Source organism: Marinilabilia rubra (assembly GCF_003121985.1).
Classification (GTDB): Bacteria; Bacteroidota; Bacteroidia; order Bacteroidales; family Marinilabiliaceae; genus Marinilabilia; species Marinilabilia rubra.
Map to the genome: position 1 here is coordinate 230,685 of NZ_QEWP01000006.1, position 53,635 is coordinate 284,319.

General features: G+C 37.6%; 46 protein-coding genes (1 of these 46 running past the window's edge). 13 read left to right on the plus strand and 33 right to left on the minus strand.

Features of this window, described 5'->3' with window-relative positions:
* Positions 1–67, minus strand: the beginning of a protein-coding gene (locus DDZ16_RS09675; RefSeq protein WP_109264246.1) for an acylphosphatase. Its footprint begins 215 nt before the window's first position; 67 of the gene's 282 nt are visible here — the first part of the coding sequence; it begins with the start codon at positions 65–67; its stop codon lies beyond the left edge, outside the window.
* 98 nt (positions 68–165) lie between these two features.
* Between DDZ16_RS09675 and DDZ16_RS09680 the strand changes: the two genes are divergently transcribed.
* The gene (locus DDZ16_RS09680; RefSeq protein WP_109264247.1) at positions 166–1,278 is read left to right on the plus strand and encodes a glycosyltransferase; all 1,113 of its coding nucleotides are present in this window, start codon (positions 166–168) and stop codon (positions 1,276–1,278) included.
* 14 nt (positions 1,279–1,292) lie between these two features.
* Here the strand turns inward: DDZ16_RS09680 and DDZ16_RS09685 are convergent, their stop codons facing one another.
* From DDZ16_RS09685 to DDZ16_RS09725, 9 genes are all read right to left on the minus strand, one after another.
* Positions 1,293–1,997, minus strand: coding sequence for a phosphoadenylyl-sulfate reductase (locus DDZ16_RS09685; protein ID WP_109264248.1), 705 nt, complete (start codon positions 1,995–1,997; stop codon positions 1,293–1,295).
* A 356-nt stretch (positions 1,998–2,353) separates the two neighbouring features.
* A complete protein-coding gene (locus tag DDZ16_RS09690) occupies positions 2,354–3,385 on the minus strand; it encodes an ATP-dependent 6-phosphofructokinase (protein WP_109264249.1) in 1,032 nt (343 codons plus the stop codon).
* 114 nt (positions 3,386–3,499) lie between these two features.
* Complete coding sequence (locus DDZ16_RS09695; protein WP_109264250.1) at positions 3,500–4,360, minus strand: universal stress protein; 861 nt, start codon at positions 4,358–4,360, stop codon at positions 3,500–3,502.
* Positions 4,361–4,476: 116 nt separating this feature from the next.
* Positions 4,477–5,526: a tRNA preQ1(34) S-adenosylmethionine ribosyltransferase-isomerase QueA gene (gene queA, locus DDZ16_RS09700; RefSeq protein ID WP_109264251.1), complete on the minus strand. Its 1,050-nt coding sequence runs from the start codon at positions 5,524–5,526 to the stop codon at positions 4,477–4,479.
* A gap of 156 nt (positions 5,527–5,682) precedes the next feature.
* Complete coding sequence (gene truB / locus DDZ16_RS09705) at positions 5,683–6,477, minus strand: tRNA pseudouridine(55) synthase TruB (protein WP_109264252.1); 795 nt, start codon at positions 6,475–6,477, stop codon at positions 5,683–5,685.
* A 78-nt stretch (positions 6,478–6,555) separates the two neighbouring features.
* Positions 6,556–7,359, minus strand: coding sequence for an undecaprenyl-diphosphate phosphatase (locus tag DDZ16_RS09710; protein WP_109264253.1), 804 nt, complete (start codon positions 7,357–7,359; stop codon positions 6,556–6,558).
* Positions 7,360–7,468: 109 nt separating this feature from the next.
* The gene (locus DDZ16_RS09715; RefSeq protein WP_109264305.1) at positions 7,469–7,738 is read right to left on the minus strand and encodes a DUF3098 domain-containing protein; all 270 of its coding nucleotides are present in this window, start codon (positions 7,736–7,738) and stop codon (positions 7,469–7,471) included.
* Positions 7,739–7,870: 132 nt separating this feature from the next.
* Positions 7,871–8,740: a cell division protein FtsX gene (locus tag DDZ16_RS09720; RefSeq protein ID WP_109264254.1), complete on the minus strand. Its 870-nt coding sequence runs from the start codon at positions 8,738–8,740 to the stop codon at positions 7,871–7,873.
* A 347-nt stretch (positions 8,741–9,087) separates the two neighbouring features.
* On the minus strand, positions 9,088–11,400 hold the full coding sequence (locus tag DDZ16_RS09725) for a glycoside hydrolase family 3 N-terminal domain-containing protein (RefSeq protein ID WP_109264255.1): 2,313 nt from the start codon (positions 11,398–11,400) through the stop codon (positions 9,088–9,090).
* A gap of 464 nt (positions 11,401–11,864) precedes the next feature.
* Between DDZ16_RS09725 and DDZ16_RS09730 the strand changes: the two genes are divergently transcribed.
* On the plus strand, positions 11,865–12,797 hold the full coding sequence (locus tag DDZ16_RS09730) for a radical SAM protein (protein ID WP_109264256.1): 933 nt from the start codon (positions 11,865–11,867) through the stop codon (positions 12,795–12,797).
* A gap of 88 nt (positions 12,798–12,885) precedes the next feature.
* Here DDZ16_RS09730 and DDZ16_RS09735 read toward each other — a convergent pair whose 3' ends face one another.
* The 5 genes from DDZ16_RS09735 to DDZ16_RS09755 form a co-directional block, all read right to left on the minus strand.
* Complete coding sequence (locus tag DDZ16_RS09735) at positions 12,886–13,923, minus strand: hypothetical protein (protein WP_109264257.1); 1,038 nt, start codon at positions 13,921–13,923, stop codon at positions 12,886–12,888.
* Positions 13,923–14,408: an RNA polymerase sigma factor gene (locus DDZ16_RS09740; protein ID WP_109264258.1), complete on the minus strand. Its 486-nt coding sequence runs from the start codon at positions 14,406–14,408 to the stop codon at positions 13,923–13,925. Before DDZ16_RS09740 ends, DDZ16_RS09735 begins: the two co-directional genes overlap by 1 nt.
* 738 nt (positions 14,409–15,146) lie before the next feature.
* Positions 15,147–17,918 (minus strand): DNA polymerase I, encoded by a 2,772-nt coding sequence (gene polA, locus DDZ16_RS09745; protein ID WP_109264259.1) that lies wholly within the window; start codon positions 17,916–17,918, stop codon positions 15,147–15,149.
* A 44-nt stretch (positions 17,919–17,962) separates the two neighbouring features.
* Positions 17,963–18,412 (minus strand): 6-pyruvoyl trahydropterin synthase family protein, encoded by a 450-nt coding sequence (locus DDZ16_RS09750; RefSeq protein ID WP_109264260.1) that lies wholly within the window; start codon positions 18,410–18,412, stop codon positions 17,963–17,965.
* A 243-nt stretch (positions 18,413–18,655) separates the two neighbouring features.
* Positions 18,656–18,970, minus strand: a complete 315-nt coding sequence (locus tag DDZ16_RS09755) for an ArsR/SmtB family transcription factor (RefSeq protein WP_109264261.1) — start codon at positions 18,968–18,970, stop codon at positions 18,656–18,658.
* A gap of 289 nt (positions 18,971–19,259) precedes the next feature.
* Here DDZ16_RS09755 and DDZ16_RS09760 point away from each other — a divergent pair, with 289 nt between their 5' ends.
* On the plus strand, positions 19,260–20,234 hold the full coding sequence (locus DDZ16_RS09760; RefSeq protein WP_109264262.1) for a polyprenyl synthetase family protein: 975 nt from the start codon (positions 19,260–19,262) through the stop codon (positions 20,232–20,234).
* Here the strand turns inward: DDZ16_RS09760 and deoC are convergent.
* Genes deoC through dtd form a run of 3 tightly spaced genes read right to left on the minus strand, consistent with a single transcriptional unit; the run spans position 20,231 to position 21,893 of the window.
* A complete protein-coding gene (gene deoC / locus DDZ16_RS09765) occupies positions 20,231–21,109 on the minus strand; it encodes a deoxyribose-phosphate aldolase (protein WP_109264263.1) in 879 nt (292 codons plus the stop codon). The two genes, DDZ16_RS09760 and deoC, sit on opposite strands and share 4 nt — an antisense overlap.
* Before the next feature lies 1 nt (position 21,110).
* Positions 21,111–21,434 (minus strand): nucleotide pyrophosphohydrolase, encoded by a 324-nt coding sequence (locus tag DDZ16_RS09770; protein WP_109264264.1) that lies wholly within the window; start codon positions 21,432–21,434, stop codon positions 21,111–21,113.
* A 6-nt stretch (positions 21,435–21,440) separates the two neighbouring features.
* Positions 21,441–21,893, minus strand: a complete 453-nt coding sequence (dtd, locus tag DDZ16_RS09775; RefSeq protein WP_109264265.1) for a D-aminoacyl-tRNA deacylase — start codon at positions 21,891–21,893, stop codon at positions 21,441–21,443.
* Between the two features lie 242 nt (positions 21,894–22,135).
* On the opposite strand from dtd, the gene DDZ16_RS09780 reads away from it, so the two are divergent.
* The gene (locus DDZ16_RS09780) at positions 22,136–23,107 is read left to right on the plus strand and encodes a lipoate--protein ligase family protein (protein ID WP_109264266.1); all 972 of its coding nucleotides are present in this window, start codon (positions 22,136–22,138) and stop codon (positions 23,105–23,107) included.
* A gap of 305 nt (positions 23,108–23,412) precedes the next feature.
* Here the strand turns inward: DDZ16_RS09780 and uvrC are convergent, their stop codons facing one another.
* The 13 genes from uvrC to nadA form a co-directional block, all read right to left on the minus strand.
* Entirely contained in the window at positions 23,413–25,224 is a 1,812-nt protein-coding gene (gene uvrC, locus DDZ16_RS09785) for an excinuclease ABC subunit UvrC (RefSeq protein ID WP_109264267.1), read from the minus strand.
* Positions 25,225–25,229: 5 nt separating this feature from the next.
* A complete protein-coding gene (ade, locus tag DDZ16_RS09790) occupies positions 25,230–26,861 on the minus strand; it encodes an adenine deaminase (protein ID WP_109264268.1) in 1,632 nt (543 codons plus the stop codon).
* Positions 26,862–27,210: 349 nt separating this feature from the next.
* On the minus strand, positions 27,211–29,088 hold the full coding sequence (gene mnmG / locus DDZ16_RS09795) for a tRNA uridine-5-carboxymethylaminomethyl(34) synthesis enzyme MnmG (protein ID WP_109264269.1): 1,878 nt from the start codon (positions 29,086–29,088) through the stop codon (positions 27,211–27,213).
* 42 nt (positions 29,089–29,130) lie between these two features.
* On the minus strand, positions 29,131–29,556 hold the full coding sequence (ybeY, locus tag DDZ16_RS09800) for an rRNA maturation RNase YbeY (protein ID WP_109264270.1): 426 nt from the start codon (positions 29,554–29,556) through the stop codon (positions 29,131–29,133).
* Between the two features lie 5 nt (positions 29,557–29,561).
* Entirely contained in the window at positions 29,562–29,948 is a 387-nt protein-coding gene (locus DDZ16_RS09805; protein ID WP_109264271.1) for an ATP-binding protein, read from the minus strand.
* A 118-nt stretch (positions 29,949–30,066) separates the two neighbouring features.
* Positions 30,067–31,230 carry a murein hydrolase activator EnvC family protein gene (locus tag DDZ16_RS09810; protein ID WP_109264272.1) on the minus strand — a complete coding sequence of 388 codons (1,164 nt, stop codon included), beginning with the start codon at positions 31,228–31,230 and terminating at the stop codon, positions 30,067–30,069.
* Entirely contained in the window at positions 31,211–31,867 is a 657-nt protein-coding gene (locus DDZ16_RS09815; protein ID WP_158275643.1) for a DUF4292 domain-containing protein, read from the minus strand. The genes DDZ16_RS09810 and DDZ16_RS09815 overlap by 20 nt, the downstream gene beginning before the upstream one ends.
* 166 nt (positions 31,868–32,033) lie before the next feature.
* Positions 32,034–33,797, minus strand: a complete 1,764-nt coding sequence (locus tag DDZ16_RS09820) for a tetratricopeptide repeat protein (protein ID WP_109264274.1) — start codon at positions 33,795–33,797, stop codon at positions 32,034–32,036.
* 35 nt (positions 33,798–33,832) lie between these two features.
* Positions 33,833–34,267, minus strand: coding sequence for a dUTP diphosphatase (dut, locus tag DDZ16_RS09825; protein WP_109264275.1), 435 nt, complete (start codon positions 34,265–34,267; stop codon positions 33,833–33,835).
* The gene (locus DDZ16_RS09830; RefSeq protein WP_109264276.1) at positions 34,236–35,705 is read right to left on the minus strand and encodes a lipopolysaccharide biosynthesis protein; all 1,470 of its coding nucleotides are present in this window, start codon (positions 35,703–35,705) and stop codon (positions 34,236–34,238) included. The genes dut and DDZ16_RS09830 overlap by 32 nt, the downstream gene beginning before the upstream one ends.
* 21 nt (positions 35,706–35,726) lie before the next feature.
* Complete coding sequence (ruvB, locus tag DDZ16_RS09835) at positions 35,727–36,746, minus strand: Holliday junction branch migration DNA helicase RuvB (protein WP_109264277.1); 1,020 nt, start codon at positions 36,744–36,746, stop codon at positions 35,727–35,729.
* Positions 36,747–36,755: 9 nt separating this feature from the next.
* A complete protein-coding gene (locus tag DDZ16_RS09840; protein ID WP_109264278.1) occupies positions 36,756–37,145 on the minus strand; it encodes a response regulator in 390 nt (129 codons plus the stop codon).
* A gap of 240 nt (positions 37,146–37,385) precedes the next feature.
* A complete protein-coding gene (gene nadA / locus DDZ16_RS09845; protein WP_109264279.1) occupies positions 37,386–38,384 on the minus strand; it encodes a quinolinate synthase NadA in 999 nt (332 codons plus the stop codon).
* A 429-nt stretch (positions 38,385–38,813) separates the two neighbouring features.
* Here nadA and rpiB point away from each other — a divergent pair, with 429 nt between their 5' ends.
* From rpiB to DDZ16_RS09860, 3 genes are all read left to right on the plus strand, one after another.
* Positions 38,814–39,254, plus strand: a complete 441-nt coding sequence (gene rpiB, locus DDZ16_RS09850) for a ribose 5-phosphate isomerase B (RefSeq protein WP_109264280.1) — start codon at positions 38,814–38,816, stop codon at positions 39,252–39,254.
* Positions 39,255–39,331: 77 nt separating this feature from the next.
* The gene (locus tag DDZ16_RS09855) at positions 39,332–40,720 is read left to right on the plus strand and encodes a lactate utilization protein B (RefSeq protein ID WP_109264281.1); all 1,389 of its coding nucleotides are present in this window, start codon (positions 39,332–39,334) and stop codon (positions 40,718–40,720) included.
* A gap of 5 nt (positions 40,721–40,725) precedes the next feature.
* Complete coding sequence (locus DDZ16_RS09860) at positions 40,726–41,172, plus strand: RrF2 family transcriptional regulator (RefSeq protein WP_109264282.1); 447 nt, start codon at positions 40,726–40,728, stop codon at positions 41,170–41,172.
* Here the strand turns inward: DDZ16_RS09860 and DDZ16_RS09865 are convergent.
* The gene (locus DDZ16_RS09865) at positions 41,142–41,555 is read right to left on the minus strand and encodes a VanZ family protein (RefSeq protein WP_109264283.1); all 414 of its coding nucleotides are present in this window, start codon (positions 41,553–41,555) and stop codon (positions 41,142–41,144) included. The genes DDZ16_RS09860 and DDZ16_RS09865 overlap by 31 nt on opposite strands.
* Before the next feature lie 172 nt (positions 41,556–41,727).
* Between DDZ16_RS09865 and hemW the strand changes: the two genes are divergently transcribed.
* The 3 genes from hemW (at position 41,728) to DDZ16_RS09880 (ending at position 44,243) form a co-directional block, all read left to right on the plus strand.
* Positions 41,728–42,852 (plus strand): radical SAM family heme chaperone HemW, encoded by a 1,125-nt coding sequence (gene hemW, locus DDZ16_RS09870; protein ID WP_109264306.1) that lies wholly within the window; start codon positions 41,728–41,730, stop codon positions 42,850–42,852.
* A 3-nt stretch (positions 42,853–42,855) separates the two neighbouring features.
* Positions 42,856–43,248 carry a rhodanese-like domain-containing protein gene (locus DDZ16_RS09875; RefSeq protein WP_109264284.1) on the plus strand — a complete coding sequence of 131 codons (393 nt, stop codon included), beginning with the start codon at positions 42,856–42,858 and terminating at the stop codon, positions 43,246–43,248.
* A 101-nt stretch (positions 43,249–43,349) separates the two neighbouring features.
* Positions 43,350–44,243 (plus strand): cation diffusion facilitator family transporter, encoded by an 894-nt coding sequence (locus DDZ16_RS09880; protein WP_109264285.1) that lies wholly within the window; start codon positions 43,350–43,352, stop codon positions 44,241–44,243.
* Positions 44,244–44,422: 179 nt separating this feature from the next.
* Here DDZ16_RS09880 and DDZ16_RS09885 read toward each other — a convergent pair whose 3' ends face one another.
* Complete coding sequence (locus DDZ16_RS09885) at positions 44,423–45,646, minus strand: glycoside hydrolase family protein (protein ID WP_109264286.1); 1,224 nt, start codon at positions 45,644–45,646, stop codon at positions 44,423–44,425.
* Between the two features lie 736 nt (positions 45,647–46,382).
* On the opposite strand from DDZ16_RS09885, the gene DDZ16_RS09890 reads away from it, so the two are divergent.
* The 3 genes from DDZ16_RS09890 to DDZ16_RS09900 all read left to right on the plus strand — a co-directional run bounded on the left by DDZ16_RS09890 (position 46,383) and on the right by DDZ16_RS09900 (position 53,127).
* Entirely contained in the window at positions 46,383–52,139 is a 5,757-nt protein-coding gene (locus tag DDZ16_RS09890; RefSeq protein WP_109264287.1) for a carboxypeptidase-like regulatory domain-containing protein, read from the plus strand.
* A 524-nt stretch (positions 52,140–52,663) separates the two neighbouring features.
* Positions 52,664–52,867 (plus strand): transglycosylase, encoded by a 204-nt coding sequence (locus tag DDZ16_RS09895; protein ID WP_109264288.1) that lies wholly within the window; start codon positions 52,664–52,666, stop codon positions 52,865–52,867.
* A 74-nt stretch (positions 52,868–52,941) separates the two neighbouring features.
* Positions 52,942–53,127 (plus strand): CsbD family protein, encoded by a 186-nt coding sequence (locus tag DDZ16_RS09900; protein WP_109264289.1) that lies wholly within the window; start codon positions 52,942–52,944, stop codon positions 53,125–53,127.
* Positions 53,128–53,635 lie beyond the last annotated feature (508 nt).

Sequence of the window (53,635 nt, forward strand, 5' to 3'; positions counted from 1 at the left end):
CCTGAACAAAATAACGAAATCCAACTCCCTGAACCCTGCCTCCTATGATTACTCTGACACGTTTCATAACCAAAATAATTCAAAAAATACAGACAATTAAAAAATGACAAATACGTTTACAAAATACTATTTTAGCAAAGACAAATTAGGGAAGATTCAAGATTTATGCAAAACAAAACCCTGCACATTGTTAGCCTGACAATCCCATATCCGGCAAATTACGGAGGTGTTATTGATATCTGGCATAAATTGAAAGCCCTGCACAACCAGGGCATTAATATTATTCTTCACTGTTTTGTCTATAATCGTGAACCCGATAATGAATTAGAGCGATTTTGTTCCAAAGTTTTTTATTACCCCAGAAAAAGGGCCATTTCCGATCTGTTTTCAACCACCCCTTTCATAATAAAATCAAGAGAAAATAAGGCGTTAGTCAGAAACCTGCAAGCGGACAATTATCCTATACTGCTGGAAGGCGTTCATTGCATGGGAGTTTTAAAAAACACGGAAATTCGTAAACGCGAGGTATGGCTGAGGACCCACAATGTTGAAACGCATTATTATTCAGCACTCCACCAAACAGAAAAAAACTTTTTAAAAAAGCAATATTTCAGACTTGAGGCCATCAAATCCAAAAGATATGAATCCGGAAAATTGCCGGTAAAAGGCATCTTTTCAATTTCTGAAAAAGATCGTGATTTTTTCAAAAGCTTTAATCCCAACACATTGCTTATTACCCCTTTTCATGGTCATGAAAAAGTTTCCGGCATTTCTGAAAAGGGGAATTTCCTGCTTTACCACGCCGATCTTTCGGTTAGTGAAAACCATCAGAATGCTACTTTTCTGGCCGGTATCAGTAACGCATTTCCACTGCCTCTTGTTATTGCAGGCAGAAATCCCTCCCCTGCACTTATTTCTCTTATTGACCAAAACAAAAATGTCTCATTACGAAAAAACGTTGCAGGAGAAAAAATGCGGTCTTTAATTGCCGGGGCAGCCATAATACTATTGCCGGCAAAACAGACCACGGGATTTCGTCTTAAATTACTGGATTCTTTGTTTTTGGGACGACATATTATTGCATCTCCCCAGATGGTGGAAGGAACAGGTCTGAAAAAGGCCTGCCATATTGCAACCACGCAGGAAGAATGGCTGACATTGATCAAGAAGCTCAGCCATACTGACTACTCCGCTGAAGAGCAAGAAAAAAGGATGCAGTATCTACATCCTTTCTCTGACAACATAAATGCCCAAAAAATAATTTCGGAAATATTTTAGAATAAGTGTCTGGCTCAACGTTTATGCAAGCCACATTCTTTACTTTCGGGATTTTCCCACCACCATCGTCCGGCTCTTACATCTTCCCATGATTGGATGGCCCGGGTACATGGCAGGCAACCTATACTTGGAAATCCCTTGTCATGTAATGGATTGTAGGGAACCTTGTGTTCTTTGATATAGTCCCATACATCACTTTCCGACCATTTAGCCAGCGGATTAACTTTAACAAGTCCGTTATTTTCATCCCATTCAACCACCTGAATGCTTTGGCGGGTAATGGACTGCCCGGACCTCAATCCGCAAATCCATGCATCAAGGGTTTTAAACACTCTCTTTAAAGGCTCAATTTTGCGAATTCCACAGCAAAGCTTACGGTTTTCAACACTGTCGTAAAAGAGATTAATTCCTTTGCTATTCACCATTTCCTCCACCTGGTTGTGATCCGGAAACTGAACTTCAATTTTGGTGTTGTATTTTTTGTTGGTACGATCAATCAGATCATAAGTCTCAGGAAACAATCGCCCGGTATCAAGGGTAAAAATACGTGCATCGGGCTTAATCTTCAGCACCATATCAGTAAGCACCTGATCTTCGGCTCCCATACTGGATGAAAGAGCAACCTTATCACCATATTCATTCAAAAACCAGGTTAAAACCTCAGTAGGATCTTTGTCCGGAAATTTCTTATTTAATTCGTCTATCTGAACTTGATTCATCAGTCAAGAATTTAATATTTAAGGCCGAATGCCTGCCAGCAAACAGGGAACATTTGATAATTTAAAACATCTGCTTTAGACAATACTCCTTTAAACTTTTACAATAGATTCGTAATCAATTGATTACAAGATACCTCTTTTGCATTAATGTGCAGGTTTTCAGAATCATACGAATTATCTTACATCTAACGATCTATTGTTAAAGGCAGGTGAAATAAATAAAAGTTCCATGCCCGTTTCAATGAAAACAAACTTTTGTGCAAATGTAATGAATCTCTCAATATTTCAGAGCAAATCATTTCATTTTCGAGCGAGCGAAACCGCCCATTGGCTGAATAAAAACAAAATAAGACAAACTATTTACCTCCCAGACAAACGCCCATTCGAAGAGCTTTGTTAACCAGTCCGCTGGTAGGTTCAACCAGCCGCAACTTTCCTGCAACCTCCTCCAGCGGAACACTTCCGATCTTGTTGCCGTTAATAGCCACCATAACGCCATAAACGTCCTGATGAATCATTTGAGCGGCATAGGATCCGTAACGTGTAGCCAAAATCCGGTCGCCAGGAGTGGGACTACCTCCCCTCTGAATGTAACCCAGTACCGTTTCACGAGTTTCGAGACCGGTCATTTTACGTATCTTTTTGGCAATATAAGCCCCTGCATTCTTCTTTTTGCCGGTTTTAATCCCTTCGGCCACCACTACAATGGAGTAGGGCTTTTTCTTGCGGCTACGCTCCAAAAGGCAATTGGCAACCGCGTCCAAATCATAGTCCAGCTCAGGAATCAAAATAACATCCCCTCCTGCTGCAATTCCTGAGTAAAGGGCAAGCCATCCGGCATTGTGCCCCATCACTTCAATGACCATCACCCGCTTGTGCGAATTGGCGGTGGTATGCAAACGGTCGATGGCTTCAGTGGCGATATTAAGGGCCGTGTCAAATCCGAAAGTAACATCGGTGCCCCACACATCATTGTCAATGGTTTTAGGAATACCCACAATATTAAGCCCTTCACGATGAAGCAGGTTTGCTGTTTTCTGGGTACCGTTTCCCCCAATACAAACGAGGGCATCTAGCCCAAGCTCTTTATAGTTTTGCTTTATTAACTGGGGTTTATCTGATACAATGTCACCTTCCTGTTGTTTGAAAGGTTTCATCCGGGAAGTTCCTAATATTGTTCCTCCCAGCGTCAGTATCCCTGACAGAAGACTTTCGTTGAGTGGGATAACATCTTTTTCCAGAAGTCCGGTAAAGCCGTTTGCAATACCAACCACTTCCATACCATATTCAACAATAGCTGTTTTGCCAATTCCCCGAATGGTAGCATTGATACCGGGGCAATCGCCTCCGGCAGATAAAATTCCTATTTTCTTTTTCTTTTCTCCCATGATACTTGTTTTTTCTTTTCCATTTAAAGAAATAATTCACTCTGGAAAAACATCTCCGGGTCCGGGGTTATGTAGTGTTTCTCAAATGAAACATGTATTGATCGCCAATCCGTCTTAAGGATGAAATACCAACAAAGGAACATCTGTATGAAACAGTATTCTCCTGGTGATTTCCGGGCTGAAAAGCTGGGCAATCATGTTCCGCTTTCGTCGGGTCATGGCTAAAAGATCAATTTTATTTTCATTTACATAGTTTTCGAGAGAAGGAATAAGTTGCTCACTTTGTTCATAAGTGTACTTAAGCTGATGATTCCGATAGGTGGCATCACAATAATCCCTGAATTTTTCCATTTTTCGCTGTTCGTTCTGGTCAGGCTTATGCGAAATGAACCGAACGGCATGAATCTCGGTCTGAAACGGGGTTATCAAACGAATTAACTTATGAATAGAAATGTAATCATTATCTCCAAAATCAGTAATGAATAACACTTTGCTCAAAGCTTCCAGATCAACGGAAGAATCGGCAGGCACAGCAAGAACAGGAACATCGGCCCGCTTCATTACATCGCTGGTAATGCTGCCCAGCAATTCTTTAATGGTCTCTCCTTTGCTTTTGGTACCCATTATGATGACATCGGGATCTACGTCCTTGCTAACCTCTGCAATCACATCCTCGGGATAACCAAACTCGAAACGATTCTCCAATTCGATATTTTTGTCCTGCAGAGAAGTCATTTTGTTGATGGTTTTCTGGCAAAGATCGGCTAACCGGTCTCTGGCATCCTGTTCACGCTTGCGAACATTCTCTTCACTATTGGGCATATCCGGCGGAGATCCTTCTTCAATATCCTCATAATCAGAAAAGGAATGCAAAAGCGTAACCGTGGAAGGAAATTTACCTGCCAATGTAAGCGCATAGGTCAGGGCATTGACCGAATAATCGGTAAAGGTCACTGGAACAAGGATTTTGATCATAGCAAAACGGTTATAGCAACAGCTGGTTTAGGATCAAAAGTTACGAAAAAATATAAAAAAACCCGCATTCCTTTTTTTGAACGCGGGCCATATATTCTATAGTGGTTTCATTCCGTTTAGATGATCAGCATTGCATCTCCGTAAGTTCCAAAACGATACTTTTCCTTTACAGCCGTTTTGTAGGCCTTCATAATCAAATCATAACCCCCAAACGCAGCCACCATCATCAGCAAAGTACTGTAGGGTAAATGAAAGTTGGAAACCATAGAGTCGGCCACACTAAATTCATAAGGCGGGAAAATAAATTTATTGGTCCAGCCTTCGAACGGGTTTACATGGCCATTGGTTGAAACAGAACTTTCAATGGTACGCATTACTGTAGTTCCTACAGCGCAAACACGTTTGCGTTCATCTTTGGCATGATTAATTACCTTTGAAGAATCCTCGGGGATAATAATCTGCTCCGAATCCATCTTATGCTTGGTGAGGTCTTCCACATCTACAGATCGAAAACTTCCCAATCCAACATGCAACGTGACGTATGAAAAATCGACACCCTTGATTTCGAAACGTTTGAGCAATTCACGACTGAAGTGCATTCCTGCAGTAGGTGCTGCAACGGCTCCCTCGTGCTTGGCAAAGATGGTCTGATAACGTTCCCGGTCTTCGGGCTCAACTTTACGGTTGATAAACTTGGGAAGCGGGGTTTCACCAAGACTGTAAAGTGTTTCTTTAAACTCTTCATGAGAACCGTCGAAAAGGAAACGAAGCGTACGTCCGCGTGAAGTAGTGTTATCAATCACCTCTGCAACGAGAGAATCATTTTCTCCGAAATAAAGCTTGTTTCCGATACGGATTTTCCGTGCAGGATCAACCAGCACATCCCATAATCTCTGTTCTTTATTTAATTCACGAAGCAGAAAAACTTCAATTTCAGCTCCTGTTTTTTCTTTATTACCATACAGGCGTGCCGGAAAAACTTTGGTATTATTGAACACCATGACGTCTTTTTCATCGAAATAATCGATAATGTCTTTAAAAACTTTGTGTTCAATTTTACCTGTTTCCTTGTGCACTACCATTAATCGCGACTCATCACGGTTTTGGGAAGGATGCAAGGCAATCAACTCCTCTGGTAATTTGTATTTAAACTTTGACAACTTCATAATGTCGCTTTGTGATTTTGTATGGTTAATTAATCTGTTTTTTCAACACAAAAATAAGCGTAACTTATACGCACAAAATAGCTGTTTGTTTCATTGGAATTAAAATTAATTTTATAGCTCTGTTGTAACCTGGCTTACAGCCATTTTTTATTTTGATCAGTGCTTTTGATTTTGGGCCTGACTATACTCTTCTATCAATCCTTCATTCCACCATTTTTCCTGAAGATGGTCAAACTGTTCATCGAAAGCCGAAATCCCCATGGCATCATTGGCGTCAATACTACCAATCCCGGTTCTTTTTAAACCGGTAAGATGGGCCCCTGAATTCAGAGCAACTCCCAAATCGCGAGCGAATGACCTGATATAGGTTCCTTTGCTGCATTTCACATGAATGGTGGCTTCCCTTTCTTCAAAACTTAACACTTTTAGCTCATGAAAAACCACTTTTCTTGATTTTACTTCAAACTCCTCTCCCCTCCGGGCCATGCTGTAAGCCCGTTTACCATTAATCTTCACCGCTGAAAACTGCGGGGGAATTTGATCCTGCTCGCCCAGAAAACAGGTGAGCGCGGATTTAATTTTAGAAGCCGTAATATGATCTGCAGGATATTCCTGGTCAATGGGTTTCTCCAAATCAAAGGATGCCGTGGTTGCCCCAAATTTGACTCTTGCTTCATAGCTTTTTTCATGCCCCATCAACTCGTCAATCTTCTTCGTGGCTTTTCCGGTACACACCATCACCAATCCTGTTGCAAGAGGGTCCAATGTTCCGGCATGGCCAACTTTCATCTTTTTTATCTTCAACCCATGTTGCAATCGCGACCTGATTTTCTTCACCACATCAAAGGAAGTCCATTCCAGCGGTTTATCAATCAACAACATTAAGCCCTCTGAAAATTGTTTTGGATGATCCAGGGTGCTTAAATCGGTACAAAAATCCTGTAACTGCATCTTTACTCAAATAAAGGAAACAAATGAAAAGCGTCCTATCTCGTTTGCTTTATTGAAACTCTTTACACCTGCTCCAATTTACCACATATAACCGCCGACGGCAAGTGCACCCACCAATGCACAATAAAGTGCAAAATAGATGAGCTTACCTCGTTTCACAATTTCTATCATCCACTTGCAAGCAAGCAATCCGCTAATGAATGCCGCAAGAAAACCAGCAAAGAGAGCAAGAGCTCCGATTCCTCCTTCTGCAGATACCCGTGAAAAATCCTCTTTCAACAAACTCAATATGTTCTCACCCATGATGGGCACCAGAACCATGAGAAAAGAAAACCGGGCCACTTCGGTACGTTTATTTCCGATAATCAATCCGGTAGCAATGGTTGCCCCGGAGCGGGACACCCCCGGTAACACGGCAAAAGTTTGGGCAATTCCAATAATCAAAGCATCTTTAAATGTGATGTCGCGGTCGCCCGATTTTTTAAAATAGGAAAAGGCCAGCAGTGAAGCCGTAACAAACAGCATCAAACCCACTAAAAGAAGCATACTTTGGGTACTAAATATATCTTCCACATAATCTTTAAAAAAAACACCAACAATGCCGATTGGAATCATTGAAAAGGCGATTTTAGCCACGTACCTGGTTTCTTCATTCCAGCGAAACTTAGATAACCCCAATATTAAGTCAATAATATCTTTGCGAAAAACCACCATGGTACTTAATACAGTGGCTCCGTGAACCACAACCGTAAACCGCAAACTGTCGGGTGTATCAATTCCCAGAAGGTGCTTCCCAATCTCGAGGTGCCCACTGCTGCTTACCGGAAGAAATTCAGTAAGGCCCTGCACCAAACCTAAAATAAGTGCTTCAATCCAATCCATCTATAATGCTGTAAAATAGTTTTATATGAGTCATTACACCAAAAATGTCCGCTGGTCAATCAGCAGACATTCGAAGGGAATTTTTTTTTCGTAATTCTTTCCGGAAAGTTTACTTTTCGTTTTCCTCTTTTTGGGCTGCAGTGGGCTTTTTCATGATGGCATATATGCCAAACAAAAAGCCAAACAACACCACAATGGGGGCCAATGTAATGCGTCGAAAACTGTATACTTCCTCGTTAAAAACTTCAGGGTTGTCACTTGCTCCGCCCATCATCAGCAAAAACCCTGTTACTACAATAACAAATGCAATGGCCAGCAAACGGTAATTCTGCCTTTCAAGGGCCATTTCAAACTTCTTTTCTGTCTCTTTCTTTGACATAAAAATTGTGTTTTTTTCTACAAACCAGGCTTCCATAACCTTCATTCTTTTTTGAGGTAACGCAAGTCTGAGGTCTTATCATGAAACAGTTACAAATTCAACAATTCAGATATATTTTCCGGTTCAAAGGGGTTAATAATACAAATCATCAGCTTTAAGACGAAGGTATTTATTAACAGCAAAGAACGTCGAAATCAATGTAATCAATATTCCAAGGACAATAACAATCGCAAACAGAATACCCACCAAAACAATATTTCCAAATCCTATCATGCCTTGTAATTCGTTGCTCAGGCCATAAATTAGCAGTGAAAGCAAGATGATGGCTATAGTGGCTCCTGCCAGTCCGTTAAGAATGCCTGTAATCAGAAAGGGTTTTCGAATAAAGCCCCGGGCTGCACCCACCAATTGCATAGTTTTTATTAAAAACCTTCTGGAATAAACCGACAATCGAATGGTATTATTGATAAGAGCAATGGCTATAACCATCAGTAAAATGGTAAATCCGCCGAGCACAAGACTAATTTTTTCGATATTGTCATTAACCGCATGCAGCAGGTTCTTTTGATAATAAACTTCCTTAACCTGAGGGAAATTTAAAACCTGATTCTCGATTACAGCCATACTGTCGGGATTGGCATATTCGGCAAAAACCTTAACCTCTATGCTTGAGAGAAGCGGATTATAACCCAAAAAATCAACAAAGTCCTCTCCCAACTCTTCCTGCATGATTTCTGCGGCCTCGTCCTGACTGACATAGTTGGCTTCACGCACAAAATCTGAAGCATTAAGAATTTTCTGAAGACGCTGTACCTCAGCTTCACGACTGTTATCATTTACCAAAATGGTAAAGCCAAGATTCTCCTTCACATAGGTAGACAGACGATGAGCATTGAGGAATAACAATCCAATGATTCCAAGCAAAAATAACACCAGTGAGATGCTGATCACTGTTGTAACATAGGAACTTCTTAGTTTTCGTTTTGCAGCTGTGTTACTCATTGGCTATACACAATTTTCCTAACAAACTGCAAATATAACAGAATTTAATCCCAACGCACTAAATTAGAGGGTAGTTTTTAATTAAGTGAGAGGAGAAACAGGCAGAAGGCAGAAGGGATAGCGAGTTGGCGGTTTGTTATAGTCAATAGTAAATCAGACATATTAGTTTGGCAGGCAGATAAGAAAAAAGAGGGTGTCTCAAAAGTATAGAACCACAAAATAAGGTCATGTTGAGCGTTATCGAAACATCTGTTTATCAAACAACCAGACTCTTCGACAAGCTCAGAATGACATCTAATTTGGACCTTTGAGACACCCTCTATGAAAACTTATTATTATTTCCCGGTTTACCTGGTATATGTAAATTTAGCTTTAAGATCGGCAATGCTTACTTCAAACTCGCCAGGTTCGGTAACGCGATTCAATTCAGCATTTACAAATTCCACATCTTCAGCGGTCAATATAAATGTCATTGTCTTACTTTCTCCGGGCTCCAGTTCAATTTTCTCGAAACGACGCAAACGCTTCACATCAGGAGTGATGGATGCATACAGATCGGAAGTAAAGAGTTGAATCACTTCTTTTCCGGTACGATCTCCGGTGTTGGTTACCGTTACGCTAATGGTCAGCTCATCATCTCCGGAAATGCTTTCACTGTTTAGAGAAAGGTCGCTGTATTCGAAACTGGTATAACTCAACCCAAAACCAAACGGAAACTGAATGGCAAAATCAGATTCATAGTCATACATCCCCGCCATTTTGGCCTGATTCTCGGAGGGTTTATGATCGTATGTCACCAAAGTATTAACATACATGGGATAGGTATATGGCAGTTTTCCACTTGGGTTAACATCTCCGAAAAGAATGTCGGCAACGGCCACACCACCAAAATTACCGGGAATATAAGCATGAAGAATACCTTCCATCTCAGGAACAATTTCACGGATAATCCGCGGTCTTCCTTCATTCAGAACGGCAATAACAGGCTTACCGGACTCAATAGCTGTTTGTGCAAGGGCCATTTGGTTGTCCGAAAGCGAAAGGTCATGCAGATCACCGGGTTTCTCGGTGTATGAGTTTTCTCCGATGGCCAAAATAATATAATCTACATCTTTGGCAGCCACGGCAACAGCATCCAGGTCACCTGGAATTTCTTCCCAGTATTTACCTTCCATATTATATTCCACTCCAGGAACAAAAGTCACGTTTTCTTCGCCAATCTTATTCTGAATGGCTTCCAGGATGGTTGAATATTTTCCGGCAAACTCATCTACCAGGTTCCCCTGCCATGAGTAACTCCATCCTCCATTCAACGGACGCATGGTGTTGGCATTTGGACCGGTAACCAAAACCCTGGCATCCTTACTTAAAGGAAGAATGTTATCTGCATTTTTCAACAGAGTTACTGATTCCGCTGCAGTTTGGTAAGCAGCATCTTCAAATTCTTTACTTCCAAATTTGGGATAATCTTCGTAATGAGTCACCGGAGTCTCAAACAATCCCAGTTTGTGCTTCATATTCAAAATACGACGAACAGCGTCATCGATACGAGACATGGCAACTTCCTCCTCATTCACCAATTCTACCAGATAATCGCAGAAATCAAAATTGTATGGAATCATAGACATATCAACACCGGCATTGATGGCCATCTTAACAGCTTCTTTCTGTGTTTTTGCCACGCGATCGCGATCGTGAAGATTTTCAATGTCTTTCCAGTCAGTTACAACCAATCCCTGGAAACCAAGTTCCTCTTTTAGAATCTCAGTAAGCATTTTGTAACTCGCATGAACAGGAACTCCGTTTATCAGACCTGAATTGACCATCACAGAATGAGCGCCGGCCTCAACAGCAGCACGGAATGGAGGCAGGTGACGCTCTCTCAGTTCAATATCCGGAATCAAAGCCGGAGTACGGTCTTTACCTGAAACAGGTGTTCCATAGCCCAGATAGTGCTTCAGACAAGAGGCCACATTTACAGGTTCTCCCACTTCATTTTCAGCACCTTCATATCCTTTTACCAATTCTATTCCCATTTGAGAATTCAGGTAAACATCCTCCCCAAATGTTTCCCAAATACGTGGCCATCGTGGATCGCGGCCCATATCCAATACAGGCGAGAATGTCCATGGAATTGAAGATGCTCTGGTTTCGTAAGCAGTTATTTCTCCACCCTTGCGCACAAGGTCACGGTTCCAGGTGGCTGCCATTCCAATTTGCTGCGGAAAAAAGGTGGCATCAGCAGTATAAGTAGTTCCATGTATGGCATCTACTCCATAGAGAACCGGGATTCCAAGGCGTGTTTCTTCCTGTGCCATTTTTTGGATGGTACTGACAATATTATGCCACTTCTCACGGGTTCTTGCTCTGTTGTTGGCAGTATTTAAAACCGACCCGATTTTGTAATCAACAATTCCTTTGCGGAGAGTTTCTTCATCTAATCTGAGAGGCTCAGATGTATCAAAAGGAGTATCGCCTATTGTGAGCACATCAATGGTTACCTGAGCCATTTGTCCCACCTTTTCTTCCAAAGTCATTTTCTTCAGAAGCTTTTCCACTTCCGGAATTTTCTCTACTTCTGCGTTGGACTGACCATTTACCAAATTCCCGGTTAAAAATAAACCGGCCATCAGTCCTGCTAACATCAATCTTTTTTTCATTTTCAATTGTTTTTACTAGTTATTGTGTTTCTATAGTTGTGTGTTCTGAAAAAATCATATTGATACTTAAACCTGACAAAACAGAATAAAAAAACCCTTACTCAACGTGCATTTTTTAGTGTCCATTAAACACAAACTGTGCTGAGCAAAAATAATCTTTTTTGAGGATATTCAAATTCTCATTTCCTATTCCCGAAAATTTATGTCTGCAGGCTTATCGATACAGAGAATCACAAAACCCCGTATCCCTTATTTTAAAAAGACCGTCAAATCACTGCCTGTTTATTAACAAAAAAAGTCCCCCAAAATCCGGGAGACTTTTTAACAACAAAAAATAAGCACTTCTATCTATTCGAGAACAAATGTCACAATTTTTGAAAAAAGCATGCTAAAAACAGGCTAATACCAAAATTTCAAAAGACATTTTAATCATTATGCCTTAACTTTGGAGAAAAGATTATAACATGTCGCATTGTATTTTTGGTCCTGTACCCAGCCGTCGTCTTGGTATGTCTCTAGGTGTTGACCTGGTGCCAAGAAAAGTTTGTTCGTTGGATTGTGTTTACTGTGAAGTAGGAATTACCACCAAGCTCACAACCGAACGAATGGAGTATGTCCCTTACGAAAAGGTCATCAATGAATTATCAGACTATCTGGAGAGCAATCCTGTCCCGGATTATGTAACGCTTTCGGGTTATGGAGAACCGATGCTGAATTCGCGTGCGGGCGATGTCATCAACTTCATCAAGCAACATTACCCCGGGTTGAAAGTGGCTGTGCTTACCAATGGTACCCTGCTTAAGGATAAAAAGGTGCGAGACGAACTAATGAATGCCGATTTGGTATTGCCTTCAATGGATGCAGCTACCGATAAAGCTTTTAAGAAATTAAACCGTCCTGAAAAGCACCTCAAAGTTCAGGCACATCTTGAAGGGTTAAAAAGTTTCCGTTCGGAGTTTAAAGGAGAAATGTGGCTGGAAATATTTATTCTTCCAGGGTTTAATGATAACAGTAAGGATATCTGCGAGATAAAAAGAGCAATTGAAGAAATAAATCCTGACAAGATTCAATTAAACACACTCGATCGCCCCGGAGCCATTGAAGGACTCATTCCTGCAACCCATGGAGAACTGGAGGAAATAAAATCCAAACTTGAATTTGAAAACATTGAAATTGTAGCTGCAGCAGCCAAAAGAAAAGAAACCAAGGCCTACCGTAATGATACCGAAGCAGCCATCATGGATACCATTGCCCGCAGACCCTGCACCGTGCATGACCTCAGAGATATTCTGGATATCCATATAAATGAAATCAATAAATACCTTGATGTGCTTGAAGCAGATGGGAAAATAACTACAGAATTTGGTGAAAGGGGAATGTTCTACAGAGCTAAGTAGGATGACCTGAAAAATGCAAGTATTATTTTTCGCCATTTCATAACGAAAAAATGCATTAACAGGTTAACTAAAAATATGTTGAAGATATTTAGTTTTTCACCTTCTGTTTCATTTTTATGTTTCCGGCCTCAAGGTTATAGGCCACATAATTGCCATCTTCATCGTACAGTTGCTCAAAGTTAACCAGGTCACCGCTGACTTTGTCAACGAATTTCAGTCCTTTTACAAAGAGACTGTTATCATTTTGTGGGGAGCGCTTTTGATTCTGATTGGCCAACAAAGCTTGTTGCCGGTTGTGAATATCCAGATATTGGGGCATCATATGACGAAGTCCTGCTTCATAAGCACTTGGCATATCCACCGGAAGAGTAATTGTTAATGATGCTCGCGAAGCCAAAAGTGTCATTTCAGGACCGGTACCCAATGCTCCGGTTTCAGCTTTTACATTGTCGCTTTCAGGAAAAGACATTTGATTTTCAGAAAATTCCTTCATTGTTTTTGAACTCATATCTTCAGTCATTGCCAAAGACTCTGCAACCTTTAGAGCATCTCCAATATTTGGTTCCGGTGACGGAATAGATTTGCCTTTCAATGGTTTTAAATCAGCCAGAGAATCGTCCGGAGTTTGAAGCATAAAATTATTATAGCCCCAAACAGCCACCAGTACCACAGCCGCTGCTGATGCCACTCGAATGCCAAGGGCATAAACTTTACCAATTTTCCGGTGTATCAAAGAAGCTTTTGCAGGGAAAGAAACCGTCTCAGAATAAAGCCGTGTCAATTGAAATTGTTTTCCTCTTTTTATCAGCGATTCATCCTCTTTTATTTTCGTGGCCAATTCTTGTTCTTCACCATCGTTCAAACCTTCCTCCATTTGTTTAACCAGCAGATAATCTGAAGAACTCATTTCCATAAAATCGGCTTCACTTTTTTCAAGTTGGCTCTTCGTGGAGAATGAAACCTCTTCAGCTTCCAGCTCTAAAGATTCAAAACTTTTCAATTCATCGGCCAAGTCAGGGTTGGTTTCCAGAAAAACAAAAAATTCCATTTTGGAGGACTCATCCAGTTTTCCATCGAGATAATCGACGAACCAAATCTCGTAATTTTCTCTGCTAATATTCTTCATCACACTACCACCTCCATTTTCCCAATATATTTTCTCAAAAATACCCTTGCCCTGTAAATGTAGACTTTCACCTGACTTTCGGAAAGACCTGTTATTTCGCCTATTTCCTGATAATTGTATCCTTCATAATCACGCATCATAACTACCATTTTTTGATCTTCCGGTAATTTTTCCAATGCCTGGTGCAACACTTCCTGCAAATCGGTGTACTGCTGATTATGAACATGTTCTTTCAGGTCGGCTTCTTCCATCCTTACAGAATGTTTCTCCCTCCTTGTATGGTCTATCAACACATGATAAGCTGTAGAGAAGAGATAACTTTTCCCTTTGGCAGGATCCACATTTTTGTGGTGCCGCCACATCTTTTCATAGGCGTCTTGCACAATATCGGCCGCTTTGTCTTCGTCACGAATATTCTTCAGAACAAAGCGGTAAACATTGTCTGCATATTGCCTCACACATTGGTTGTATTCTTCTACAGTCATCAGGTATGGGTAAATTGACGCTGGTGCGACGCTTGAATTAATGGAAAAGTTACAGCTAAACTTCCTTTTTCTGCAATTTTTTCTTCCAGCTTCTTTTGAAGGGTATTTTTAGGAGTATATGCAGCAAAGTTTCCAATAAATCAAAAATACTGAAAACGCTTAAATTACTCCTTTTCAAATTCCCTTTTTCAGGAATAAAAAAACCAACGCTGCAGGGTTTAATTTTTTACCACATAGAATACGGAGATACGCGGTGGATATTCTCTTAAAAACTTCCTTCGCTCTGTGCTCCTCTTTGCTCTCTGTGGTAATATCTACAATTCCGGCAATGCCGGATTCAATATTTTAGCGAAAACAACACGGAGATGGGTTATTGAAGCTCCTTTATACCTTGTGCCAGGAGGTATTTTTACATTCGAAACCTTAGGCATCGTTTTATTATTCCTACGATATTCTATAAATATGGGAGACCTCCGGCCTCCGGATGAAACGGAGAGACGAAATTACTCTTTGACCCAAGTTCTATGCCGCACCAACTAATGAGCTGATGAACTAATGAGCTAATGAACATCTCAATACCCTTTTACCATCTCACATTTCCACTATTCTACCCTCTCTGATTACTGAAAAACCTTCTGCCACTTTGCTCCATTCTCTTGGCTCCATGCCTCTCCACGCTCTTTGGTTAAAAACAAAAAAACCGGCAGAGCCGGTTTCTTTTAATCCTAAAATTAAAAATCAATGTGCCTCAAGCCAGTTGCTTCCGACACCCATATCCACTTCAAGTGGCACTTTCAATGATACCGCCGATTCCATCTCTTTTTTAACGATTTCCTTCACTACTTCCACTTCATCTTTGTTCACCTCAAAGTTCAATTCATCATGTACCTGAAGCACCATCTTGCTTTTCAGCTCTTTTTCCTCAAAAGCACGGGCTACCCCCACCATTGCCATTTTAATAATGTCGGCCGCAGCCCCCTGGATTGGAGCATTAATGGCATTTCTCTCGGCAACTCCCCGCACCACACCATTACGACTATTGATATCAGGCAGATAGCGACGACGTCCAAACATGGTCTCCACATAACCTTCATCTCTTGCCTGAGCAATCACCTTGTCCATGTACTTTTTCACACCCGGAAAACTTTCAAAATAACCGTCAATTATGCTCTTTGCCTCCCCTCTTGGTATATTGAGTCGTTCGGATAAACCAAAGGCTGATATACCGTAAATAATACCAAAATTGGCAGTCTTGGCTTTTCTACGCATATCATCGGTTACATCATCCTGTGATACATTAAAAATTTTGGCTGCAGTGGCTGCGTGAATATCTTCACCCCGGTTAAAAGCATCCAGCAAGTGCTTATCTTCACTCAAATGCGCCATAAGCCTCAATTCAACCTGGGAATAGTCTGCACTCAGAAAGGCGTGCTTGTCATCCGTCACCACAAAAGCTTTTCGCATTTCCCTGCCTTCCTCCTCACGAATTGGGATATTCTGAAGATTGGGATTGGAACTGCTTAGTCTTCCGGTGACCACTACCGCCTGGTTAAAGGAAGTATGGAGACGGCCTGTTTCTTTATTTACAAGTTTAGGTAAAGCCTCCACATAGGTATTTAGCAACTTCTTAAAACCCCGAAAATCGAGAATTTTTTCAACGATAGGATGCTTATCTTTTAGCTTCTGTAAGGTTTCCTCGTTGGTACTGTATTGCCCTGACTTGGTTTTTTTTGCTTTGTCATCGATTTTCAACTTTTCAAAAAGCACCTCTCCTACCTGTCGGGGACTGGCTACATTAAACTCCATTCCTGCATCATCAATGATTTCCTTTTCAAGAGATTCTATCCGATTCTGTAGTTTCTTTGCATAATCGCCCAGGGCTTTTGAATCCAGGACCACCCCCGTAAACTCCATATCTGCCAACACTTTTAAAAGCGGCATTTCCGTTTTTTCAAAGAGTGAAGTCATTTTAAGCTCCTTCATCTCCTTCAGAAGCGGTTCTTTTAACTGCAAAGTAATATCGGCATCCTCCCCTGCATATTCCTTCACCTTTTCTTTTTCGATATCGCGCATGTTGCCCTGCTTCTTCCCTTTTGGCCCAATTAACTCTGTAATGGACACCGGCGTATAATTCAAATAGGTTTCCGCCAGAAAATCCATATTATGCTTTAAACCGGGCTGAACCAGATGATGGGCCACCATGGTATCGAAGAACGGCCCCTCCATTTCCACCCCGTACCGCTTAAGCATCAGGTAGTCGTACTTCAGGTTCTGGCCGACTTTCAAAATTTTAGAATCGGTAAGCACCGCTTCAAAACGCTTGACAATTTTTTCCGACTCTTTTTTATCCTCAGGAACAGGTACATAAAAAGCTTCACCTTCTTTAAAACTGAAAGACAATCCAACCAACTCATTGTTCCATACATCCAAGCCGGAAGTTTCGGTATCGATGCAGAATTCTTTTTGTACGCTCAGATCGGCAGCCAGACTGTCGAGAGCCTGCTGAGAATCCACAAGAAAATACTGGTGTTCAGTATCTTCAAGTTTTTTATTACCGGTATTAAACTGAGTGTTTGTTTGTTCTTTTGAATCATCCCCAAACAAAGAACCCTGAGTAGGCCCGCTGTCCGGTTTTCCTGCTATCTTTTCCCATAAGGTTTTAAACTCCAATTCTTCAAAAACAGGCTTCAGCTTTTCAAGATCAGGAGGTTCATGCAAAAACATCCTTTCTTCAAAATCGACGGGAACTTCAGTTTCTATTGTAACAAGTTTTCTGGATAATTCCACCTGGTCTTTATAGTTAATCAGGTTTTCTTTCTGCTTTCCCGAAAATTCATCTATATGTTTGTAAACATTGTCAATGGATCCGTACTTTCCAATAATATCTTTGGCACGCTTTTCACCAATCCCCGGACAACCCGGAATGTTATCGGCGCTGTCGCCCCAAAGTGCAAGGAGATCTATAACCTGTTCGGGTTTTTCTACAGAAAATTTCTTCTGAATTTCAGGAATACCCCATCGCTCAATATCATTCCCGGCAGATTTGGGTTTATACATAACTGTATTATCCGTAACCAGCTGGGCATAATCCTTATCGGGAGTTACCATAAAAGTTTTAAACCCTGCATCCCCAGCCTTCCGTGATAAAGTTCCAACGACATCATCAGCTTCAAAACCATCTTTCTGAATGACATTTATATTAAATGCTTCAAGAATTTGTTTAATATATGGAACAGCCTTTTTGATGTCCTCTGGTGTTGCTTCACGATTGGCTTTGTATTCCTTGTACATTTCATTCCGAAAGGTAGGACCGGAAGGATCAAAAGCCACGGCAATGTGCGTGGGGTTTTCCTTGTTCAGGACTTCAAGGAGAGAATTGGTGAATCCAAAAATCGCTGAAGTATTCAGCCCTTTAGAATTGACTCTCGGATTTCGGATAAAAGCATAATACGCCCTGAAAATCAAGGCGTATGCATCTAATAAAAATAGTTTCTTTGAATTATCTGACATAACTTCCCGGGTTTTATTCCCGAAAAGTAAGAAAAAAAGAGTGATTATGCATTGTCTGATGCATACCATTCGGCAAAAGAGTTGCCTGTCTCATGCAGTTTCAAGCTGAATAGCGAGATGCCTTCAGGCAATTTGGATGAAATGCGTTCAGAAAAATCTACCAAAAGATTTTCACATGTTGGTTGATACGGTGTAATATGGTACCTTTCAGTCATTTGAGGTACTCCCAAGAGCTTTTCCGCATCTGCTTTTTCACTCACCACAATGGAATGATCCATTGGCTCAACAACTTCCTCTTTTACAATCTTTTTTAAATCCCCAAAATCCATCACCATGCCATACTTGGGATTGTTTTCATCGCTGCAGGGCTCACCAATCACCGTAACCTGCAAAATGTATGAATGGCCGTGAATATTTTTACAGAGTCCGTCGTAATTCCACAAAGCGTGCGCCATTTCAAAACGAAACTCCTTAGTTAATCTGATCTTTGCCATAAATTCCCCTGTTCAAAATCTTTCCCTTCACGAACGGTTGTTCGGATTAAAATGTTTAACCCGGAAAAACAGTCCTGTTATTTCTGTCACTTTTCTACCTACAAAACACACACTGGTAGTGCGATCACAAAATACTATTTCATATTTCTCATCCCTTTTTCCATCCTGAATGGTTAAAATTTTGCCTTGCAGAAAGAAAAAATGAAAGCAAAATATTTGAAACACTACTTAGCAAACGCGCTACTAGTCCACAGAACAACGACTGACACAATCTACAATATTGCGCAAACTATCGTGCTTCAAAAAATAGAAAGTGTTTTTTCCTTCGCGTTGAGAAGCCAATACACCTTTATCCTTTAAAATGCCTAAATGATGTGAAGTCGTTGATTGCTCAATATTCAGCAAATTATGAATCTGTGTCACAGTCAGTTTTCTTCCATCTTCGAGATGGCTCAATATAGCAATTCGCATAGGATGAGCTATTGCTTTGAGCATACTTGCTGCCCTATCCAGTTGATTGGCATCAAGATCTTTGATTTTCATAGCTTTAACTTCCATTTTATGTTAATTAAATTCTATTTTTTAAATCCGTATAAAACCTGATATCTCTGAATTTTTACCGGCAGATAAATTACAACTTAGAACCCAATTTTCTGTATATCTGCCTGTAATGAAATCAATAAGTGCAAAGATAATGAAGATATTTTGATTATTAGATATTTAAAACTGTAAAATATGCAAATATTTAGATAGGATTGATATTTATCATTGCTTACAACACTATTACGCTGCATTTTGTTATTTTTGAAAATTCATAGAACGAAAAGCCAACAGACAAATTTATTAAATGAAGTTATCATCCAAAATAACATCTCCCATAGAGGTGGAAATGAAGCGTTTCGAACCCTATTACAGAAAAAATTTCGATACCAAAATTCCCCTTCTGAACATCATCACTAATTACCTTGTACGCAGAAAAGGAAAACAAATGCGCCCAATGCTGGTATTTTTATCGGCTAAATTGTGTGGTGAAGTTGGTGAAGGCACCTACACCGCTGCCGGTTTGATTGAGTTGCTTCACAATGCCACACTGATTCACGATGATGTGGTTGATGAAACCTATCAGCGTCGCGGATTTTTTTCCATAAATGCTTTGTGGCGATCAAAAATTGCTGTTTTGGTAGGCGATTATTACCTGGCCATGGGATTGATCCGTTCACTGGAAGAAGACCAGACCGAGGTTTTGAGGATTGTCTCAAAAGCGGTAAAAGCTATGAGTGAAGGTGAATTGCTTCAAATTGAAAAATCGAGAAAACTGAACATCACTGAAGATGTTTATTACGAAATCATCCGCAAAAAGACCGCCACGCTTATTGCTGCTTGTACCGGAGCCGGTGCCTTATCCTCAGGAGCTTCAAAAGAAACCATATCAAAAATGCACGATTTTGGTGAAAACCTGGGAATTGCTTTTCAGATTCGCGATGATTTACTTGATTATGAGCGAACCAACATCTCAGGAAAACCAACTGGCAACGATCTGAAGGAAAAAAAGATGACACTTCCTTTGATCCATGTTTTGGAACAACAGCCTTCAGTAAAAAAGCGGAAAATATTGAGTACCATTCGACGACATCACAAAAATGAGAAAAAAATTGCCCCCATTGTCGAATTTGTTAAAGACAACGGAGGCATTGAGTATGCTCGTACAAAAATGTCTGAATACCGTGATAAAGCCCTTGAAATCCTCAATTCATTTCCCGAAAGTGAAGCAAGGGAAGGACTCATTGAGTTGGTCCATTTTACGACTACCAGAAAAGTTTAAAAATAAGGCGAAAAAGGTTTTCCCTGTAATTCGGATATATCACTTAACAAATTGTTGACCAACCGGCTGGCACCAATTCTAAAACGTTCAGAAGTCAGCCACTCCTCTCCCAATATATCTTTTACTAGTTTAAAATAAATCAGTGCATCTTCGGAAGTACTAATCCCTCCTGCGGGTTTAAATCCAATTACTTTTCCGGTGGTTTCATGATATGCTTTTATTGCGTGAACCATAACCCATGCGGCTTCGGGTGTAGCCGCAGGACTAATTTTTCCGGTCGATGTTTTGATAAAATCAGCTCCGGCTTCCATGGCAATAATGGATGCCTCCCAAATATTCTCAATTGAGGTCAAAGCGCCTGTTTCAAGTATTACCTTCAAGTGTGCATCCCCCATTTCTGATTTTATGCGCTTTATCTCTTCCATAACAAATTCATGATTGCCTTCCAGAAATTCTCCAACAGAGATAACAATATCAATTTCGTTAGCACCAAAATCCAATGCTTTTTTAGTTTCCAATACCTTTAAATCCAGGTAAGTTTGAGACGATGGAAATCCGGCTGAAACCACAGCCCTGTTAACATCTATATTTTTAAGTCTGGCTTTCAATACACTGGCAAAAACAGGATAGACACATACGGCCCCTACCATGGGCATATCGGGAAAATCCTTTTCAAACGATACCAGCTTATCGCAAAAATCCTGAACAGAATTAGCACTATCTGTGGAATTTAAGGTGGTAAGGTCGATAAAAGAAAAAATCTTTTTAAGGTTTTCTTCTGTCTTTAATGCTGATAAATCCCAATTTACAGGACATTCAGGCACCTTTTCAAAGGCCGGTTCATATTTTTCGAGCAATTGTTCCGTCTCTTCCATTTTATTTCAATTTAGGATTGTTTTTATGTCTTATGTTATCTCTACGGGTCTTTTTGTCTATGGACTTTTGAAAGGCTTCGGTAAGATCAACCCCTGTCTGGTTGGCCAGACATATCAAAACCCAAAGAACATCTGCCATCTCCTCTTCTAGATTGGCTACCTCTCCTTCTTTAAAAGACTGATCACCAAACTCCCTGGCCATAACTCGGGCAAGTTCACCAACTTCCTCCGATAAAACAGCCATATTGGTCAATTCACTAAAATACCGGACGCCATGTTCTTTGATCCAGTTATCAACCATTTGTTGTGCCTTTTTGAGCTCCATGTTTCGTTATTGTTTATTTTTAGAATCAATAATAATGGTTACAGGTCCGTCATTTATCAATTCTACGGCCATTGAAGCACCGAATTCACCTGTAACAACGGTTTTCCCCAGTGCTGACGTCAATGTATCCGTAAACTGCTTATACAACGGAATTGAAACATCAGGTTTGGCAGCATCAATATAAGAAGGCCGATTGCCTTTTTTGGTTCTGGCATGTAAGGTAAATTGGCTGACAACCATTATTTCACCATCCACATCAATAACAGAGCGATCCATAACACCATTCTCATCATCAAAAATTCTGAGATTAACAATTTTTTTAACCAGCCAGGATATATCCTCCTCTCCGTCGGCATTTTCAATGCCCAGTAAAATCATTAACCCATTTCCTATTGAACGTGTCACTTTTCCATTTATCGTTACAGCTGCCCGGGCAGCTCTTTGTATAACGACTCTCATATAAACATTTTTTGGTTTTTATTCTTTACATTTATCATCAAACCGATAAAAATGGCAATTCTTTTACCATTTTAAAAGAACATAGACCATATTACTCTAGTTTAGTAAAAGAAGTAAGCAGTTTTAAAATACTATTTTACTATTTTTATTATTTTGTTTTTTAATTCTTTATGACTTTTATTTAAACCTTTGTTTTAACATTTAAACCGCTTAGATTTTCATATTTTTTTCAACATTGTACTATGGACAGGAATACTTTATTTATAACAAGTCAAAATGACAATCCGGCATTCAATCTTGCTGCCGAAGAAGTTTTACTTCGTAATCACACGAAAAACATAATTTTTTTTTATATAAATAGTCCATCAGTGATAGTCGGCAAACATCAGAACACACTTTCTGAAATAAATCTTGAATATTTAGAAAAAAATGATATTCCGGTTTACAGAAGATTATCAGGAGGTGGAACTGTCTATCATGACAAGGGAAATATTAATTACTGTATAATTGAAAATGGAAAACCCGGGCAGCTGGTAGATTTTGTAAGAGCTACAACACCCGTGGTTGAGGCATTGAAAGATTACGGTGTGGATGCGCGCCATGGGAAAAGAAACGACTTACTTGCCGGTTTCAAGAAAATTTCCGGAAATGCCTGCCATGTATACAAATCAAGAGCCATGCACCATGGTACATTGCTTTTCAATAGTAACCTGGAGGTATTAACCGAAAGTCTAAAAGCGGATGCGATTAAATTCAAAGATAAATCTGTAAAATCAGTCAGAAGTGAGGTAATTAATATTTCGCAGTTAATAAATACAGATCATTCAATTGCCGAGTTTTTGCAATACATAGGTTCATTTCTCGAAAAAAAATTCAACACTGTTCCTTATGCCTTTTCGAAAGAAGATCTTGAGAAAATAGAAAAACTTAAATCTGAAAAGTATAATACCTGGAAATGGAATTATGGGTATAGTCCCGTTTATGAATTCTCTAAACGAATTAAATCAAACAATTACATATTTGCATCCAAACTAAAAGTTCAAAAGGGAATTATTTCCGAAATCGAAATAAATACCAATCACCCCGAAAAAGATAAGATCAGAAAAATTGCACATTCAATAAGAACAAATCTTCACAACAAAAAAGTAATTCAGGAAGTATTAAATGAATTTGATGAAGAAATCAAAAAGGGGATTTTGCTGAGTATGTTTTAAAAAAATAAAATATTAAGAAGGCAGTAGAAAAAAAAGTCAAAAGTTCAAAATTTAACAAGTCGCCCAATTGAAGTAGTGTTGGAATCCTCATAGAATCGGGCGGTGAAGCATATTTTGTATTTTTTATTAGCAATTTTTAGAAAATCAAGTGCAAAGAAATCCGATTGTGATGTAAATTAACCTCACACTTAAGTGTTTTTCGATGTGATTTTTAATTTTTTATAGTTGTTGGAATGTGCATTGTCAGCGCTCCCCAGATACCTAAAAGGGCGTAATGCCCTATTGATATTCACTTTTTTTGAATCTTATTTTTTGAAGAAAGAAACAATCTTATCAGCCCTGCTATTTCCTACAACTTGTGCAAGTTCTTCCTTCCCGGCTTTTTCAACGCCCCTGGCAGAACCAAATTTTTCGAGAAGCCTACGAATACTTTCAGGTCCAACTCCCGGAATCTCCTCAAGTTTAGATTTCAGGAATGCCCCACTTCGTTTATTTCGATGAAAGGTAATACCAAAACGGTGGGCTTCATTTCTTAGATGCTGGATGAGTTTTAATGATTCAGAGTTTTTATCCAGATATAAAGGCACAGGATCTCCCGGATAAAAAATTTCTTCCAGCCGCTTAGCAATACCAATAATGGCAATTTGTTCATCCAATTTTAAATCACGTAAAGCATTTACTGCTGCTCCTAACTGACCTTTTCCCCCATCAATTACGACCAGTTGAGGCAGCGACTCCCCTTCATTTTGTAAACGGTTGTAACGGCGGTAAACCACTTCTTCCATGGAAGCATAATCATTGGGTCCCTCTACCGTTTTAATATTAAAATGACGATAATCTTTTTTAGATGGTTTACCATTCTTAAATACTACGCAAGCCGCCACCGGATGATGACCCTGTATATTGGAATTATCGAAGCACTCAATATGTACAGGCAATTTATTCAATCTTAAATCTTTCTTTGTTGTTTCAAGCAAGCGAACCTCTTTAGGCGTTTTGGTCTGATTAGCCTGCTGCTTGAGTTTCTCAAGTCGGTAATACTTCACATTTCTCTCCGATAATTCAAGGAGTTTTTTCTTATCCCCGATTTTAGGAATCAAATATTTAGCACCCTCAAACTCAACATCAGGTTTAAAAGGAACAAGAATTTCAGATGCATTACTGTGTAATCTTTCACGAATATCCGCAATAGCCATGGGTAAAAGAGTAGCGACGTCCTCATCCATTTTCTTTTTATACTCGATGGTATGCGCCTGAATTATGGCACCATTAACCACTTTGAGGAAATTCACAAAGGCATTTTTCTCATCATCAATTATAGAAAACACATCTACATTATTGATTTTAGGATTTACAATTGTGGATTTGCTTTTATAGCCTTCAAGAATTTCAAGCTTCCTTTTTATGGTTTCAGCTTCTTCAAATTTATACTCAGCAGCCAGTTTCATCATGCTTTCTTTCATATATTTCAAAACCGATGAAACATTACCTTTAAGAATGTTTTTGATTTCATAAATGTATTCTTGATACTCTTCCTCCGCTTGCAACCCTTCACAAGGTCCCTTACAGTTTCCTAAATGATATTCAAGACAGACTTTAAACTTTCCTCTCGAAATATTTTCTTCTGTGAGTGCATGGCGACAGGTACGTAAAGGATACAACTGACGAAACATATCGATAAGTGTCTTTACCATTAAAGCACTTGTATAAGGTCCAAAATAGTCGCTTCCGTCTTTAATAATTTGCCGTGTTGAAAAAACCCGGGGAAAGGGTTCGTTTTTCACCACAATCCACGGGAAACTTTTATCATCCTTAAGCAGTACATTGTACCTGGGCTGATATTTTTTAATGAGATTATTTTCTAAAAGAAGCGCATCCTGTTCAGAATTAACAACGATATGTTTGATATCTCTTATTTTTCGAACCAGAATTCGGGTTTTTGCATTGTCTGGTTCTTTATAGAAATAGGATGAAACTCTTTTTTTCAGATTCTTGGCTTTGCCTACATAAATTATTTTTCCGGAATCATCGAAGTATTGATAAACTCCGGGGCTATCGGGTAAAACCCTTATTAATTCTTTTAAGTAAGATTCCTGTTTGCGCTCTTGGTTGTCCATTTACACTATTCAAAAATTGAAATAAACTCAAATTTTTCACCATCAAAAAGCCCCTTATCTCCCAGTTTTAATTTTGGAATAACTAACAATGACATAAATGAAAGGGTCATAAAAGGAGCTTTCAGTTTTGCACCAAATCCTTTTGCTTTTTCTTCAAGATGGGAATATAGTTTTGCTACTTCCTCCCCTTCTTTATCGCTCATTAATCCGGCTACAGGCAAAGGTAATATTTCCTTATACTCCTGATTTGTTACAGCCAGCCCACCTTTGTTTTCCATGACGACATTAATGGCATTAACTAAATCCTCATCATTGGTTCCTATAGCTACTACATTATGGCTATCGTGAGCAACAGAGGACGCAATGGCTCCTTTTTTCAATCCAAAGCCATTAATAAAACCAACAGATACAGGTTTATTTTGATAGCGATCTATCACCACTAATTTCAAAATATCATTTTCAGTATTGTACGTCAGATAATTTTGGTCAGAAACATCAATTTGAAAAGAATCGGTTACCAGTTCTCCTTCGAAACATTTTATAATGGTTGCTTTTTGGGCACCTTCAGGAACCCGAACAAGAAGGTCATTTTTTACAATAAAGTGTGGCAGGAACTGATTAGCACTATATACAGAAACCCTTTCAAATAAAAGTCCCTGGTCTCTATGGTAAACTTTTTTACCGTTAATGTAAGATTCCAGCACATTAAAATCAGCAGGATTATCAATCACTATAAAATCGGCAGGATCACTTTTTCGGAGCAAACCTACAGGTAAATTATAATGCCTTACAGGGATAAGAGAAGCAGCCTGAAGCAATTTGAAGAGATCAATTCCCTTTTTTAATCCCAACTTAATAAGCTTATCAATATGTCCTGAATGAATTAATTCATCAGGATGACTATCATCTGTACAAAGCATCAATTGATCAGGATGCATGTCAAAAAGATCAGTTAATGCATTGAAGTTTTTTGCGGCACTTCCCTCTCTTATTTGAATTTTAATTCGATTGCTGATCTTTTCCAGAGCTTCATCCAGTTCAAAACATTCGTGATCGGTCGAAACACCTGCTGCTGCATATTTTTCCAATCCCTTACCTTTTAACCCTGGTGCATGTCCGTCAATGGGTAAATTCCTTTTTTTTGCAGCATCAAGTTTTGCCAAAACTTCTTTGTCTCCATTAATAACTCCTGGAAAATTCATCATTTCACTGAGAAAAAACACATCCTCTTTGTCCAATAAACTTTCAATTTTTCCGGAGTCTATTTCGGCTCCTGAAGATTCAAGAGGCGTAGCAGGTACACAAGAAGGAGCCCCAAAGAAGCACTTTAGGGGTGTGTTTTTAGATTCCTCAATCATATACTCAACACCTTTAACACCTAAAACATTTCCTATCTCATGAGGATCGGTTACCACCCCTATTGTTCCACGTGGAACAACCAAACGTGAAAAATTAGACGGAACCAGCATACTACTCTCTATATGAACGTGCGAATCAATTAATCCTGGTAAAATGTAATGATTAAAGACTTTATTTATTTTTTCAATACGATCAATCCCATTTTGAGAGAAATAAATAATACCGGGAAAAATCTCTTCCTTGTGAATATCTATGATATTCCCTTCTATCTTTTCCATAGGATATAAAATGAATTAATGGTTCAATTCTTATTACTGCTATTCATACGAACTGTTATTAGAGGCATCATCTCTAATAATCATTAGACATATATTGCGGGAGAAAGTTAATTACGATGGCGCATCCATAAAATATAACGTCACTTTAACGGTTAGGTTGAAACTGCTTTTAAAGATGACTTATTAAATAATGAACCGGATGCTTAAATTTGACAAGTGCATAATATATTAAAAAAGGGCTTAAAAAGCATTTTAACTAAAAAAACTCAAAATCTCCACAGGATTCCAAATAGGTTATAAATGCTTTATAAAACCCCTCAAATTTATCGTATATGTTCCACGTGGAACATTACCTTCCCATAAGCACTAAAAGTACATTAATATCACTTGGAGAAACACCGCTAATCCTACTGGCTTGCCCAATGGTTTCAGGATCTATCTTAGATAGTTTTTGTCTGGCTTCAGTACTAATAGATTTAATACTATTATAATCAAACTTCCCTTTGATCTTAAGATTCTCCAGCCTCTTTAACTTTTTGGCCATGTTTTTTTCCCTATTAATATACCCTTCATACTTAATAGAAATTTCCACACCATCTAAAATTTCAAGTCTCCTATCGTTAGGTAATTCTTCACACAATTCTTTAAAAGCAGAAACACTCTCAACTAATTCCGGAAGATTAATTTGAGGACGTACAACCAAATCTCTAATTTTTCCTTTTTGCTTGAGTCCGGAGGTACCTTTCATTTTTAACCAATCATTAATTTCATCCGGAGAAATTCGATAATCTTCCAAAAACCTAAAGATCTTATCTCTCCATTCCTTCTTTTCATTATAAAGTTGAAAACGGTAATCATCTACCAATCCAATTTCCCTTCCCATTGAAGTCAAACGAATATCGGCATCATCCTGCCTTAATAAAATACGATATTCAGCTCTTGACGTAAACATTCGATAAGGTTCATCGACACCCTTTGTTACCAAATCATCAATTAACACTCCAATGTAAGCTTCATCCCTGGAAAGAATAAACTCATCCGCACCTTTTAAATGTAGAGCTGCATTGATACCTGCTACCAATCCTTGGGCCGCTGCTTCTTCATATCCTGTAGTACCATTAATTTGACCGGCAAAATACAAACCTTTTACTTTTTTGGTTTCAAGAGTGTGATATAATTGTGTAGGATCGAAAAAATCATATTCAATAGCATAACCGGGCCTAAATATGGAAGCTTTTTCTAATCCAGGTATGGACTTCAAGGCAGCCAATTGTGTTTCTAAAGGCAGAGAACTACTAAATCCATTCAAGTAAAATTCAATGGTCTCCTCTCCTTCCGGTTCCAAATGTAATTGATGTTCATCTTTCCCTTGAAAGGTTACAATTTTTGTTTCAATACTGGGACAATATCTGGGCCCAATGCTTTGAATGGTTCCATCGTACATAGGGCTTTGATTAAGCCCTTCCTTAATGCTTTCATGCACATTAGGATTGGTATAGGTAAGATAACAACTCCTTTGTTTGAGTTTCTTATTACTAACAGGTAAAAAGGAAAATTTATAAAAATCAGTTTCACCAGGCTGTTCTTTTACTTTACTAAAATCAACGGTTCTTCCATCAATTCGAACAGGGGTTCCGGTTTTCATTCTCCCGGTTCTAAATCCCCTTTCAAGAAATTTATTGGATAAACCTTTGGATGACGGTTCTGAAATCCTCCCTCCCTCCATTTGAACTTTTCCAATATGCATTAATCCATTCAGAAAAGTACCATTGGTAAGAATCACTTTTTTACAGGTAAAATCAACATTTTGCGCCGTGGAAACAATAAAGGAATCCTCTTTTGAAAAATCAACATCCACTACCGTATCCTGCCAAAAAAACAAATTATCAGTTTTTTCCAATTGCTTTCTCCATTCAGAGCTAAAAACCATCCTATCGCATTGCGATCTGGGACTCCACATAGCAGGACCTTTAGATCGGTTTAGCATACGAAACTGAATGGAAGAGGCATCAGTAACCAATCCCATATATCCTCCAAGTGCATCAATTTCCCGAACAATTTGTCCTTTAGCAATACCTCCAACTGCGGGATTACAGCTCATTTGGGCAACTTTGTTCAAATCCATTGTGATCAACAAAGTTTTTGCTCCAAGTTTTGCTGCTGCAGAGCTTGCTTCACAACCAGCGTGACCACCTCCTACTACAATAATATCGTAATTGAAATCCATAAGAACTCAAAAATAAAATAAACCGCAAAGTTAACAGTTTTGCTAAAAATTTGTTTCGAAAAACAATAAGGAAAGATTTTCTGCCTTCCGCATTTGTTCCTTTTCTTCTTCGGTTGCGTCCTTGTATCCTATTAAATGAAGAATACCATGAATAATGACACGCAATAATTCCTGATGAAAGGAAACATTGTATCGCTCGGCATTAAGACTAACGGTAGGAATACTTATAATAACGTCACCCGAAATTTTACGGCGGGTAGAATAATCAAAAGTAATAATGTCTGTAGTGTAATCGTGATTAAGATATTCGCGGTTAGTTTTTAAAATATACTCGTCAGAACAAAAAACATAGTGAATATCACCACACCTATATCCCTCATTTTCAATAACTTCACAAATCCAACTATCTATCTTATCCTTATCTGGTACATTATAGGAAACATCGTATGTAGAAAAGGAAATAGCCACGTTAATTAAGTTAAATTGAAAACAATTTTAACTTCATTTCCTTTATCATTGAATTCAACATCATCGGCTAAATGTTTCATAAGAAAAATTCCTCGTCCATGAGTCTTTTCAATATTTTCCGGAGTGGTAGGATCAGGTAAACTTTTATAATCAAAGCCAGGACCATTATCAGAGATGACAAACTGGATTTCTTTGTCGGAAATTTCATATTCTACCACCACATCCTTATCGCTCTCCAATTTATTACCATGTACAATGGCATTATTTACACCTTCCACAACAGCAAGTAATAACTTGCCATATACATCACTATGAATCTCGTACTTGGCGGAAATATCATCTATCAACCTTTCTACAAGGTTAATGTTCTTAATTTCAGATTTGAAAACCATTTTATTCACTACCACAAATTTTGAATCTGGCCCAATTAAAAATTATATCGCTAAATTACACTATTTTATACTTACATCCTTGAAAAGGGTTTCTAAATTAGTCATATTTTTTTCATAATTAACGTAAAAGCCATTGTTCAGGATCAAGTTTGGTATTCTCTTCCCATATTTCGAAATGTAAAATCTCTTGCATTTCACTCTCATCGTGATAAACTTTACCAATAACCTGCCCGGAAGCAACAATATCGCCTTTTGTGACGAAAACATCAACTAAATTACCATAAACAGTTAAATATTTACCATGTCTTACAATAACAGCCTTATTCAAACCAGGTATGGCAGCAACAGTGGAAACTTTTCCGGGATGCACACAAAATACATTTGATTTCCCGGAAACCTGTATATCAATACCATTATTTTTAATGGTTACATTTTTCAACACTGCATGCCGATGCTCTCCAAATGGGTTAATAATGACACCCTTTTCAACAGGCCAGGTTAATTTTCCCCTTTGATCAGAAAATTCTGAAGATTCTGCAGCATTAATGTTGACATCCTTTTCAGAAGCAATTAATTCCTTAATTCTGTTTTCAAGTTCAGCAGCAGCTGCTTGCTTTTCCTTCAAACTTTTTTGAAGCCATTGTTGTTCAGTTTTTAAACGCTGAACCAAGCGGTTCTTTCTGTTTTTATTGTTTTGCAGCCTGCTAATTTCATTTTCAATGTCTCCCAATACACTTTCCTTTTCAGATTTTTGCTGTTGGATTTCCTTAACAAGCGCTTGCACTTTGGATTGGGATTCAATTAAAATTTCACCTTGACGCTGTCGATACCGACTATATTCCTTAAACAACCTGTATTTTAAATAGGCCTTGCTAAAATCACCGGAACTAAATAAAAACATAAGTTGATTCAGTTCACCTTTCCTTTTGTAAGAATCACGAACGAGGCTGGCATATTCTTTTTTAATCCTATAAATATCGCTCTCCAGGTCATTGACCAACATTTGATTTACTTCTATTTGATTATCAAGTTGATCAATTTCTTTTTTAAAGTTATTGATAAGTTTTACCCTGGATTGAATTTCCCGGTCAATCAAATTCAACTCTCTAAGATTATCTGACCTGTTTTCTTTCTTCTCTTCTATTAACCGGGATGTCTCGGATATCTCATTAAGAAGGCTTTCCCGCTCATCCCGAAGCTTTTCAATACTTTGCCCCGAAACATTAAGGCAAAGAAAAATACCATACCCTAAAACAATAAATTTAGCGATATATTTTCTCATACTTATTGGGTATTTTAAAAGAAATACCATTATCGTCATTAAATCTTATGTTGCTGTGCGAAATGGTGACGGTTACCTGATTTTGTTGCTCATCGTTTCCAACAATTTTAATGGATTCAGGAAAGTATCCAACAATATCCTGCTTAATATATTCGCCATACTTAATGTCCAAATTAATGGATTTTTCCGACAAGGCTAGTTTTGTCCTGCGCATTAAAAAAAGTGAAGGATCAATCCATATACGCTGATAAACAACATCTTCAAATTGCCTCTTTGAAACTAATTTCTGATATTGCCTTTCCTTCATTGAGGATAAAAAATACTGATTTTCATCAATAGAGAAATGGTAATCTTCAAGAGAAATACCTTTCGAAAGATGATAACTAAAAGCCCGGTCAAGCAAAATATTCTGAAGCATATCGAAATTCAAATGTGCCCCAAATTTATTATACACCTCATTATAATTACTATAAATAACAACCCGGTTCATCCGGTCAAGTATTCTTATCCGGTTATCTTCAAATGAAATTCGGGCTAATTCTATCCCCATAGGTGCAAGAACACTAACTCTGATAAAACTATCAGGATAAATAAAAATATTTGACCTGAAAGTCTGAATACCTTTTTCAGAATCCATTTTAATACTGGATCTCCGGAAAAAAACATTTTTAATGTTGCTGTTATTTGCCGAAATATTTTCTAATACCTCAGCTTGTTTTAACCGTTCAAATTCATTGTCTTGAAAAACAAATTTCCCGGTTTTGCAACCAGAAAAAATCATCAGCAAAAGGACAACAAAAACACTATTCCTCCCCATCAATAAATTCTTTCTTTTCAATTTTTTCTTTAATAAGTTCAGAATGATCACCTATTTCAATGGCTTTCTTCCATTTTTCAACTGCACCTTCAACATCTCCGTTTTTAAATAATATATCACCATAATGTTCAATAACAACACCCGATGGTTCTTCTAAATTGTCTACAGCTCGTTCAATAATAAATTTGGCCTCACTATATCGGCCTTTTTTAAATAAAACCCAGGCATAAGTATCAAGATAAGTAGCATTACCGGGTTCCAATTCAACAGTGCGTGCACTCATATTTTCGGCTTTATCAAGATTCTCTCCTCTCAAAGCCAGGTAATAACTATAATTATTAAGCACAATAACATCATTTTCGTCTATTTCAAGTGCTTTATCGTAATGGGAAAAACATTTTTCGATATTACCCAGTGAGTGATAAATATCTCCCAAATAGGCATGAAAACGTCCCTTTAAACCTGGGTTATCTTCAACGTTTTCTAGACCTTTCTCCATTGTAGTGGCAGCCCCTTCTAATTTATCCATTTGGAACATAGAAACACCTTGAAAAAGTCTAAAAAGCGGTATTTCTGGAAAAAATTTAACAGCTTCGGAGGATTTCTCATAAAGCAAATCATTCTCCTGAATGGAGGAAATCAAAAAGAGATATTCCTGCCAGATTTCAGATTGAGAAGCATCAATATTTAAAGCCTCTTCAAAAAGATCTTTGGCTTCTTCTTTTTTATTTATTGAGGTAAGAAAATTACCGTAAGCCCCGTAAGTTTTAGCTTCATAAGCATGTGTATCAATCAAAATCTCAAAAATTTTTTCAATATCTTTTTGTTTTAGGGGGTTATTTTCCTTCTTCCTTTGAGCTACAAAAGGCATAAATCGTCTAAACTTACTATCAAATTCAATATTTTTAGACCCAAAACCTTCAAATAATTCACTTTTAAACCGGGCAGTATCCCCCATCTGCATATAATAATTGGCCATGGAAAAATGGACTTTTCCATTGTCCTTATCTTTATCCAGCGCCTTTGTATATTGTTCTTTAGCTTTTCTATTATCTCCTTGTTCGAGATAAAAATCACCTAAATAAATGTGGTAATCACTGTTACCTGGAAATTTTTCTATTAATTTTAAAAGCTCATTTTCAGCTTTTTTAATCTCATCATTTTTTAAATAAATCTGATATTTTTCAAAAGATAATCCTTCATTAATTCCAACGAGGTTTTCAATTATATTAAGGTTGACCATGGCTTTTTCATACAAACCATTTTGAACCTGAACCTGGGCTACAAAATAATAATCATCAACCTCGGGATCATTTAATTCAATTAATCTTTCGGCAATTTTTACAGCTTCCTCTCCTTTGTCATTGTTTTGATAGATCCTTGAAAGTAAAGTTACGTAATATCTATTTCCGGGACTGTATTTTACAGCCCTATTCATTAGCTTTTCAGCTTCTTCTATATTCTCATTACCGAGTAATAACCTTGATAGCTCATATGCACAGGAAGAACAAGTTGAATCAATCTTAAGAGCTTCAGCAAAATACATAAAACTCTTATTGGGTTCATTAATTGCTTTATACCTTATCCCCTCGTAGAAATAATAATTAAATTTTCGTTCTTGTTCATCATTAAGCTGAACATCAACATTGGAAAAATCTAAATTATCGACTTTACCCTCCACCCTACTTTTTTTAATAACACTACAAGAACTTAAAACAACTATTACCAGTATGTAAAAAACGTTTTTCATTAAATTCAGCTTATTTTCTCTACGTATTTAAAAAGTTAGACGCCGGTATGTCCAAAACCGCCTTCACCCCTGATGGTTTCAGTCAATTCTTCTACTGTATCCCATTCAAAAGTTTCATAACGATGAATAACCATCTGACAAATCCTGTCTCCATTATTGATTTCAAATTCATCATTAGACAAATTGACCAAAATAACTTTTATCTCTCCCCGGTAGTCACTATCGATGGTGCCAGGGGAATTAAGAACTGTAATTCCACTTTTGGCAGCCAAACCGCTTCTGGGGCGTATTTGTGCCTCAGTACCCTTAGGTAATTCAATAAATAAACCTGTTGGAACCATAGCTCTTTCAAGTGGTTTGAGACGAACAGATTGTTTTAAAAAAGCTCTTAAATCCACACCGGCAGACCCTTCTGTTGCAAATTCAGGGACTTCGTTGTTACTCCGGTTGACTAATTTTATCTTTATCATACCTCTTAATTACAAAAAATGAACCAATAAATAAAGCAAATATAACTGCTTTAAAAAGATAGGAAAAAAATTGTTCTTCTATGTTGATCTCTTTTGCTGCAAAAAAAACAATTGCAGCCAAAACAAAATATATTAAATACTTCCTGGGCTGATAAGGAACCGGATAATGCTTATGACCGATAATCCATGAAACAACCATCATAACAAAATATCCAACTAAAAGTGCAATAGCTGAACCCAAAACTCCTATTTCAGGAACAAGAAGGATATTTAAAATGACAGTAAGTCCTGCACCAATGGTTCCGAAAATAGCTCCGATCCAGGTTTTATCAGTTAACTTATACCAAAGAGACAAATTGAAATAAATACCATAAAACAGCAAAGCTAAAAGAATAACAGGAATAATGTTATTACCAGCTATATATTCCTGGGTTAGAACGATATTAATAACGTCAAGAAAGAGCGTAACGCCCAAAAAAATTATTAAACCAAAAAAGATAAAATAATCCATCACCAAAGCATAACTCTTCATACCCTTTTCCTTGTTTTTAAAGAAAAAAGGTTCGAAAGCAAATCGAAACGATTGGGTAAATAAACTCATCAATACACCAATCTTAAAATTAGCACCATAAACAGCTAATTCACTAAAACCACTGTTTTTTAATAAAGCAGGAAGTAGAATTTTATCGATATTTTGAGTAATCATTCCTGTAATCCCAACAAACAACACAGGCAATGAATACACCATAATGGGTTTTAAAATAGAAAAATCTACGTGTGAACCTATGTGAAAGATCTGAGGTATTAATAGCAAAAAGGTGATAACACTGCTTAAGGCATTACTAAGAAATACATAAAAAACACCATTAAACTTTTGGTAAATAAGCACAAAATCTCCTTCAAGAATGTTTTGTTTTATCAGATAAGGAATTAGTAACAGAAACAGTAAATTAAAAAAGATGTTGCTCCCTATGTTCACAAGTTTAATAATACCAAATTTAACGGGACGGTTTTTAAGCCTGAGCCTTGCAAAAGGAAGAGCAATAAAAGAATCAATACCAAGGATTAAAAAAACCAATAAAATAGCCAGAGCATGATCACCTCCATAAAATAAATCACTTACGGTACCATTTAGGAAAAATCCAAGTAAAACGAATGTGCCACTGGTAATTGCAAGTAACGAAATCAGGGTTTTAAAAATTGAATTCTCCTGATAACCTTTTCCTGAAAACCTAAAGAAACCGGTTTCAAGACCATAGGTCAATACAACAAGTAAAACAGAAATAACAGCATAAAAGTTAACAACAACACCGTACTCATAAGTAGTTAAAGTCCTGATATAAAATGGCATCAAAAACCAGTTCAGCAATCTCCCGAGCATGGTAGATGCGCCATAGATCATGGTTTCTCCGGCAAGTTTTTTAAGACTTAGAGACATTATATTTAGTTAAAAGGATAATTAAAAAAGCGAAGCCTGACTTGAACCGGGTTCTCTTCCAAAATGCCGGTAAGCCATTGGGGTAATCATTCTGCCACGAGGGGTCCTTTTCATAAAGCCCTCTTTTATTAAAAAAGGTTCATAAACTTCTTCAATGGTACCTGAATCTTCCCCAATAGCAGTAGCAATGGTGGTAAGTCCTACAGGGCCTCCATCAAATTTATCCATTACTGTAAACAATATCTTATGGTCCATTTGATCGAGACCGTATTGATCAATATTAAGCGCTTCAAGACTCATTTTGGTAATGGGCATATCAATTGTGCCATCACCTTTTACCAAAGCAAAATCCCTTACTCTCCGTAGCAATGCATTGGCGATACGCGGTGTCCCCCTGCTCCTTCTTGAAATCTCAGCAGCAGCATCTGATAAAATGGGCACATCCAAAATATCGGAGGACCGTTTAACAATCCCTTTTAATACATCCACATCATAGTATTCAAGGTGACAATTAATTCCAAAACGTGCGCGCAGAGGACTGGTGAGTAATCCACTACGTGTGGTAGCACCAATTAAAGTAAATGGATTAAGCTCAATTTGAATACTTTTAGCTCCGGGACCTTTGTCAATAACGATATCGATACGGAAATCCTCCATAGCTGAGTATAAATATTCCTCAACAATTGGACTAAGCCGGTGGATCTCATCGATAAAAAGGACATCATTTGGTTCAAGGGAGGTAAGAATTCCGGCTAAATCTCCGGGTTTATCAAGAACAGGTCCGCTGGTTAATTTAAACCCAACTCCTAATTCATGAGAAATAATATTTGAAAGAGTAGTTTTCCCTAACCCCGGTGGGCCGTGAAGCAAAACATGATCAAGCGCATCTCCTCTCATAAGGGCAGCCTGAACAAATATTTCAAGGTTTTCAACAACTTTAAACTGCCCACGGAAATCATTAAACGAAAGCGGTCGTAATTTTTGTTCTACATCAGGTTCACGAGCCGGTTCATCCCCGGCATTCCGAATATCAAAATCCATCTCACTTTTTTAAACCGAAGTCATTTCAAAACCAAAACTGCTGATAATTTCCTGAAACTTCTCAATGTCAAAAGGTTTGGCCATATATTCATCCATCCCCTCACTCAAACACTTATCCCTGTCGGCATCATAGGTATTGGCAGTAAGTCCGATAATAATGTTTTTATCTGCTCTGTCCCTTTCCCGATCCCTGATACTTCGGGTGGCTTCAAGACCATCCATTACTGGCATCATAAGATCCATAAGAATAATATCGTAACTTCTGGAATCTAATTTATCTAAGGCTTCCTTTCCGTTATTGGCAACATCGATGTTGAATCCATACTTCGATAAAGTAAGAAATATGAGTTTCTGATTCAAAACATTATCCTCTACAAGTAAAAGCGTTATCCCATCCATTTAAAAGCATTTTATACCCGGTAAATCCGGTAAAGCGGATTGAAATAAATGATTAAATCCGAATACATAACACAGAAATAAAAACAACTCCTGCAAATATTCTTAAACGCTAAAGTTAAAAAAATATAGCCGAAAAAAGGGTGTGATTACAAAAAACAAGGCTCAGGTATAAAAAGTTTTTTGCATCAAAAAAATTCAAGTGCCAATTTAACAGTAAGATAAAAACATTTCTAAAAAAATTTATCTATTCAATAACCCTTCCGACAGTTCAAACATCTTTTCAATAGGTTTAATGGCCTCTTTTCTAATATTTTCAGCAACCTGAACTTCTGGGTATTCATACTTTAGAGTCAAATAAATTTTTCTAAGGGTGTTGAGTCGCATAAATTCACAATCATTGCAGCCACAGGTAGAGTCGGAGGGAGGTGCCGGAATAAAAGCCTTATCCGGAGAAGCCTTTTTCATTTGATGGATTACCCCTGATTCCGTAGCTACAATAAACTGATCGGCATCAGCCGTTTGAGTATGTTTCAATAAACTAGCTGTACTTCCTATAAAGTCAGCAATAGTAAGTACAGGTTTTTTACATTCGGGATGGGCAATAATTTCGGCATCCGGATAATCCTTTTTCAGATCTATGATTTTCTCAACTGAAAATTTTTCATGAACATGACAGGCACCATCCCATATCACCATTTCACGTCCGGAAATACTTTGAAGATAATTACCAAGATTCCTGTCAGGGCCAAAAATAATTTTTTTGTCTTTTGGAATACTGTTGATAATTTTCACTGCATTGGTTGAGGTAACAACAATATCAGATAACGCTTTTACATCGGCAGTAGTATTAACATAGGTCACCACTATATGGTCCGGATACCGCCTTATAAAAGCCTTAAAATCTTCAGCGGGGCAACTATCCGCCAGGGAGCATCCGGCGTTAAAATCGGGCACTAAAACCTTTTTTTGAGGGGATAAAATCTTTGCGGTTTCTCCCATAAATAAAACACCGGCCAGCAAAATAATATCCGCATCAGTTTTGGAAGCTTCCCAAGCCAGGGCTAAACTATCTCCTACAAAGTCTGCAATGTCCTGAATTTCATTATCCTGATAATAATGTGCCATCAAAAGAGCATTCTTCTCTTTTTTCAGTTCATTAATAGCTTCAATCAAATCCACATCTACAGGAATCGTTTCATCAACGAATCCTTTTTTCTTCCATTCACTACTAATATTCATATTATAAAAGATTTATAAAAAGTATGATGGTGTTATAAGCCTGTTGAAACTGTTGGTAAATTTTCTGAACTTTTGTTGTTTCATATTGCTATGAACATTTGGCAGTACAGTTATCAACCGGTTATAAGACCCATTAAAAAAATAAAAATCAAAGTATTATCTGATGTTTTCAACAGTTGTTAACCCGGTACAAATTTAAAAATTAATCAGATCTAACAGTTCATTACTGATTTGAAAACTGTGAAAAAGTTAATCAGAAAAAAGATGATTAATTTTTGGTATGGACTTTTTCATTCAGGGTATGTGATATATTTTATAAAATCCAAGAGAAATTTTTTAAAAGTAATTACCAAAAACGAACCAGTTATTAACATGTTATCAAACGCAAATATAAGCTCCAGAATTTATTATATTTGAACCAAAAAATATATGCTTTTCAATAAAATAGGTATAAGTAGCGACCATGCCGGTTTCAACATTAAAACGTTTTTGAAAGGTGAATTGTTGAAAAAAGGCATTGAAGTGATTGATTTTGGAACAGATTCGGATGATAGTACCGATTATCCTGATTATGCCCATCCGCTTGCCAAGGCAGTTGAAGAGGGTGAGTGCGAGGTTGGTATAGCTATTTGTGGCAGTGGCAATGGCATTAGTATGACTGTTAACAAGCACCAGGGAATCCGCTCAGCTGTATGCTGGAATACGGAAATTGCTTATTTGGCAAGGCTTCATAATAATGCAAATATATGTGCATTACCCGGACGTTTTATGAAACAGCAGGAAGCTATGAAAATTGTCACTGCTTTTTTTACCACAGGTTTTGAAGGTGGCCGACACAAAAGGAGGATAGATAAAATTCCAGTTAAATAACATTTAACCCTCTTTAAACATGTCCCTTACGGAATTTTGTAAAATAAACAGGAAGCTCTTATTCCAAAACCAATTGAATGTCTGATAGAACAGAGAATAGATTTTTGAAAGATGCTGAAAGAGTAAGCTTTGATTATAAACACAGAGCTACCATCAGCTTTAATATTTCAAAATATGATTTGGCTGTAGAGAAGGGACATAAACGTTATCAAAATATTAAATTGGCCAAAGATAAGGCTGCTGTATTAAAAAGAAATGTTCTTAAGCATTTGTCTGAATTCCTATTGGAATTTGAAAATAATGCAATCGCCAATGGAGCTGAAGTTGAGTGGGCCGAAAATGGGGAAGAAGCCCTTAATATTATTTCCCGAATAATTAGAGAAACCGGAGCAGATACGCTGGTTAAAAGCAAATCAATGACAACCGAAGAGATTGATGTTAACCTACGTATGAAAGAAACCGGGGTAAAGTCAATTGAAACCGATTTGGGTGAATTTATTGTTCAGGAGGCTGGTGAAAAACCTTACCACATTGTTACGCCTGCCATGCACAAATCCCGAAAGGATATTGCCGATCTTTTTAATAAAAAATTTGGTACCCCCATCGATGCTACTCCTGAATATCTTACCAAATACGTTCGAAATAAATTAAGAGAATCTTTCAAAAGCGCTAAGGTAGGATTGACAGGAGCGAATTTTTTGTTGGCCAGGGAAGGTGCTATTGCCTTGACAGAGAATGAAGGAAATGGTATGCTATCCTTTTCTTTACCAAAGGTTCACATTGTTTTGGCCGGTATTGAAAAGATCTTACCCTCCTACCATGATTTGGATTTAATGTGGCCTTTATTGGCTGCACACGGAACAGGACAGAGAGTTACTGTGTATAATTCTGTTATTTTTGGACCGCGAAAATCAGATGAAAAAGATGGACCTGAAAGGATGGTTGTTATTTTACTTGACAATGGAAGATCAACTCTTTACAATGAAGGCGATCATTCTGAAGCATTGGCATGCATCAGATGTGGAGCTTGTTTAAATGCTTGTCCGATCTATAAAAATATCGGCGGGTATACCTACAATTCTGTCTACAGTGGTCCCATAGGATCTGTGATCACTCCGCATTTGAGAGGATTGAAGGAGTATCAGCATTTGAGCTTTGCCAGCTCTTTGTGCGGTAAATGTGCTGAAGTATGTCCTGTGAAAATTCCCTTGCCTGATTTATTGTTGAAAAACCGTAAAAAAGCTGTTGATAAAGGGTTGAGACCTGTTGCGGAAAAATTGGTAATGAGGGGGATAGGCAATGGTCTAAAATCACGTCATTTAATGGATATCGGAGGAGGAAATTTTAAAAATATAATGAGTAACTTAGCAGGAATTCATAATTTGTTAGGGGACAAGAGGTTGTTTCCCAAATTTCCATCGACCTCTTTTAGTAAACAATGGAAAAATAAACGATCCAATTCATAAATATTATGCTATCAACAACTTGTAAATATGCTGTTCGTGCTATCATTTTTATTGGTCTTAAGGGCAGTGAAGAAAGTCGGGTAAATGCCCGTATTATCGCCAGGGAATTAGGAATCCCTATGCAGTTTCTCAGCAAAATACTTCAAATATTTGTAAGGAAAGACCTTTTGAGAAGTTTTAAAGGACCTACCGGCGGGTTTTATCTGGCCCGCAATGCGGCAGATATTACTTTGTTAGATATTGTGGAAATAATAGATGGTCCAGGTGTTTTTGAAACCTGTCTTATTGGTAACGGAAGTTGCAAGGGATCAGCCGACAAAAAAGAAAGATGCCCGGTTCATGACCGTTACAGCAAGGTGAGGAAGGAAGTTATGGACTACTTCAGCAGTGAAACAGTGGGAGATATCATTGAGCGAATGGGTCACGACGAAAATATTTTGTTGAAATTGTAATATCTTTTCAACAAAGAAAAGGCAATATATGCGATGATAACTCCAAATGTATTGGCTCCAAAATCTATTATGTCTTTTTCTCTGCCGGCAATTAAGGGTTGCACAATTTCAATTATAGCCCCGGTTATTACAATCCAGATTGTGTAAACCCATTTTAATTTCTTTGTTTCAGACTTTACCCTGAAGTACGCAGTTCTCTCTATTAAATAAATTAAAGTTAAGAATCCGTACATGCCAAAATGAACCAATTTATCAGAGTGAGGAAAATCTAAAAACCATGGTGTGTTAAAATCCTTACTGGTCTTAAGGCTTAAAAACAATATTGTTGCGAGTGTTATTATTGTAAATTTGTAGTTTATAGCTAGTTGTGTTAATTTTTTCATGTTGACAAAGTTGTTAATAACCGGTTGATTACTGTTGATAACCTTTTGACTTTGAATGTTTCACGTGGAACATTTTCTAGTAATGGCGGGGCTTCCAAGATTTTTTTGATCAAAATGCCAATTAAAATGTTTCCTCTTGATAACAGAATGCAAATATAATTCGGAAAACCATATGGCTGGCATTTATTTACATGTTCCGTTTTGCAAATCGCGATGTCATTATTGCGATTTTTTCAAAAGTACAAAGCTTGAATACAGAGTGCAATATTTGGAAAATCTTTCCAGTGAAATTGTTGATAGAAAGGATTTTTTTTTAGAAAAAAACACCAAAATTGAGACCATTTATTTTGGAGGCGGTACTCCAAGTTTGTTTTCTTTAGATCAATTATTCCATCTAATAAAGCTTTTATATAGTCGTTATTCCGTTTCTGATAATGCCGAAATAACGATTGAAGTAAATCCGGATGATTTGAATCGTGAATATTTGGAGGGATTAAAAACGATTGGTGTTAACCGGTTGAGTATAGGAATCCAAAGTTTCAGGGATGAAGATCTGAAAATGATGGGACGAAGACATAATGCCCGGCAAAGCTTTCAGGTATTGGAACAGGTTTTTGATGAGGGATTCCAAAATGTGGGTATTGATCTGATTTATGGTTTACCCTGGAGTACTGCTGAGGATTGGCTTGAAAATATTGAAATTGTAAAAGATTATCCTTTGAAACATATTTCGGCGTATCATCTGACTATTGAACCGGGAACTAAATTCGGGAAAGAAAAGCTTGCTAAAAAACTTCTGGAAATAGAGGAGAGTGAAAGCGAAAAACTGTTTTGGCAAATCCATGACAGGTTTAAGCAATTGGGGTTTGAACATTATGAGATTTCAAACTTTTGCAAAGATGGGTTCTATTCCCGTCACAATACTTCTTACTGGAACGAAATTCCTTATTTAGGACTGGGGCCCGGAGCCCATTCTTTCGATGGCGATAAACGGTATTGGAACAAACCGGACCTGCACCAATACATCAGCAAAGGATATCAGCCCGGATATTCTTATGAAATATTGAGTGCTCAGGATCGTTTTAATGAAAAGCTTATGCTTGGCTTAAGAACCGGCCGGGGAATTTGTAAGGAAGAGATGAAAGTCCGTTTTAATGAGTATTTCAAAGATGTAGAAAAACAGGTGAATATGTGGATCAATAGAGAATTTCTCAAATTTGAAAACGGACACATTCGGGCTACACGTAAGGGATGGTTTGTCATTGACGGTATTATTGAAGATTTGTTTATTGTTTAAGTTATGCGGTATTTTCTGGTAATCACACTTATTTTTCTTTTTTTTCGGAGCGAAGCCAGCGGGCAGGGAGAATTGTTATGTTGCGATTTTTACCGAATATTAAACACCTCCGGGAATGTATTGTTATTGGATGTGCAAAGCAAAGAAGAATATCAGAAGCATAGGATACCGGATCATATTTATGCCGGACAAAAATCTATATTATTGGACGTAGTGGCCAAGGTTAATAAAAAAACTAAAATCCTAGTTTATTGTACCGAAGGAAAACGGTCTGCTTCGGTTTTGGAAATTTTGAAAAAAAGAGGGTATACCAATGTTTTTCATTTAAAAGGTGGAATTATTAAATGGGAGAAAGAGAGTTTTCCTGTTGATAGTACTCTTATTGAAATACCCTGATTTCGAGAAGTAATTAAATGCCGGTAAATCATTATTTTGTCGAAATTCAATTTTTACATTATGAAGGATAGCATAATTTTTCTCCAAAAAAGAACTCATAAATGAATACACAAAAAGGCGTCTTAGCTACCTGGGCATCTATTTTTTTAAATATAGCTTTGTTCGGTATTAAATACTGGGCAGGAATTGTTTCCAATTCAGTGGCACTTCTGGCCGATGCATGGCATACTTTGTCTGATTCTGTTTCTTCCCTGGCAGTTCTTTTGGGTTTAAAAGTATCCAATATTCCTGCTGATAGCAAACATCCTTACGGTCATGGTCGGGCTGAGCTTATTGCTTCTTTGATTGTTGGTATTCTGCTGGCCATTGTTGGTTTTAATTTTCTGGCAGAATCTATTTTGAAATTCCAGGAAAGAGAAGTGTTTAATTATGGTCCGGTTGCTATTTGGGTGACTGTGGCTTCTGTGGTAGTGAAAGAAATAATGGCCCGGTATTCCATTGTAATCGGGAAAAAAATAAAATCCAATTCACTCAAAGCAGATGGGTGGCATCACAGGTCCGATGCTATTTCAAGTGTTGTAATATTGGTTGGTATTTTTGTCGGTGGCAGATTTTGGTGGGCCGACAGTGTATTGGGAATTTTTGTTTCCCTCATGATATTTTATACTACTTATAGTATAATGAAAGATACCATCAGCATTTTACTGGGTGAAAATATTACTTCCGAAATGGAAAAGGAAATTGCGGATCTTGGGAATAGAATTAATGGAAACATGTTTCTGGATCCCCACAGCTTTAAGTTACATCACTATGGGCACCATTCCGAGTTGGTTTTTCATATTAGTTTGCCGGGAACTTATAGTCTTACCCGATCGCATGAGATAGCCAGTGAATATGAAAGAAGAGTGGAGGAAAGATACTCCTTTGAGGTCACCATCCATGTAGATGCCATTGATGGGGTAAAGACACTTAACACTGAGGATTCATCAAAATAGGCCTTCTTGTAAATGTCTGCTCCAGTTATTTAAGACAATGTTTGTTTTTTTGATTAGCTAATTTCATATAATCAAGTGCAATGAAATTCGAGTTTATTGTGAAATAACCTTGCGCTTAAGTGTTTATTAATGTGTATTAAGGTTTTAATAGCTAAAAATATAAGCTTTTTTAGCGCTCCCTATTTAACTTTGGAGTTTAATCGTATTTGAATATTAAAAGATTTTCCGTCCTGCCTGTTATTAATATTCACCAGGGAGCAGGCGCAATATAAAACAAGGGGATTTCCATTTTTTTTCAAAAGAAACTGAGGTCTTTCCAACCGGTTAACTTTTATTGTATCCCCATTTTTTAATAATACCTCCTTTTTCATGAAAAAAGGATTTGGTGGCGTTGTCCAACGCATACCATCCAATGATTCTAATATGGCTAATCCCGGTTCTTTACCCGTTATTTTACCCGAAAAATCTTTAAAGACAGCATAGAATTTACTGTTCTCCTTATGATACCAAACAAAGGGATCCTCCGCTGAAGCTATTTTTCCATTTTCAAGTTTAATGTCAAATATTATTTTATCCAATGGTTCAAAAGGACCTGTTGGTGAGTTTGATATGGCCACTCCATGTACACCTTTCCAGTGGGGGTCATAAATGTTTCCTTTAAAATACAACAGGTATTTCCCATCCGATGGTCGTTGAACTACAGATGGATTTACCACAATGGGATTATCTGGTTTGGGCTGTGTACCTTCACGCGAAGGATTGACCACATTGTCTGGTTTAACCCTGGTTCTGGGTGAAAGCAATGGTTGATCAGGCCTTTTAAAATTTCCGGAAAGTAAATCTTCAAAACTTTCAAACTCAATGACCCCTATTTTTTGGGATTGCTGCACCCTGTTTCGTTTACTGACCTTTTCCCCCTTAGATCCTTTAGGTTGTGGTCCAGGATCGGCAGAACCTACATAATAGAGATAATATTTTCCGTTAAATTTTTTCAAATGGGGATTGTGGACAGTTTGTGCATCCCATGCTAATGAATCGCCTTCAAGAGCTTTTCCTTTCAGCACAATTTTTTGAAACTTAAAACCATGGTCCGGATAATCGGATATGGCGTAAGCTATTTTTGAGTGCAATAACCATGAATTTGTAAATGGAGGAATAGAATCTCCGCATTCCCAGGTGCTGTAGAGCATGTGGTATTTTCCATCTTTTCCTTTTAACACAGAACCACCCCAAACGAAGCGTGAGGAGTCATTGAGCACGCTTTTTCCGGTTAATATTTCATTGTTTACCTGTGCATCTAAAGGCAATGGATCTATTATTAATTCATGATTTTTGAGATTGCTGCAATTTGTGAAAATGTTTATAACCAGAAGTGTTATTCCGAATAAGAGGGTAGATTTCATGATGAGTTGCTTTATTTATTGGACAACAATATAAGGGGAATATTTAAGAATTTGATTGAATGATTCTTTCGGGAAATATTTATGAACCAGTTTACTACCACATCCGAGGCTTCTAAAAATTAAAAAGGTAATAAATCTTTAAGTAAGGCATACTAAAGACGGATTAAATTTATCCTAAAGTCAATTATAATGGAATTTAGTAAGAGTTTAATATGACTTTATATTATAGATGGCTAAAAGCAATTTAAAAGAAAATAAGGAGATAACACCATTTTTGTATTTGGCTTAAAAGAGATCATTTAGGAGTGATTTAATCTTATTTTTGTTGAAGAAAAAATATTATAGTTCAGTATTATTTGATTTTCATTTTTATTACTAGCTTTATTATTTGTTCTTTTTAAGTGATTTATAAGTTATTAAATCGAAAGCATGTTGTTAATTTCATATAAAATTTAACTCAATCATATTTAGATTCTAATTCCCTTCACAACACCCTAAATTTTAGATTATGATTTCCTTAAACAGACACCTTAACCTTTTATTATTAACTCTCCTAATGTTTTGTTCCGGTTTTGTAAAAAGTCAAAAATTACTCTCTGGCAGAAAAGGTAGCTATCAAACATATATTTATCGGATTTCTGATGCCCAGGCCCGGGAAGTTTATAAGAATGAATCCTGAGAAGTTGATTCTTCTTTTTTCTACAACCTCGTTGATTCCTTTCCCAAGGATAGCAGTTTGTCAGATAATCTACAGGTTGGTCATTATTTAAAAACTTATGCAGAAGGCAATCAACAGAAGGTAGCCATTACAACTATTCAGAATTTTGAGGTTTTTATATTGAATAACAGTTCAGATTTATGCATTCAATTATACGATTTGGACGGAAGAATTATTAATGATGCCGAAGTTAAGGTTAGATGGAAAAAACTGCTATTTGATGAGAATACAAAGTGTTATCTGGATAAAGGTTCTAACCAAAAAGGTTTGCTGGAGGTGACTTATAAAGGTTTTACGGCCTACTATAATTTAAATCGGCAGTATAACAATTCCTTCATCCGGCGCGCCAGTAGAAAGTTGGTCTATGGTACTCCTGTAAAATACGTTTGGATCCCTGTTAATTTTGCTTTTCATGTACCGGTAGATGGCGTCAAATCAGCAATAGATGGATGGCCAAGAGGTACCATATATCAAATCAAAGATTTTTTTGTGAAGATTTATCACCGGGTGGCATGTATTTTCGACGATTATCATTGTAACTATTTCGGACAGAATTATTTTGAGGATAAATATACTGGTTACATGGTTTTCAATAAGCCCCAATATCAACCGGGAGATACGGTTCGATTTAAGGCTTTTATTGTTAGCAAAAAGGGAAAGCCAATTAATGAAGCTGTTGATGTTGTTTTACGTGGACCTGATAAAGACATCAAATTGGGCGAACTTTCACCGTACCGACGTGGGGGGTATGAGTATACTTTTTTTCTTCATGATAGCCTGCAACTGCGTTTGGATCGTCGATATCCTGTTGCATTACGCAAGAGAAATGATCAAACATATATGAGGTCCTGGTTTAGATATGAAGATTACGAGTTGGGAAAAACCAAATTATCCATTCGTTTGGATGAGAATAACCATTACCGAAATGGGCATATTACCTTATTCGCGAAGGGTACTGATGAAAACAATTTGAATTTACAGGATGCCCGTATTGAAGTTGCTGTCAGACCGAAGGAAGTAAGGAAATTTTATAACTCTTCTGTCTTTATTCCTGATACCTTAATCAGTTTTAAAAAGAACCTTTTGCCCGAAGGAGAAACTGAGATATTGATTGCCGATTCACTATTTCCAGCGATAGATTTTGATTACATCGTAGATGTAAAAATGCTGACTTCTGATAATGAGGTGGTTAATGAAAGCCGTAAAGCATCTTATTGGTTCCGGAGTAAGAAGTTTAAAGCTACAATGGATAATGATTCACTGGGTTTTGACTATATGGAAAACGGAAAATCTCTTCCAATAGAAGTAGAGATAAATGCCAGTGATAATTTTGGGAATATAACCTCTGTTTATTCTGGTATTACACCATGTAAAGTAATTGTTAACCCTTATTATGCTTCATATACCGTTGTAGGAGATTCCCTTAAGCGTTCTGTAGATATATCATCCCGGCCCTCTTTGATCAGTTGTTATTCAGAGAGAACAAACGATTCGGTATTTATCATGGTAGATAATCCTCGAGGGATTCCCTTTAACTACAATATTTACAGGCGCAACAGGGCTGTGAGTGACGGTCGGACAGATTCATTGAATTTTGAAAAAAGCACCTCTTCCAATCAAAATTATCTTGTTTCATTACGATATCTGTGGGGTGGAGAAGTAAAGGAAGAAAACTATAGTATTCCTCTAAAAGAAAAGGAATTGAATATTTCGGTTTCCCAACCCCGTTTGGTTTATCCCGGGCAAAGGACCAATGTTGAGGTAATGGTGAGCGATACCGACGGAAAACCTGTTGAAAATGTTGATATCACTGCCTACGGCCTTACCAATAAGTTTAATTATTCAGCACCTTCTCTTCCTTATTTGGGGAAAACGCGGAAAGATAAAAATGTTATAAATAGCTTTAAATTAAAAGATTTTCCTGAAGGTTACAGATTTCAGAAAACATTGAATTATTCGGTGTGGAATCAACTTGCCGGATTGGACAGCCTTGAATACTACCGTTTTCTTTATCCCGAAGATGGAATTTACCAATTTGAATATCCTGCAAATGATAATCTCACCCAATTTTCTCCCTTCGTGGTTGAAAACGGGGAATTAAAACCTGTTCATGTGGTTTATGTTGATAATCGTCCGGTTTATTTCAGTTGGTCAACTAATCAGCGACCTTATTCATTTAGAGTGGATAGCGGATCTCACCACATTAAATTGAGGACTGCGGAGGAGGTTATCACCATGGACAGCCTTTACTTAAACCATGGAACGAAAATGGTAGTCAGTTTTGATGTTGAAAACCCTCATTCACTGGTCAATATTACTGAAGCCGATAAGGAATTAAGCAATTTTGAACAACAGATTTTATACAAGTACATTTTTCCTTATCGAAACAACTTTGGAGATAAGTATGCTTACATTCAAAATGATGGAAGATTACAATTGTTGCGTCCTGAAAAAGTGTATTCTTCATATAACCTTGCAGGCCCTGTTTCCGGATTTGTTAAATTCAAAAAAATGGATGGATTTACCACCGGCTTTAATCATGAGCCTTGGTTTGAATACGAATTTAATCCCGGACTTTTAAAAATGCGCAATGTCAGTAAGAGTCGCTTTCCAAAGCATTTGAGTTCTGAAAGTCCTGTTGGTAAACTGGGTGATCAAGCTATTACAAAATCTTTAATTGAAGAAAATTGGCAGAACCATTTGAACAGGAAGCGTTATATAAATGCCCGGTATTGGTATCCCCGTTCATCTCCGGAAGGTACAGGAAGATTGGTAATCAACTTAAATGGAAAAGAGGAAAAATCTGGAGAACAACCTTTAAATATATTGGTGTTTCGTTATGATAATCCTGAATTTATTCGCGTATACCCAGGTAATACCCGAAATATCCACAGCTTAAATGAGGGTCAGCATCAGCTTATTTTCTTTTATCCTGATGCCAGGTATTATATTGAAGATTCAATATCCATCGATGTAAATGGTCTGAATTATCAGAAAATTCTAAAGCCCGATTCGCTGAGGAAGGACTCCTTTAGTGTATATGTAAGTGATATTCTTGAGAAGACCATATTTAAACCAGTCCCGCATTATGAAGAAGAAAATACCGAGTTAACAAAAATTTTTAGCAGCTATCAGCAGCAATTCCCTTATACCGGACATGGGGATAGGTCAGAAGGTTATGTGTATGATGAGGAAGGACAACCTTTGCCGGGTGTAACAGTGGTAGTTAAAGGCACCAATTATGGTACTGTTACGGATATGGATGGTCATTATACCATTCGTGTTCCTGAGAATAGACATTTCCTAACTTTTTCCTTCATAGGATTTGAGCAACACGAAGAGATTATCACAAGCAATGGGAGGATAGATGTTACTCTCCAACCCCAAATGCTTAAGTTGGAGGAAGTAGTAGTCGTAGGTTACGGAGTGTCAAAAAAACAAACATTAACCAGTTCTGTTAGTGCCGTTAGCACTTCATCTTTTAATGGCGGAATTCCCGGTGTGAGTGGTAATATTGTTCAGGCATTAAAAGGAAATATGGACGGATTGGCATTTGCCACCGGAAATTCAGGAAGCGGAATGGAAATAATAATCAAGGGAAAAGCTGCTTACACATTCGATCAAACTCCGTTGTATATTATAAATGGAAAAATTTACACAGGAGATATTTCTGAACTGGACCCCTCTGTTGTTCAAAATATGCAGGTATTGAAAGGAGCTAAGGCAACAGCTGTGTACGGTTCCCGAGCTGCGAACGGAGTAGTAATCATCGATACCAAACCAGGCGGCTTTAAAGAAACCCGTTCGGGAAAATACAAGAAAGGGATTGACTATGATGAAGCTTTTCTGGAAGCTGCCTCAGAGGCCAGCTCTGTCCGTAGTGATTTTTCTGATTATGCCTTTTGGCAACCACGTCTTTCTACTGATGAAGATGGAAAAGCATCTTTTGAAGTGACTTTTCCGGATGATGTTACCAGTTGGAAAACTTTTTATTTGGCCATGAATGGGGATCGACAAACAGGGCAGACCGAAAGCCTTATAAAATCATACAAACCAATAATGGCCCAACTCGCTGTTCCACGCTTTTTACTGACTTCTGACACTGCCTTTGTGATTGGAAAAACCCTCAATTATTCACTTGAAGACTCTGTAGAAGTATCCACACGTTTTGAGCAGAATGATAAAACTGTTTATTCCGAAACGAATTACGTAACCCATGCTTTAGTTGATACTTTACCTATTATAGGAGAGGGAGATTCTCTTCGGATAAAGTACGTGATGGAAAAGAAAGACGGGTACTTTGATGGTGAACAGCGGGATATTCCCGTTTATCCTCTTGGACTGGAAGCTACTGAAGGCAGTTTTTATTCCCTTGACGGGGATACTTCTCTTCAATTGTCTTTTAACCCCGGTTATGGAAAGGTAAAGCTTTATGCCAGGGCTGACTTACTTGAAGTTATGGAGGAGGAAATTGAACATGTTCTAAATTACCGTTACCTCTGTAATGAGCAGATGGCTTCAAAATTAAAAGTACTGATTGCTCAGATGAATATAGCCCGTTTCAAAGGGGAAGATTTTCAAGAAGAAAGAAAAGTCAAGAGGCTGATTAGTAAGTTGGAAAACAGTCAGAAAGAAAACGGATTGTGGGGATGGTGGAAAAATTCTCCAGCCAGTCCATGGATTAGTTTGCATGTTTTGGAAGCGTTGTTGGAAGCTCAAAAATCCGGCTTTCCGATAAATTTTGATAAAGAAAAGACCACACAACGTCTGATCTGGGATGTGGAAAATGCAACAGATTACTTCCGGAAAATTCGCTTGCTTCGTATTCTCGCTGCCTTGAAAGCCGAGGTTGATTTCGAGTATTACATAAAGAATCTTGAATATAACAAAACCGGAAATCTGAGTGCACAGCTTCAGAAAATGGAACTTAAACAACAGTGCGGATTAAAAATAGATTTGGATACGCTTAACTCTTTCCGCAAAACTACGATGTTTGGAAATGTTTATTACTCTGATGATAGTTCTGTTGGACTCTTAGACAACGATGTGCAGAATACTCTTATGGTTTACCGCATTTTGGACAAATCATCAGGAAATCATTCTTATGTGCTCAAAAAAATACGCAACTATTTCCTGGAACAACGCTCTGGTGGTTATTGGAGAAATACTTATGAATCTGCTCAGATTGTGGAAGCCATTTTACCGGGTTTAATGAAGGAGGAATCTCAACCAGGATTACCGGTCATTTCTATCCATGGTGATGTTGAAAAAGAAGTTTCTGAGTTTCCTTTTGAGATGACTTTGTCCCCGGAACAAGAGATAGATGTATCCAAAACAGGAGATTTTCCGGTATATTTTACACATTATCAAAAATATCTGGATGAATCTCCCAAAGAAAAGACTACTGATTTTGAAATAACCAGCTCCTTCGATAGCAAGGTGCCATCTGTTCTTAAAGCAGGAGAAAAGGTCACTCTAACGGTAAATTTGGAAGTAAAAAAAGATGCTGATTATGTAATGATCAATGTACCCATTCCCGCAGGGTGCTCATATGCTTCCAAGCCTAATCATTTCTTTAATGAAACGCATCGCGAATACTTTAAAAATGAAGCTGCTATTTTTTGTGAGCATTTGTCTGAAGGAAATCATATTTTCAATATTGAATTAATTCCGCGTTATACCGGTAAATATCATCTTAATCCGACAAAAGCAGAATTGATGTACTTCCCTGTTTTCTCAGGTAATAATGAAATAAAAAAAATAGAGGTAAAATAATTCCTTCATAGATTGGACTTTTAATATTCAGCTGTTTAAATTTATATTTAAATACGAATATGGCATTATATTCTGTACGAAAATGGTTTAAAAGGAGTTATGGGTTTGAAAACAGAACCAATTTTTTCCAATAATTGAAAACCATCTCGTTGTTAATTTGTTGGCTTAATATATATCAATAGACCGTTAGATTTTTAGATATAAGATTTAAGATAAATCCTATAACCTTGATAATCTGTTTATTGACGCAATCATTATGCGACTCCTTAGAGCCTGCATACCAGGCAATTACAAAAGCTTAGCGGACTATTGTATATAACAGAGATAAATTAATAGTTTCTAATAAAAATAAGACAAGAGCCAAAAATTGTCTTTTCCCTAATTTAATCTGCAGGAGGATTCATTTTTACATTTAGTGATCACTATTCTTTTAAATTAAGGATAAAACTTAAACAGTTTCTTATCAAAGCATATCATTCCTTTTAATGAAATATATGGATTCAATTATCATTTAATAAAGACTTATGAAAAAAGTAGGATTAGTTTTATTGATCCTGGGTATAATAGGATTGATCGTATTTGGAATTCAGGCCATGAATAACTCAGAGAGTTTTTCCGTTTTTGGGGCAGAAGTAGCCGTTAGTAAAGCCAACTGGACCCCTGTTATTGCCAGTGGTGCCGTTTTTATTATTGGGGTAGTAATGTCTATTACCGGAAAAAAGAAATAAATATCTGCTACTAATCATTACTTCATTTTTATTCTGGTTTGTAAAATAAGTTTAACTAATTAAAATTGAATGTTATGGATAAACTTGAAATCAAAGGAAACTGGGAAATTATTAAAGGAAACCTGAAACAAAAGTATTCTGAATTAACCGATGACGATCTGACCTTTGCTGAAGGTAAGGAGGAGGAATTATTGGGAAAACTTCAGAAAAAAACCGGAAAAACTAAAGAACAGCTTATTGACGAGATCAATAAGATATAGTACCAAAGATCCTGGATGTTTCTTTAGAGAATAATTTATCCGGGAGAACCTGGAAATTGTCGGGAGGAGTATTTATTCAATCTTGCGGTAAGCACTGTAAGAACAGAATATAATTATCCCTCCCGGCAATTTTGTTTTTAATAATAGTGTTCAATGGAAATCAACAATGGATGTTTCCATATCATACAATAATGAAAGTATCCTTTTATGTAACCTAAAAAACTTGATTACTTATTCCAGATATCGACTAACCCCCCTTCCTTACCCAGCCAAGGATCTGTATCGGGTACCGGTACTTTTGCTAGGTTTTTATCCACTTGCGGACGTTCTCCTTCTTCTCCTCTCATGAGCATAGCCGTCAGGCTAAGCAGATTGATGCAATGGAATATTCACAAAATCAAAGGTTTGGTTTATCATTTCTAATATGTGGATACTCGAAAATGTTTTATTTTTTGGTTCTACATTCTGTTCCTTCCGTGTGGCGGTATGAACAAGGCTGGAAATGAAT

Excerpts from the sequence above, each read along its gene's own strand:
- DDZ16_RS09680 (WP_109264247.1), top strand. The coding sequence starts at position 166 with ATGCAAAACAAAACCCTGCACATTGTTAGCCTGACAATCCCATATCCG.
- DDZ16_RS09685 (WP_109264248.1), bottom strand. The coding sequence starts at position 1,997 with ATGAATCAAGTTCAGATAGACGAATTAAATAAGAAATTTCCGGACAAA.
- DDZ16_RS09690 (WP_109264249.1), bottom strand. The coding sequence starts at position 3,385 with ATGGGAGAAAAGAAAAAGAAAATAGGAATTTTATCTGCCGGAGGCGAT.
- DDZ16_RS09695 (WP_109264250.1), bottom strand. The coding sequence starts at position 4,360 with ATGATCAAAATCCTTGTTCCAGTGACCTTTACCGATTATTCGGTCAAT.
- queA (WP_109264251.1), bottom strand. The coding sequence starts at position 5,526 with ATGAAGTTGTCAAAGTTTAAATACAAATTACCAGAGGAGTTGATTGCC.
- truB (WP_109264252.1), bottom strand. The coding sequence starts at position 6,477 with ATGCAGTTACAGGATTTTTGTACCGATTTAAGCACCCTGGATCATCCA.
- DDZ16_RS09710 (WP_109264253.1), bottom strand. The coding sequence starts at position 7,359 with ATGGATTGGATTGAAGCACTTATTTTAGGTTTGGTGCAGGGCCTTACT.
- DDZ16_RS09715 (WP_109264305.1), bottom strand. The coding sequence starts at position 7,738 with ATGTCAAAGAAAGAGACAGAAAAGAAGTTTGAAATGGCCCTTGAAAGG.
- DDZ16_RS09720 (WP_109264254.1), bottom strand. The coding sequence starts at position 8,740 with ATGAGTAACACAGCTGCAAAACGAAAACTAAGAAGTTCCTATGTTACA.
- DDZ16_RS09725 (WP_109264255.1), bottom strand. The coding sequence starts at position 11,400 with ATGAAAAAAAGATTGATGTTAGCAGGACTGATGGCCGGTTTATTTTTA.
- DDZ16_RS09730 (WP_109264256.1), top strand. The coding sequence starts at position 11,865 with ATGTCGCATTGTATTTTTGGTCCTGTACCCAGCCGTCGTCTTGGTATG.
- DDZ16_RS09735 (WP_109264257.1), bottom strand. The coding sequence starts at position 13,923 with ATGAAGAATATTAGCAGAGAAAATTACGAGATTTGGTTCGTCGATTAT.
- DDZ16_RS09740 (WP_109264258.1), bottom strand. The coding sequence starts at position 14,408 with ATGACTGTAGAAGAATACAACCAATGTGTGAGGCAATATGCAGACAAT.
- polA (WP_109264259.1), bottom strand. The coding sequence starts at position 17,918 with ATGTCAGATAATTCAAAGAAACTATTTTTATTAGATGCATACGCCTTG.
- DDZ16_RS09750 (WP_109264260.1), bottom strand. The coding sequence starts at position 18,412 with ATGGCAAAGATCAGATTAACTAAGGAGTTTCGTTTTGAAATGGCGCAC.
- DDZ16_RS09755 (WP_109264261.1), bottom strand. The coding sequence starts at position 18,970 with ATGGAAGTTAAAGCTATGAAAATCAAAGATCTTGATGCCAATCAACTG.
- DDZ16_RS09760 (WP_109264262.1), top strand. The coding sequence starts at position 19,260 with ATGAAGTTATCATCCAAAATAACATCTCCCATAGAGGTGGAAATGAAG.
- deoC (WP_109264263.1), bottom strand. The coding sequence starts at position 21,109 with ATGGAAGAGACGGAACAATTGCTCGAAAAATATGAACCGGCCTTTGAA.
- DDZ16_RS09770 (WP_109264264.1), bottom strand. The coding sequence starts at position 21,434 with ATGGAGCTCAAAAAGGCACAACAAATGGTTGATAACTGGATCAAAGAA.
- dtd (WP_109264265.1), bottom strand. The coding sequence starts at position 21,893 with ATGAGAGTCGTTATACAAAGAGCTGCCCGGGCAGCTGTAACGATAAAT.
- DDZ16_RS09780 (WP_109264266.1), top strand. The coding sequence starts at position 22,136 with ATGGACAGGAATACTTTATTTATAACAAGTCAAAATGACAATCCGGCA.
- uvrC (WP_109264267.1), bottom strand. The coding sequence starts at position 25,224 with ATGGACAACCAAGAGCGCAAACAGGAATCTTACTTAAAAGAATTAATA.
- ade (WP_109264268.1), bottom strand. The coding sequence starts at position 26,861 with ATGGAAAAGATAGAAGGGAATATCATAGATATTCACAAGGAAGAGATT.
- mnmG (WP_109264269.1), bottom strand. The coding sequence starts at position 29,088 with ATGGATTTCAATTACGATATTATTGTAGTAGGAGGTGGTCACGCTGGT.
- DDZ16_RS09805 (WP_109264271.1), bottom strand. The coding sequence starts at position 29,948 with ATGGTTTTCAAATCTGAAATTAAGAACATTAACCTTGTAGAAAGGTTG.
- DDZ16_RS09810 (WP_109264272.1), bottom strand. The coding sequence starts at position 31,230 with ATGAGAAAATATATCGCTAAATTTATTGTTTTAGGGTATGGTATTTTT.
- DDZ16_RS09815 (WP_158275643.1), bottom strand. The coding sequence starts at position 31,867 with ATGGATTCTGAAAAAGGTATTCAGACTTTCAGGTCAAATATTTTTATT.
- DDZ16_RS09820 (WP_109264274.1), bottom strand. The coding sequence starts at position 33,797 with ATGAAAAACGTTTTTTACATACTGGTAATAGTTGTTTTAAGTTCTTGT.
- dut (WP_109264275.1), bottom strand. The coding sequence starts at position 34,267 with ATGATAAAGATAAAATTAGTCAACCGGAGTAACAACGAAGTCCCTGAA.
- DDZ16_RS09830 (WP_109264276.1), bottom strand. The coding sequence starts at position 35,705 with ATGTCTCTAAGTCTTAAAAAACTTGCCGGAGAAACCATGATCTATGGC.
- ruvB (WP_109264277.1), bottom strand. The coding sequence starts at position 36,746 with ATGGATTTTGATATTCGGAATGCCGGGGATGAACCGGCTCGTGAACCT.
- DDZ16_RS09840 (WP_109264278.1), bottom strand. The coding sequence starts at position 37,145 with ATGGATGGGATAACGCTTTTACTTGTAGAGGATAATGTTTTGAATCAG.
- nadA (WP_109264279.1), bottom strand. The coding sequence starts at position 38,384 with ATGAATATTAGTAGTGAATGGAAGAAAAAAGGATTCGTTGATGAAACG.
- rpiB (WP_109264280.1), top strand. The coding sequence starts at position 38,814 with ATGCTTTTCAATAAAATAGGTATAAGTAGCGACCATGCCGGTTTCAAC.
- DDZ16_RS09855 (WP_109264281.1), top strand. The coding sequence starts at position 39,332 with ATGTCTGATAGAACAGAGAATAGATTTTTGAAAGATGCTGAAAGAGTA.
- DDZ16_RS09860 (WP_109264282.1), top strand. The coding sequence starts at position 40,726 with ATGCTATCAACAACTTGTAAATATGCTGTTCGTGCTATCATTTTTATT.
- DDZ16_RS09865 (WP_109264283.1), bottom strand. The coding sequence starts at position 41,555 with ATGAAAAAATTAACACAACTAGCTATAAACTACAAATTTACAATAATA.
- hemW (WP_109264306.1), top strand. The coding sequence starts at position 41,728 with ATGGCTGGCATTTATTTACATGTTCCGTTTTGCAAATCGCGATGTCAT.
- DDZ16_RS09875 (WP_109264284.1), top strand. The coding sequence starts at position 42,856 with ATGCGGTATTTTCTGGTAATCACACTTATTTTTCTTTTTTTTCGGAGC.
- DDZ16_RS09880 (WP_109264285.1), top strand. The coding sequence starts at position 43,350 with ATGAATACACAAAAAGGCGTCTTAGCTACCTGGGCATCTATTTTTTTA.
- DDZ16_RS09885 (WP_109264286.1), bottom strand. The coding sequence starts at position 45,646 with ATGAAATCTACCCTCTTATTCGGAATAACACTTCTGGTTATAAACATT.
- DDZ16_RS09895 (WP_109264288.1), top strand. The coding sequence starts at position 52,664 with ATGAAAAAAGTAGGATTAGTTTTATTGATCCTGGGTATAATAGGATTG.
- DDZ16_RS09900 (WP_109264289.1), top strand. The coding sequence starts at position 52,942 with ATGGATAAACTTGAAATCAAAGGAAACTGGGAAATTATTAAAGGAAAC.